This is a genomic window from Eggerthella sp. 1_3_56FAA (assembly GCF_000185625.1).
GTDB lineage: Bacteria > Actinomycetota > Coriobacteriia > Coriobacteriales > Eggerthellaceae > Eggerthella > Eggerthella lenta.
This window is the reverse complement of the sequence record NZ_GL622581.1, coordinates 226,380-272,639: the sequence shown is the minus strand read 5'-3', so window position 1 is coordinate 272,639 and position 46,260 is coordinate 226,380. Positions and strand designations below refer to the sequence as shown.

General features: G+C 65.4%; 38 protein-coding genes and 1 pseudogene. 17 read left to right on the top strand and 22 right to left on the bottom strand.

What is annotated here, in order from left to right:
* Nucleotides 1–308: 308 nt before the first annotated feature.
* The 11 genes from HMPREF1023_RS11410 to rsxC form a co-directional block, all read right to left on the bottom strand.
* Entirely contained in the window at nt 309–656 is a 348-nt protein-coding gene (locus HMPREF1023_RS11410; protein ID WP_009306475.1) for a hypothetical protein, read from the bottom strand.
* A gap of 9 nt (nt 657–665) precedes the next feature.
* A complete protein-coding gene (locus HMPREF1023_RS11405) occupies nt 666–1,445 on the bottom strand; it encodes an SDR family oxidoreductase (protein WP_009306474.1) in 780 nt (259 codons plus the stop codon).
* Nucleotides 1,446–1,605: 160 nt separating this feature from the next.
* On the bottom strand, nt 1,606–2,169 hold the full coding sequence (locus HMPREF1023_RS11400; RefSeq protein ID WP_009607810.1) for a Gx transporter family protein: 564 nt from the start codon (nt 2,167–2,169) through the stop codon (nt 1,606–1,608).
* A complete protein-coding gene (locus HMPREF1023_RS11395) occupies nt 2,144–2,545 on the bottom strand; it encodes a NusG domain II-containing protein (protein WP_009306472.1) in 402 nt (133 codons plus the stop codon). The genes HMPREF1023_RS11400 and HMPREF1023_RS11395 overlap by 26 nt, the downstream gene beginning before the upstream one ends.
* On the bottom strand, nt 2,542–3,714 hold the full coding sequence (locus HMPREF1023_RS11390; protein WP_232228716.1) for an FAD:protein FMN transferase: 1,173 nt from the start codon (nt 3,712–3,714) through the stop codon (nt 2,542–2,544). The genes HMPREF1023_RS11395 and HMPREF1023_RS11390 overlap by 4 nt, the downstream gene beginning before the upstream one ends.
* Nucleotides 3,686–4,489, bottom strand: a complete 804-nt coding sequence (locus HMPREF1023_RS11385; RefSeq protein WP_009306470.1) for an RnfABCDGE type electron transport complex subunit B — start codon at nt 4,487–4,489, stop codon at nt 3,686–3,688. The genes HMPREF1023_RS11390 and HMPREF1023_RS11385 overlap by 29 nt, the downstream gene beginning before the upstream one ends.
* A 12-nt stretch (nt 4,490–4,501) precedes the next feature.
* A complete protein-coding gene (locus tag HMPREF1023_RS11380) occupies nt 4,502–5,095 on the bottom strand; it encodes an electron transport complex protein RnfA (RefSeq protein ID WP_009306469.1) in 594 nt (197 codons plus the stop codon).
* A complete protein-coding gene (rsxE, locus tag HMPREF1023_RS11375) occupies nt 5,095–5,802 on the bottom strand; it encodes an electron transport complex subunit RsxE (protein ID WP_009306468.1) in 708 nt (235 codons plus the stop codon). Before rsxE ends, HMPREF1023_RS11380 begins: the two co-directional genes overlap by 1 nt.
* Complete coding sequence (locus HMPREF1023_RS11370) at nt 5,802–6,410, bottom strand: FMN-binding protein (protein WP_227111404.1); 609 nt, start codon at nt 6,408–6,410, stop codon at nt 5,802–5,804. The genes rsxE and HMPREF1023_RS11370 overlap by 1 nt, the downstream gene beginning before the upstream one ends.
* Nucleotides 6,407–7,390 (bottom strand): RnfABCDGE type electron transport complex subunit D, encoded by a 984-nt coding sequence (locus HMPREF1023_RS11365; RefSeq protein ID WP_009306466.1) that lies wholly within the window; start codon nt 7,388–7,390, stop codon nt 6,407–6,409. Before HMPREF1023_RS11365 ends, HMPREF1023_RS11370 begins: the two co-directional genes overlap by 4 nt.
* Nucleotides 7,391–8,668, bottom strand: coding sequence for an electron transport complex subunit RsxC (gene rsxC, locus HMPREF1023_RS11360; RefSeq protein ID WP_231566125.1), 1,278 nt, complete (start codon nt 8,666–8,668; stop codon nt 7,391–7,393).
* A 470-nt stretch (nt 8,669–9,138) separates the two neighbouring features.
* Here rsxC and HMPREF1023_RS11355 point away from each other — a divergent pair, with 470 nt between their 5' ends.
* Together HMPREF1023_RS11355 and HMPREF1023_RS11350 are read left to right on the top strand one after the other, a co-directional pair.
* Nucleotides 9,139–9,579, top strand: coding sequence for a DUF3788 domain-containing protein (locus HMPREF1023_RS11355; RefSeq protein WP_009306464.1), 441 nt, complete (start codon nt 9,139–9,141; stop codon nt 9,577–9,579).
* Nucleotides 9,576–10,004 (top strand): pyridoxamine 5'-phosphate oxidase family protein, encoded by a 429-nt coding sequence (locus HMPREF1023_RS11350; RefSeq protein ID WP_009306463.1) that lies wholly within the window; start codon nt 9,576–9,578, stop codon nt 10,002–10,004. The genes HMPREF1023_RS11355 and HMPREF1023_RS11350 overlap by 4 nt, the downstream gene beginning before the upstream one ends.
* A gap of 24 nt (nt 10,005–10,028) precedes the next feature.
* Here the strand turns inward: HMPREF1023_RS11350 and HMPREF1023_RS11345 are convergent, their stop codons facing one another.
* Both HMPREF1023_RS11345 and HMPREF1023_RS11340 read right to left on the bottom strand, forming a co-directional pair.
* Nucleotides 10,029–10,469: a DUF3021 family protein gene (locus HMPREF1023_RS11345; protein ID WP_009306462.1), complete on the bottom strand. Its 441-nt coding sequence runs from the start codon at nt 10,467–10,469 to the stop codon at nt 10,029–10,031.
* Between the two features lie 33 nt (nt 10,470–10,502).
* Nucleotides 10,503–10,940, bottom strand: coding sequence for a LytTR family DNA-binding domain-containing protein (locus HMPREF1023_RS11340; RefSeq protein WP_009306461.1), 438 nt, complete (start codon nt 10,938–10,940; stop codon nt 10,503–10,505).
* Nucleotides 10,941–11,228: 288 nt separating this feature from the next.
* Between HMPREF1023_RS11340 and HMPREF1023_RS11335 the strand changes: the two genes are divergently transcribed.
* Both HMPREF1023_RS11335 and HMPREF1023_RS11330 read left to right on the top strand, forming a co-directional pair.
* Entirely contained in the window at nt 11,229–11,663 is a 435-nt protein-coding gene (locus HMPREF1023_RS11335) for a YjdF family protein (RefSeq protein WP_009306460.1), read from the top strand.
* Between the two features lie 197 nt (nt 11,664–11,860).
* Nucleotides 11,861–12,697 carry a MerR family transcriptional regulator gene (locus tag HMPREF1023_RS11330; RefSeq protein ID WP_050784838.1) on the top strand — a complete coding sequence of 279 codons (837 nt, stop codon included), beginning with the start codon at nt 11,861–11,863 and terminating at the stop codon, nt 12,695–12,697.
* Nucleotides 12,698–12,769: 72 nt separating this feature from the next.
* Here HMPREF1023_RS11330 and acs read toward each other — a convergent pair whose 3' ends face one another.
* The 6 genes from acs to HMPREF1023_RS11305 form a co-directional block, all read right to left on the bottom strand.
* A complete protein-coding gene (gene acs / locus HMPREF1023_RS11325) occupies nt 12,770–14,761 on the bottom strand; it encodes an acetate--CoA ligase (RefSeq protein ID WP_009306458.1) in 1,992 nt (663 codons plus the stop codon).
* A 41-nt stretch (nt 14,762–14,802) separates the two neighbouring features.
* Nucleotides 14,803–15,396: a hypothetical protein gene (locus HMPREF1023_RS11320; RefSeq protein ID WP_009306457.1), complete on the bottom strand. Its 594-nt coding sequence runs from the start codon at nt 15,394–15,396 to the stop codon at nt 14,803–14,805.
* 154 nt (nt 15,397–15,550) lie between these two features.
* Complete coding sequence (locus tag HMPREF1023_RS11315; protein ID WP_009306456.1) at nt 15,551–16,471, bottom strand: radical SAM protein; 921 nt, start codon at nt 16,469–16,471, stop codon at nt 15,551–15,553.
* Complete coding sequence (locus HMPREF1023_RS11310) at nt 16,468–17,172, bottom strand: GyrI-like domain-containing protein (protein ID WP_009306455.1); 705 nt, start codon at nt 17,170–17,172, stop codon at nt 16,468–16,470. The genes HMPREF1023_RS11315 and HMPREF1023_RS11310 overlap by 4 nt, the downstream gene beginning before the upstream one ends.
* 10 nt (nt 17,173–17,182) lie before the next feature.
* Nucleotides 17,183–17,317 (bottom strand): hypothetical protein, encoded by a 135-nt coding sequence (locus HMPREF1023_RS16110; protein ID WP_021409797.1) that lies wholly within the window; start codon nt 17,315–17,317, stop codon nt 17,183–17,185.
* A gap of 88 nt (nt 17,318–17,405) precedes the next feature.
* Nucleotides 17,406–17,873: a GyrI-like domain-containing protein gene (locus HMPREF1023_RS11305; RefSeq protein WP_009306454.1), complete on the bottom strand. Its 468-nt coding sequence runs from the start codon at nt 17,871–17,873 to the stop codon at nt 17,406–17,408.
* Nucleotides 17,874–18,217: 344 nt separating this feature from the next.
* On the opposite strand from HMPREF1023_RS11305, the gene HMPREF1023_RS11300 reads away from it, so the two are divergent.
* Nucleotides 18,218–19,120 carry a DUF2156 domain-containing protein gene (locus tag HMPREF1023_RS11300; protein WP_009306453.1) on the top strand — a complete coding sequence of 301 codons (903 nt, stop codon included), beginning with the start codon at nt 18,218–18,220 and terminating at the stop codon, nt 19,118–19,120.
* 249 nt (nt 19,121–19,369) lie between these two features.
* Here the strand turns inward: HMPREF1023_RS11300 and HMPREF1023_RS11295 are convergent, their stop codons facing one another.
* On the bottom strand, nt 19,370–21,019 hold the full coding sequence (locus tag HMPREF1023_RS11295; protein WP_009306452.1) for a hypothetical protein: 1,650 nt from the start codon (nt 21,017–21,019) through the stop codon (nt 19,370–19,372).
* A gap of 499 nt (nt 21,020–21,518) precedes the next feature.
* Between HMPREF1023_RS11295 and HMPREF1023_RS11290 the strand changes: the two genes are divergently transcribed.
* The 4 genes from HMPREF1023_RS11290 to glmM all read left to right on the top strand — a co-directional run bounded on the left by HMPREF1023_RS11290 (nt 21,519) and on the right by glmM (nt 31,678).
* Nucleotides 21,519–25,055, top strand: a complete 3,537-nt coding sequence (locus tag HMPREF1023_RS11290; protein ID WP_009306451.1) for a DNA-directed RNA polymerase subunit beta — start codon at nt 21,519–21,521, stop codon at nt 25,053–25,055.
* On the top strand, nt 25,056–29,468 hold the full coding sequence (locus tag HMPREF1023_RS11285; RefSeq protein WP_009306450.1) for a DNA-directed RNA polymerase subunit beta': 4,413 nt from the start codon (nt 25,056–25,058) through the stop codon (nt 29,466–29,468).
* Nucleotides 29,469–29,781: 313 nt separating this feature from the next.
* Complete coding sequence (locus HMPREF1023_RS11280) at nt 29,782–30,273, top strand: phosphoribosyl-ATP pyrophosphatase (RefSeq protein ID WP_009306449.1); 492 nt, start codon at nt 29,782–29,784, stop codon at nt 30,271–30,273.
* A gap of 70 nt (nt 30,274–30,343) precedes the next feature.
* Nucleotides 30,344–31,678, top strand: coding sequence for a phosphoglucosamine mutase (gene glmM, locus HMPREF1023_RS11275; RefSeq protein ID WP_009306448.1), 1,335 nt, complete (start codon nt 30,344–30,346; stop codon nt 31,676–31,678).
* An 860-nt stretch (nt 31,679–32,538) separates the two neighbouring features.
* On the opposite strand, the gene ppk1 is transcribed toward glmM, so the two are convergent.
* Together ppk1 and HMPREF1023_RS11260 are read right to left on the bottom strand one after the other, a co-directional pair.
* Nucleotides 32,539–35,217 (bottom strand): polyphosphate kinase 1, encoded by a 2,679-nt coding sequence (gene ppk1 / locus HMPREF1023_RS11265; protein ID WP_009306446.1) that lies wholly within the window; start codon nt 35,215–35,217, stop codon nt 32,539–32,541.
* A 40-nt stretch (nt 35,218–35,257) separates the two neighbouring features.
* A complete protein-coding gene (locus HMPREF1023_RS11260) occupies nt 35,258–36,181 on the bottom strand; it encodes an exopolyphosphatase (RefSeq protein ID WP_009306445.1) in 924 nt (307 codons plus the stop codon).
* Nucleotides 36,182–36,438: 257 nt separating this feature from the next.
* On the opposite strand from HMPREF1023_RS11260, the gene HMPREF1023_RS11255 reads away from it, so the two are divergent.
* The 8 genes and pseudogenes from HMPREF1023_RS11255 to HMPREF1023_RS11220 form a co-directional block, all read left to right on the top strand.
* Entirely contained in the window at nt 36,439–38,175 is a 1,737-nt protein-coding gene (locus tag HMPREF1023_RS11255; protein ID WP_009306444.1) for a polyphosphate:AMP phosphotransferase, read from the top strand.
* A gap of 340 nt (nt 38,176–38,515) precedes the next feature.
* Entirely contained in the window at nt 38,516–39,589 is a 1,074-nt protein-coding gene (gene srtB / locus HMPREF1023_RS11250) for a class B sortase (protein WP_015760115.1), read from the top strand.
* Entirely contained in the window at nt 39,586–41,088 is a 1,503-nt protein-coding gene (purF, locus tag HMPREF1023_RS11245) for an amidophosphoribosyltransferase (protein ID WP_009306442.1), read from the top strand. The genes srtB and purF overlap by 4 nt, the downstream gene beginning before the upstream one ends.
* 54 nt (nt 41,089–41,142) lie before the next feature.
* Nucleotides 41,143–42,294, top strand: coding sequence for a phosphoribosylformylglycinamidine cyclo-ligase (gene purM, locus HMPREF1023_RS11240; protein WP_009306441.1), 1,152 nt, complete (start codon nt 41,143–41,145; stop codon nt 42,292–42,294).
* 4 nt (nt 42,295–42,298) lie between these two features.
* Complete coding sequence (purN, locus tag HMPREF1023_RS11235) at nt 42,299–42,919, top strand: phosphoribosylglycinamide formyltransferase (protein ID WP_009306440.1); 621 nt, start codon at nt 42,299–42,301, stop codon at nt 42,917–42,919.
* A gap of 98 nt (nt 42,920–43,017) precedes the next feature.
* Nucleotides 43,018–44,007, top strand: coding sequence for an XdhC family protein (locus HMPREF1023_RS11230; RefSeq protein WP_009306439.1), 990 nt, complete (start codon nt 43,018–43,020; stop codon nt 44,005–44,007).
* A 167-nt stretch (nt 44,008–44,174) separates the two neighbouring features.
* Complete coding sequence (purH, locus tag HMPREF1023_RS11225) at nt 44,175–45,749, top strand: bifunctional phosphoribosylaminoimidazolecarboxamide formyltransferase/IMP cyclohydrolase (protein WP_009306438.1); 1,575 nt, start codon at nt 44,175–44,177, stop codon at nt 45,747–45,749.
* A 320-nt stretch (nt 45,750–46,069) separates the two neighbouring features.
* Nucleotides 46,070–46,260, top strand: a pseudogene (locus HMPREF1023_RS11220) (IS3 family transposase); the annotation flags it as partial.

Genomic DNA, 46,260 nt, shown 5'->3' with positions numbered 1-46,260 from the left:
CGTGTACATCACGAACACGGGCAAGAAGTACCACCGCGACGGTTGCTCCTCTTTGAGCAAGAGCAAGATTCCGAAGACGCGGTCGGAGGCCGAGGCCATGGGGTTGGAACCCTGCAAGAATTGCAGGCCTTAGAAAACGAGCCGTGAAAGGAAGGGGCGCAGTTCAGTCGGGGCGCCCCTTCCTGTGTCAAATCACCCGTCCCCTTGACACACCCTTGGCGCCCTTTCCCCATGAGGCCCTGAGAAAAGCGAACGCCCGGCAGGCACGGGGCTTGCCGGGCGTTCGCGAGCAAACGGTCGCCGACCTCTTACGCCGGCCTGATCACCAGCTCCCTGATCAGGCTGTCGTCGAGGCTGCACGAGCCGTCGGTGCAGTTCTCGATCTGGGCGAGGGCGTGGATGATGGTGCCGTTGTAATCGGCGTAGAAGTTCACCGTGCGCTCGTTCACCACGCGCGGGTCCAGCATGCCGAAGCCTCCGAACATGAACTTGTTGTGGTAGTACATCTCGATGGCGTTGCGGCCGAACAGAAACGAGTTCTGGCGCTTCACCACGGAGGGGCAGTAGTCGAACAGCCGGCACTCCTCGGCGAAGCAGGCGGCCAGCGCCTCGTGATCTTTGCTCTGCATCGCGGAAACGAAATCGTTGATGACCATGGTCGCCTCCTAGTAGACTTTCTCGGAATTGAGCAGGGCGTCGGTGCCGCCGTCCACGAACAGGACCACGCCGTTGATACCGCTGGCTTCGGGGCTGGCGATGAACGCCATGGCGTTCGCGATCTCGACGGGATCCATGAGCGGTTCCTCGCCGAAATGGGTGGGCACGGGGATGGCCTCCATGGCCGCGCGCTGCTCGGGCAGCATGTTGGCCGTCATGGCCGTGCGCACGTTGCCGGGTGCGATGGCGTTCAGGCGCACGCCGCGCGAACCCCAGTCGGGGCTCATGCGGCGAACCCAACGCGCCAGGGCGTACTTGGTGGACGCGTAGTATACGTGACCGATGGCCGGGTCGACGTCCTTCACCAGCTCGAGGATGCGATCCTCGTCGGCGTGGTTGTTCAGCATGCCGGCCACGTCCATGCGCGCCGCACCCTGGGCGATGGAGTTGGACGACGTTACCACGCAGCTGCCGCCCTTCTTCTCCAAAAGGTCGAACACGCCGCGCGCCATCTCGGTGGCGCCGAAGTAGTTGAGCGAGATGATCAGCGAGATGGGCACCTTGCCGCCCGACACGCCCGCGTTGCAGATCATGGCGTCGATGCCTTCGGGGAAGCGCTCGTGCAGCTCGGCGATAGCCCCCGCGCGCCCTTCCTTCGTGGCCAGGTTGGCGTTGATGTCGCCGCCGTTGAGGTCGATGTTCACCACTTCATGGCCGCGTTCGCGCAGGATTTCGGCCGTCTTGGCGCCGATGCCGCTGGTGGCGCCGGTGATGACGTAGATGCCCATGAGCCGTCCTTTCATGCAGATCTTACCGATGCTCATTCATTAGTACAGCGGCAATCATAGCATCCGGTGCGCGGTGCTCGGCGATTTCGAGGTTAGCGGTAGACGAGCCGTCATGCATGGCGCGGTCCTTCGGTGGGCGGTGCACAAGGGGCCGAAGCGGTCAGGCGCGAACGCGCTTTCCGCGGTCGGCCGTCGCATGCGCGTGCGGAATCCGGTCGAGCACCGCTTGCGCGACGGTGCCGGTGGCGAACCCCGCCGCGATGCCCGCCACCAGCAGAACGGGGAGGTAGAACGCGATCTCGGGCGTGCCGGTGACCGCGACGGCCACGGCGATCTGCCCGATGTTGTGCGCGACCGCCGCCGCCATGGCGGCGAGGCGCACGCGATTCGGCGACGAGAAGCGGACGAACGCCAACGTCACCGCCAGCGCGCAGGCGCCGCCCACGATGCTGAACGGCAGCGTCGCCAGCTGGCCTGTCAAGAAGGCCGCCAGCACGATGCGCACGCCCAGAACCACGGCCGCATCGACGGGGCCCAGCCAGAACGCGGCCGCCACGGTCACGACGTTCGCGATGCCCAGCTTCATGCCCGGCACGGGCATCGGGACGGGGATGAGCGATTCGAGCGCAGCCAGCGCGCACGCGAGCGCCGCCATCAGGGCGCAGCGGCAGACGCGCAGGGTGGAAGGGGCGGCGATGCTAGCGCGCCACGGCATCGAGGCCATCGCCATCGCCTCCTTCCCGCGCGACGGTGACGGTCAGCCCGTGGGGCACGCAGGCTATGGGCGTGGCAGGACCGTCGATCCAACCCGTGTGCACGCACACCTCGTCGGGGCAGTCGGCTTCGGCCACGCGGATGCGGCCCGGCTCCACGGCCACCATGTTCACGCCGCGCTCGTCTTCGAGGCGCAGCGTGTAAGGGTTCTTCACGGCATCGAGGTCGATGGTCTCGATCGCGACGCCGTCGCGGGCGATGGTAGCGACGGCATGGCCGCTCGGGTTGGCGGCACCCGCGGCGTGCGCGACGGCGAACCCGCCCACGGCCACAGCCACGACGACGGCCGCGAACAGCAGCTCCGCTTTGCTCGCGCGGCGTTTCATGAGCGCACCACCTGGGCGTTGGTTCCGGCGGCCGGAGTGTACGCATCGGCGATGCCGTCGGTGACGAACGTGCGACCGTCGGAGGCGATCAGCACGAGGTCGAACGCCGCATCGCCGTCCGCCGCGGCCGCGCGCCACAGGTTGAGGGCGCCGTCGAGCCCCAGCACGAAGCAGGCGGTGGACAGCGCGTCGCATTGCGCGCCGTCCGCGCCGACGACGCTTGCGGAGGCCAGGTCGGACGCGGCAGGATAGCCGGTGGAGGGGTCGAGCAAGTGGTGGTAACGCGTTCCGTCTTTGCCTTCGAAGTATCGTTGGTAGGCGCCCGAGGTAGACACCGTGGCGTCGCGCACCTCGAGCAGGCCCGCCAGCTTCCCGGGGTCGTCCGGGTCGGCGACGCCCACCTTCCAGGGCGAGCCGTCGGGCTTGGAGCCGAGGGCCGTCACGTTGCCGCCGAGGTCGAACAGCGCCGAGGTTATGTCGCGCTCGCGCAGCAGGGCGCGCAGCTCGTCGGCTGCGAAGCCCTTCGCCACGCCGCCCACGTCGATCTGCGCGCCGTCTTCCAACGTGACGGTGCCAGCCGCTTCGTCCACCTGCACGGCGGCGTAGCCCACGCGCGGCAGCAGCGCGGCCACCTCGTCGGGGGAGGGCACCCGATGGTCGCCGGTCGTGAAGCCCCAGGCGCTCGTCAGCGGGTACACCGTGGGGTCGAAGGCGCCGCCCGTGCGATGCGCCGCGTCGAGCGACGCGGCGACGAGCGCGGCCGTCGCCGGCGAGACGGCCGTCGACGCGCCGCTTGCGGCGTTGATCCGGGCTATCTCGCTGGTCGCGTTCTCGGGGGCCAGCAGCTCGTCCAGTTCGAGGACGCGCTGCCGGCAGGCGTTTGCCGCGTCGTCAGCGACGGCTTGGCTGACGACGTGCACGGTGAGGGTCATGCCGGTGTCCATAGCCGTGAAGGAGCTGGTGGCCGTTGCGGTCGGGACGTCCGCCCCGTCGGGCTCGCCGCCCGCGCATCCGACGGGGCCGACGGCCAGCGCGGCGCCCAGCGCGCACGCGAGCAGCGCAGCAAACGCTCGTCCGGTCCAAGAACGACGGGACGAGCGGGTGGTTCGGTTCTGTCGCGCGAAACGCTTCACCATGGCATCACTGGAACACCAGTTTGCTGATGGCATGGGTCGGGCACACTTCGATGCACGTTCCGCAGCCGATGCACGTGTCCGTGTCGATGCGCGCGAGGTTGTTCTCCACGGTGATCGACTGGGTGGGGCAGGTTTTCGCGCACTTCTGGCAGCCGATGCAGCCCACGCTGCACACCTTGCGCGTTTTCGCGCCTGCCATGGTGTTCTTGCACGTCACTACGGAGGCGGTTGGCGACGAGGCCTGGTCGACCATCGAGATGATGCCGCGCGGGCATATCTTCGCGCACGTGCCGCAGCCGGTGCAGGCTGCCGTGTCGATGCGCGCCACGCCGTTCTCCACGACTATGGCGTCGAACGGGCACGCTTCGGCGCAGTCGCCGTAGCCGAGGCAGCCGAACGGGCACGACAAGCTGCTGTACGACAGCGTGCTAAACACGCGGCAGCTGGGAACGCCCTTGAACACGAGCTGCGGGTCGATATGGTCGAGCGAGCCTTGGCAGGCCACGAACGCTTCGCGCTGCACCACGCCCGTGGACTCCACGCCCAGGTACGCGGCCAGCGCCTGCGCGACGCGGTCGCCGCCGGTGGTGCAGGCGTTGGGCGGCGCGCCGTTCATCATGGCCTTCGCGTACTGCTCGCAACCGGGGTGGCCGCAGGCACCGCAGTTGACGCCCGGCAGGATGCTCATGAGGTAGGTGAGGCGCTCGTCCTCGCCGATGGCCAGCTTGCGCGAGACGATCAGCAGCAGCACCGACCCTACGAGGCCGACGGCGGCCATGAGCACAACGGTCCAAACGACAGTGTCCATTCGTCCCCCTTCCTACAGCACGCCGAACAGGTTGTCGGCCACGCCCGCGAAGCACATGAAGCTCAAGGACACCAGGGCCGCGGAGATCAACGTGATGGGCATGCCCTTGAACGCCTTGGGCGGCTCGGCCTCGTCCACGCGCCGGCGCACGCCGCTGAACAGCACCATCGCCAGCAGGAAGCCCAGACCGGCGCCCAGCGCGGCCACGAGCGCTTCCGGATAGTTGTAGCCTTCGTCCACGGCGAGGATGGTCACGCCCAGCACCGCGCAGTTCGTGGTGATCAGCGGCAGGTACACGCCCAGCGCCTCGTGCAGCGCGGGAAGAAAGTAGCGGATGACGATTTCCAGCATTTGCACGAGCACGGCGATGACCAGGATGAACGCGATAGTTTGAAGGTAGCCCAGCCCCAGCGCGTTCAGCAGCTGCTGCAAGGGCCACGTGACGGCGGTGGCAAGCACCATGACCACGGTCACCGCGCAGCCCATGCCCGCGGCCGAGTCAAGCTTTTTCGACACGCCGAGGAACGGGCAGATGCCCAGGAACTTCACCAGCACGTAGTTGTTGACCAGGATCATGCTGAATAGGATTGCGGCGTACTCGGCCATTATGCCTCACGCTCCTTCAGGTCGCACATCTGACACGACGCGCACACGTCTTCCTGCGATGCGATGGCCTCGTCTTCCGGCTCTCCCGCGCGCCGCTTGCGGCGCATCTCGAAGACCACCGAGATGGCGATCAGCACGCCCAGCACGGCGAAGCCGCCCGGGGGCATGATGAACACGGTCATGGGCTCGACGATGCCGAGGAGGATAGGGAAGCCCAGCAGGGTGCCCGCGCCCAAGAGCTCGCGGATGGCCGACATGAGGACGAGCGTGAGGGTGAAGCCCGCGCCCATGCCGAGGCCGTCGAGCGCCGCGTCCTTCACCGGGTGCTTCGAGGCGAACACCTCGGCGCGGCCCAGCACGATGCAGTTCACCACGATAAGCGGCAGGTAGATGCCCAGCGCCTGATTGAGGTCGGGCAGGTACGCCTCGACGACCATCATGACGATGGTCACGAACCCGGCGATGACCGTGATGAAGGCGGGCAGGCGCATGGTGGTGGGAATGATGTTGCGCAGAAGCGACACCACGATGCCGGAGCAGACGAGCACGAACGTGGTGGCCACGCCCATGCCGATGCCGTTCGTGACGGCCGTGGTCACGGCGAGAGTGGGGCACAGGCCCAGCATCTGGCGCAGCGTGGGGTTCTCGATGAGCAGGCCCTTGCTGAACACGGAAAGCGCCGAGGGCTTTTGGTCGATGGCTGCCATTATGCTGCTCCCTTCTCCGTCGAGGTTGCGGCGGCGGCAGGCGCCTCGCCGGCAGCGGATCGATAGGCTTCGATGGCCTCGTTCACGGCGGCCAAGGCTGCTTTGGACGAGATGGTGGCGCCCGTGACGGCATCGATGTCGTCGATGGTCAGGGGCTCGGCGGTGCGGCCGAGGAACTGGTCGGTGAAATCGGGCAGCTGCACCTTCGTGCCCAGCCCGGGCGTCTCGGTGTTGTCCATGCCGATGACGTTCGTGATGGTGCCCTCGTCGTCGAAGGCCACGGCCATGGGAACCTGGCTGGAGTATCCCTTCGACTGCGCGATGACGGCGTAGCCCAAATCGTCGGTCGCCTCCATGCACGCGGTCACGCCGGGCACGTCGCAGGGCAGCGCCTCGAAGTCGGTCGCCTCGGGGATGAGCGCGTTGTAGGTCGCCCAGGCGCGCGCCTCGCGGTTCGCCGTGATGGTGGGCAACGTGAGGTTGTCGACCGAGCCCAGCAGGAATCCTACGATGGCGCAGATCAGCACGAGGACGACGGCTGGCTTCACCAGGCTGTTCCAGAGGGTTGGAGCGGGCGCGGCGGGAGTGTCGGGTGCGTTCGCCATCATTCGCCTCCTTCTTTCTTCGCGCGGGCAAAGCGGCGCTTCTTCTCGCCGCCCAACGGCGTGGTTGCCGTGAGCGAGTCGATGTACGGCACCACGAGGTTCATGAGCAGGATGGAGTACGCCGCGCCCTCGTTCATGTTCCCCCAGAAGCGGATGAGGCACGTGATAAGCCCAAGGCCCACGGCGAAGATCACCTGGCCTTTGAACGTGGTGGGCGAGGTCGTGTAGTCGGTCGCCATGAATACGGCGCACAGCAGCAGTCCGCCTGAGAACACCTGGGTGGCCACGTCGTGGCCGGTGAGCAGGCTGCACACGATGACGGTGCCCACGTACACGCCCGGGATGGTGAACGTGACGGTGCGCGTGACCAGAAGCCAGGCGAAGCCCAGCAGGATGGCGATGCCGCACGTCTCGCCCAGCACGCCGGGGTGCACGCCGAACAGGAGGTCCATGAACGGCAGCTGCGCGGCGCCCGGGGCCAGCGGCGTGGCGGAGCTCACGGCATCGACGCCGGTTGCGCCGGGGAGGAAACCCTGGGGCGCGGCGTAGTTCGTCATGGCCGCGGTGAACGACACCGACAGCACGATGCGGGCCACGATGGCCGGGTTCGCGAAGTTGCGCCCGATGCCGCCGAACAGTTCCTTCACCACGACGATGGCCACGAACGAGCCGATCACCGCCATGTACAGCGGGATGGTGGAGGGTAGGTTGAAGGCCAGCAGCAAGCCCGTGACCACGGCGGACAGGTCGCCTGCCGTCTGGGGGGTCTTGCGCAGCAGGCACCATAGGTACTCGAACAGCACGCAGGCCGCCGTGGTCACGGCGGTAACCAGCAGCGCCCGCCAGCCGAATATCACGAACGAGGCGATCAGCGTGGGCACGAGCGCTATCACCACGTTCAGCATGACCTTCTGCGTGGTGATGCCGTCGAACACGTGCGGCGGCGTCGAGAGGACAAGCGGTCGTTTCGTCGTATGTTCCATCTAGCCCCTCCTTGCCATCTCGGCGCGCATGAAGTCGCGCGCAAGTTTGCTTGTCTGGGCGAGCGGCTGTTTGGCTGGACAGACGAACGAGCAGGTGCCGCAGCCCATGCACAGATCTGCCATGAGGTCGTCGAGCTTCTTCGCGTCCTGGACCGTGTACGCCTTCTTGATGGCGATGGGCGACAGCTGCATGGGACACGAGTTCGTGCAGCGACCGCAGCGGATGCATGCGGTGGTGGCGGGCTGTTCCATGGCGTCTTTGCTGAACACGAGCACGCCGTTGTTCTGGCGGATGACCGGGTAGTCCATATCGATCTGGGCGTTGCCCATCATGGGTCCTCCCAGCACCACCTTGTGCGGCTCCTTCGTCAGCCCGGCGAATTCCATGACGTCGCGCAGGCGCGTGCCGATGATGATGTTCGCGTTGCAAGGGCGAGCGATGGCGTCGCCTGAAACGGTGAAGCGTCTTTTGACGAGGGGCATCCCTGTTTTCAGGAAGCGTCCGATGGAGGCCATGGTGGTCACGTTGTTCAACATGACGCCCACGTCGGTCTGGCGCTTTCCGCGCGGGACGACGCGTCCCGTGGCATTGTGCACGAGCACGTTCTCGGCTCCCTGCGGGTAGCGGCTGGGCAGCGCCTTCACCTGGATGGACGAATCGTCCTTCGTGAGCTCGCGCATGAGCTCGATGGCCTTGGGCTTGTTGCTCTCGATGCAGATCATCGCGTTCGGAATGCCGAGGTGCCTGCATGTCTCGCGAATGCCGAACAGCACGTCGTCGGGGCTCTCCATCATCTCGCGGTAGTCGGTGGACAGGTACGGCTCGCATTCCGTGGCGTTCACCACGTAGAGGTCGATCTCCTCGAGGTTGGGCGGCGCCAGCTTGATATCGGTGGGGAAGCCCGCGCCGCCCAGGCCCACCAGACCGCTTTTCTTTATTGCCGCGAGGAACGACGCCTGGTCGGTCACCTCGGGGGGTGCCACCGTGTCCGCGACGGTCTGGGCGCCGTCGGATTCGATGATCACCGTCGTGTCGGTTTTGCCGGTCGAATAGAAGACGGGCTGTATGGCCTTCACGGTGCCCGACACGCCGCTGAAGATGTCGGCGGACAGACCCCGCGGCGCGTGCCCGACGAGGCTGCCCACGTCCACGTGGTCCCCTTTCTTCACGACGGGTTCGCACAGCGCTCCGATATGCTGCTGCATGGGCAGCACGATTTCGCTTGGGACGGGCATGTCGATGGTTTCCAGTTCCGCCGTGTCCTTGCGATGGGGCACGACGGCGCCTCGCGTGCGTCGGAATCGCGACAATAGGGCGGTGGCGTTCATGGGCGTTCACTCCCCTCGAAGGGCGTTGGCTGGCGCGGTTGGCCGGTGCGCGGATAGGACTGAGCCTCACCTGGCCGTTTGCGGGCAAGGCGAAGCGCTCAACTCGTTGCGTTATGAGATGCTGGTCATCCTACGTGAGCCGCACGTCCGATTCCAGGAATCGTCGGTGAAGGGAAACCACGTCGCTCGCCAAAGGCGCGTGCGCCGATTCTCGCGTGCGCAATTCGCCGGTGGACGGTGCCGCTCACGATGGCGCGGCATGCGTCCGGGGATCGATGCCTTCCATGCTGCGCCGGTCGCCCGCCCCTCTTTGGCCGCTCTCTCTAAAAATAGAGAACATAAGTTCTTAAATTCCCGATCAAAGCATGCTGCAGTGTGATATACTGCGTCTATTCGCCCCTGAAGCTAGGAGGATGCCCATGGCGGCTTGGCACGAGCTGTTTCCCCTCGATCGCGAGCCGACGATGGAAGACATCGCCGGCTATATCGACCATCCCCTGTGGGACGCGTTCACCGCGTTCATCGACGAAAGCTACGGCGCGAAACCGCGCATCGAGTACAGCCGGTGCGGCGGCGCTCCGGGTTGGAACGTGAAGTACAAGGCGCGCGGCCGCGCGCTGTGCACGGTATATCCGCGCGACGGTTTCTTCATCTGCATGGTGTCGGTGGGCTCGAAGGAGAAGGATGAGGCCGAGGCGCTGCTCGCGACGGCCGACCCGTACGTGCGCGCCCTGTACGAGCGCTCGGCCGACAGCAGCATGGGCCGCTGGCTCATGATCGAAATAACCAGCGAGGGCATATTGCGCGACGCCGAGGCGCTCATGCTCTTGCGCGCCGCGCCGAAAGGAGCGCGCTCATGATGCGAGACCCCGAACAGACCATCGGCAACCTCATCGACCGCCAGAACACTTCGTTCGTCGGCTCGGTGGACGAGGACGGCTACCCCGAGATCAAGGCCATGCTGCCGCCGCGCAAGCGCGAGGGCATCCGCACGTTCTACTTCACGTCGAACACCCCGTCCATGCGGGCCGCGCATTACCGCGCTCATCCGCAGGCGTGCATCTACTTCGTCGACCGGCGGTTCTTCCGCGGCGTCATGCTCAAGGGCACGATGGAAGTGCTCGAAGACGCGTGGGCCAAGGAGCTGATATGGCTCGACGGCGACGAAACGTACTATCCGCTGGGGGTGACCGATCCCGACTACTGCGTGCTGCGCTTCACGGCCGAGCGAGGCCGCTACTACCAGAACTTCAGCTCCGAGGATTTCGCCGTGCCGGTTGCGTGACCTGCCAGCTGGGTGCCGCGAGAGCTACCGGCGGTTCTGCTCGCGGTAGCGCGCGAGCGCCGCGTCGTAGCTGCCGGCCGTCTTTTTGAAGTAGATGCCGTACCCGACGGCGGCAAGGGCGAAGATGGCGAGGAAGGTGATGAAGAACGACGCGACCACCTCGATTTCATGGGGGAACCAATTGCCGAACCAACCGCAGGCGAACAACATGCCCGCGCTGGTGACGGCGAACCCGGTGAGTCGCAGCGGATAGGCCAGCTTTTTGAGGATGAGGCCGCTGAACCAGAAGCCCTGCAAGAAAGAGAAGCCGATGCAGGCGACGAGCAGGGTGAGCGTGATGGTGAGCCCTTGCGTGTCTGCGCCCGAGAGGCCGGCGTAGTAGTAGGCCGTCGGCAGGCTCAGCGTCATGAAGATGGTGAACATGACGCAGGTGCCAAGAACGAATTGCTTGAGAAACGGTTTCATGGGATGCTCCTTTGCAGAGGTGGGCGGGGTTCGTTAGAGGTCGAGCTTGCGCTTGATGGTGGGCGCGTATTGGCGCGAGACCATCACCGATTCGCCGTTGTCCAGCAGCAGCTGCAGCCGCGCGTTGAGGGCGGGGCGGATGGCGACCACGTGGTCGAAGTTCGCCAGCAGCTGCTTCGATGCGCGTACGAATTCGGTGCCGGCCAGCTTGTCCTCCAGCTCGTACAGCCGAAGCGGCGTCTGATACACGGCGTCCTCGGTGTACAGGAACGTGCGGCCGTCCACCGTCTCGGCGTAGCAGACGTCGTCGATGTCGAGCCGATAGGTAGCTCCGTCGCGCTCGCCGGCGAGCTTGCGGTCGAAGGCATTCAGCCCGGCGACGATGCGCTGCACACGCTCGTCGATGCGCGGGCACGCCAGCGTGACCTCGATATCGGCGAGCCGGGGGTTCTCGGTGATGGTGACGTTCATGGATGTGCCTAACGTTGGGGCGGTCAGATGGTTGGCCAACGCCGTCAGTATGCCGAAAGCGCTGCTCGCGCACAAGGCCGTCCGACGTGTGTTGCATGGACGCGCTCCCCAGTTGCACCGGCGGGCGCTCTCTTGGTATGATGCCCGTGCGAAGGTAAAAACACGGTCCGGCTGGTAGTCCGGACGCGAAGCCGCCGCCGCGCTCGCTCGCATCGTCGGCTTCGTCAGTAACCTGCCTCCTTGGTTGTCCGTCCTTCGCGCAGCAACCACATACAAGGAGGTTCAACCATGCAGGTCATCACCTCGATCACGCTGACCGTGCTTCATGACGGCCAATTCTGGGTCGGTATCTTCGAGCATGCGGACGAGGGCCGCTATGGCGCGTGCCGCGTCGTGTTCGGCGCCGTCGAGCCTGCCGACGTCGAGCTGTTGGAGTTCGTCGTGCGCCGGTGGGCGACGCTTTCGTTCGACATGGCGGCCGACCCGTCCGACGCGAAGGATGCCGTGCTCTCCCATGCGAACCCGAAGCGTCGTCAGCGCGAGGCGCGCAAGCTCGTGGAGCGAGCCGGCGTCGGCACGAAAGCCCAGCAGGCCATGAGCGTCAGTTACGAGGCGCGCAAAATCGAATCCAGAGCCTTGGCCCGCGAGGCTCGCCAAGCGCAAGCCGAGCGTCGATTCGCTCTCAGGCGGCAGAAACGAAAGCAGAAGCATCGCGGAAAGTAGAGGCCTGGAATCCTCATTCTCCCTTGATGCTCTGCGTGGCGTGCCGCTTCCCGCGCTGCGACGCGAGAGGTCATGCGAAGGGACGCGCGCTGGCGGTCGTTTTGCGTCCTTACCCGTATATATCAGGGGAAATATCTTTCATGCACGGTATACTCAAAGCAAACGCCCCAAGAGGGCGCGGCAAAAAGGAGGATGACATGCAGCCACCCTCGACACTGCTTCTCTCCACCGGGGAGTTTGCTCGGATGTGCAACGTCAGCAAGGAACTGCTCATCCATTACGACAAGGTCGGTTTGTTGAAGCCGAAGGTAATCGGCAAGAACGGTTACCGCTACTATTCGCTCAAGCAGCTGTACCTTATGGACGCCATTCGGTTCTTCCTCGATACGGGCATGTCCATGAAAGAGGTGAAGACCTATCTCGATAACCGTACCACCGACCTCTTCCTCGAGGCCACGCAGGCGGGCATCGAGAAGATGAAGAAGCAGCGCGATGTGTTGGACGCGCGCATCGGGATGATCGAGAAGATGCGCTACATCACCCAGCGCGCTTTGCTGTTCCCGAAGGATAAACCGAGACTGTCGTTCTGGGACGAAACGTGGCTCATCACGACCGACGTAAAGCCTGAGCGCACGCAGCAGGCGTTCGCCCAGGCCGTGAGCGAGCATGCCGAGTTTTGCAAATCGTCTGCCGGCGTGACGAAGTTTCCCCTGGGTCGTATCGTGCACTTTCCTTGTTCCGATCACCCTGAAGACTTCGTCTACACGAAGCTCATCACCTGGATCTCGCCCCCTTCCCACCCCGCGCTTCTGGAGGGTCGTCTGGCGTGCAAACCGCGGGGCAATTACGCGGTCATTCTTCATAGGGGCGGCACGAGCACGGTTGCGCGATCCTATGCCAAGCTGCTGGACTACGTCAAAGAAGAGGGTCTCGATCTCGTGGGGCCGGTGTACGAGTTCGATATGAACTCGTATCTCATGTCCGACTCTGCGGACGACTACCTGTTGCATATCTCGGTGCTTGTCGATATGTAAGCCGCCCGACGCGAAACCGCCCGCGATCCGTTCGACGGATCGCGGGCGGTCCTTCGTGCGCGAGCGGGCCTTCTAGGCGCTCATGCGCTTCGTCTCTTGGATGAGTTCGTGCACCACGGAAGGCTCGGACAGCGTGGAGATGTCGCACAGATCCTCCGTCTCCTGCGCGGCGATTTTACGCAGGATGCGTCTCATGATTTTACCGCTGCGCGTTTTCGGCAGCGCGTTGGCGAAATGGATGACATCGGGCGTGGCGATGGGCCCGATGCTCTCCCGTACGTGCACGAACAGACGGTCGCGCAGGTCGGCGTCGATGACCGTTCCCTCTTTGACGGTGATGTAGGCATAGATGCCCTCGCCCTTCACCGGATGCGGGTACCCTACGACGGCTGCTTCTGCGACCTGCGAGTACGAGACGAGCGCGCTTTCAACTTCGGCCGTGCCGATGCGGTGGCCCGACACGTTCATCACGTCGTCGATGCGACCCGTGATCCAGAAGTAGCCATCCTCGTCTCGATAGGCGCCATCGCCCGTGAGGTAGTAGCCGGGGGTGGGGAAGTACACGTCTTTGTGAGCCTTCGCGTTGCCGTACACGCCCAGCATCATGCCCGGCCATGGCCTCGTCAGCACGAGACTGCCGCGCTCGCCGGCATCGGCCTCGGCTCCGTCCGCTCCGATGACCCTCGGTTCTATGCCGAAGAACGGTAGCGCCGCCGATCCTGGCTTCATGTCCACTGCGCCGGGTATCGAGGTGATCATGATGCCGCCCGTCTCGGTTTGCCACCACGTGTCGACGATGGGGCACATGCCGTGACCGACGGTGGAGTAGTACCACATCCAAGCCTTCGAGGTGATGGGCTCGCCTACCGAGCCGAGCAGCCGCAAGGTCGAGATGTCGTGCTCGTTCACCCAGCGGTCGCCGTCTTTCATCATGGAGCGCACTGCGGTCGGGGCCGTGTACAGGATGTTGACGCCGAACTTCTCAACGATCTCCCAGAAACGGTCGGGCTTGGGGAAGTTGGGCACGCCTTCGAACATGAGCGACGTCGTCCCGTTCGACAGCGGCCCGTACACGAGGTAGGAATGACCGGTGATCCAGCCGGCGTCGGCCGTGCACCAGAAAATGTCATGTTCCTTGAGGTCGAACACGTACTTCGAGGTGAGGGTGGCGTAAAGCAGATAGCCGCCGGTGCCATGCAGGATGCCCTTCGGTTTCGCCGTGCTGCCGCTCGTGTAGAGGATGAACAGGGGATCGTTCGCTTCCATCCGCTCCGGCTCGCATTGGGGCGCCTCGGGAGCAAGCACGTCGTCCCACCAGAAATCGCGCCCCGCCTTCATGGCCGTGCGTTTCTCGATGCGGCGTACGACGACGCAGCTCTCGACCTGGGGGCACATGTCAAGGGCTTTATCGCAGATTTCCTTGAGTCTCAGGATCTTGCCCGAACGGTATCCGTAGTTTGACGTGATGACCACCGTGGCACCCGAGTCGACGATGCGATCCTTCAGCGATTCGGCGCTCAGGCCGCTGAACACCACGCAGTGGATAGCGCCGATGCGAGCGCACGCCAGCATGCTGATCGCGAGTTGGGGGACCATGGGCATGTACAGCACCACGCGATCGCCCTTTCGCACGCCGAGGCGGCGGAGCATGTTCGCCGCCTTGCACACCTCGCGATGCAGACGCTGGTAAGTGTAGACGTCCACCTCTTCGGTGGGCTCGCCCTGCCAGATGAGCGCGGCTTTGTTCCTGCGCGGCCCGTTCAGGTGGCGATCGATGCAGTTGCAAGATGCGTTAAGCTCCCCGCCGCGGAAGTAGCGCACGAACGGCTCATCCGAGTCGAAATCGTATTCCTCGACGGCATCCCACGGTTTGAACCAGTCAAGGTGCTCGGTGGCCATATCGGCCCAAAAAGCCTCAGGATCGGCGATGGAGCGGCTGTACATGGCGTCGTAGTCCTGTCGGCTTTTGATGAGGGCGTTGTAGCTGAATTCGGGCGAGGGCTCGATGGACGTTTCGTTTTGGAGCATTTGTCTGATGAAGGCGTTGCGGGTGTTGCGGTTCATTGAGGACTCCCTTCTGCGCGGACGCGAGAAATCGAAAAGGATCAGGCCACCATCGGGTAGTGGTCGGGGGCGCAGGCGCCGATGCTCGACAGCAGGTCGGGACGGCGATGCGCGAGGTGGGCACAAGCGTCTTCGAGCAATACGGTCTCGTGGATGCTCGTGCAGGAGTACAGAGCCTCGCACAGCGCGCCTACCGAGGTGACGTCGCAGTGGGAAGGCCAATCGTAATCGCTCATGTCCATGAGCGCGACTGCGAAGGCGATGAGGCTCTTCTCGCTCAAACAGGCGACGAGGCGCTGCGCGTCGCGAACGTCGAGGGGCGTGCGATCGCATAGCTCGTCGATGCGGTGCAGCGCGTTTCTCCTGACGAAGCTGGGACCGTTGCCGGCGGCGATGGCAAGCAGGAGGTCGATGTCGTCGATGGAAGATACGGCTACGATCTTGGCTACGCGGCTCACGTCGACGTTCGAGAGAAAGGCCATAAGCTCGGGGTCGCGCATCTCGCTCAGCGCCGCGCGCAGAGCCTCGCCGCGGAGTTTCCCGATGGAAACGGCCTTCCGGGCGCTGACTGCGTCGAGCAGTTCGTTCGAGGTCCAGAGTTTCCGTACGCTCATCTCTTTGTTCGCTACCTTCATTGTCGTCCTCCTCTTCGTTCGATGGGAATGGGGATCGGATTCGCGCGGTGACGTACGGCCATCATGGGGGCTGTAACGATTACAGGGTCAACGAGCGCGCGGCGACTATGCCCGCGATTGGCGGGTTCTCGGCTGCGAACGGCGATTTACATGCTTAGAACAGGCTCGTCTGCGCTCCCATAGGTTGGGAGGGCTTGTAGGCGGCGATGATGTCGGACATGCACCAAAGCAGACCGTGCTGCTTGCACAGCGAGCGGAAGAGGGCGCGGTTCTCGGTTGCGCGGGGGCTGTTGCAGAAGTATCGGTCGCCGAATGCCGCGCGATAGCGCTCGGGCAGCGTGGGATCCACGGCTGCGATGCGGTCGAGGAAGTGGTCGCGCTGGCGGTCGCGCATGGTGACGCCCGTCATATGGTAGACGAACCGCGCGCCAGCCGCTGCCGCGCCTTCCACCACGCCGCGCACCGTGGCATCGTCGTCCGTCGCAAACGGCAGCGTCGGCGTGAATAGCACGCCGCAGAACACCCCGGCGTCCGCCAGCTCGGCCAGCGCGGCGAAGCGCTCGCTAGGCGAGGGCGCGTGCGGTTCGATGATGCGCGCCAGCTGGTCGTCGGCCGTGGTGACGGTGATCTTCGCGATGGCCCCGCCCGCCGCTCCGATGGCGCTCAGCACGTCGATGTCGCGCGTGATAAGCGTGCTCTTCGTGTCCACCGACACGCCGAAGCCGAATTCCTCGATCAGCTCCAACGCACCGCGCGTCACGCGCAGAGTGCGCTCGAACGGGTTGTACGTGTCGGACATGGCGCCGACGCCCACGATGCCTCGCACGCGGCGGCTGCGCAGTTCGCGCTGCAGGATGGCCAATGCGTCGAACTTGACGCTCACCTGGTCGAAGTCGTCGATGCGGTAGCATTCGCTTCTGCTGTCGCAGTAGATGCAGCCGTGGCAGCAGCCGCGGTACAGGTTCATGTTGTAGTCGATGCCGAACCATTCGTTGCCGTCGTAGCGCACTTTCTGGAGGATCGAGCGCGCGCGGACGACGGGGCAGGGCGCGGCGGCAGAGGCCGCGTCGCTCATGCGGACGCGGGCTTCACGGGATGGCGGATCACCGTCTTGAGGTTCTCCGGCTTGGTGCGGCGCGGATCGCCCAGGTAGATCTCGTGGTGCAGGCGCACTGCGGGCACGCCTCCGTGCGCATCGAGCGCGTCCAGCATGGCCTCGCTGCTCGCTGGGTTCGCGATGTCGTCGACCATCCTGGACGCGGTGACGAACTCCTCCATCTGCGCGATGGTGGCGGGCTCGTCGTCGTACGGTCCCTTGTGCATGATCTGCGCGCACGGTCCTTCGGCGAACCGCACGAGGCGGGCTCGCCGCAGATCGAGCTCGGGCTTCTTCGCCGCGACCTGCTCGGCGGTCCAGGCGAACACTTCGGGCGTGACGAAGTCGGGCTGGCGGATGAGCGAGATCCAAGAGAGCGCGTCCTTTTCCAAAATGCGCTGCCCGTCGAACGCTTCGTCGCTTGTCCACCACAGGCCTTCAAGCGGAGGCACCGTGTAGTCGAAGTAGCCGTCGGGCTGCCAGGCGCCCATCTTCGACATCTTGATGGTGTACGAGAAGGCGTACAGCAGGCCCATCGCACCGGCGTACGAGCCGTTTTCCTCGTTCGGGTTGCCCGTGCCGGCCACCGCGATGAAGCTCATGGGCGGCACGTCGATGAGCTCGGGCTTGGTCTTCGGCAGGTAGAGGTCCTTGTACTCTTTCTTGAAATCGAACGCCATGCTTCCTCCTTCAGTTCCCGTCGGCTTGCTCGGCGATCTCGCGCTGCAGCTTCTTCGTGAGCTTGCCGAGCACGAGGCTGTACGAGTGATCGCACAGGTCGCGCAGCAGCTCGTCGGGCACATCGCCGATCCAGTCGTGTCCCATCGGGGCTCCTCGTCGGTTTAAGGTCTCGAGCCAGTATGACAGGTGCGGCGGTCCCGCGCACGCGAGACCGCCTCCGCGACGGGCGCGTTTACCTGAGCGCTACGAACACGTCGATGTCGGCGCAGGACATGTCCTCGCCGGGCAGGTACGCCTCGAAGTCCACGGTGAACGCGCGCTGCGCCCCCAGCTCCTCGTCGGCCCAGATCTCCTCCCAGGCTTTCTGGACGCTGGTCACGCAGTCGCCGCCGCGGATAGCGATCTTCGCGTAGCGGCCTGCGGCGATGGTCTGCGCCTCCATGCCCTCGGGCGCCTCGGCGGGCGTCTCGCAGCCCACGAGCAGCTCGTAGCTCATGTCGCTCATGTCGTAGCCGTAGTACAGCGCGAAGCAGCCGTAGGGCACGACGCGCACCTCGGAGATGGTGCGATCAAGGCCCTCGCCCATGAAGCGCTGCCACAGCTGGCCGATGACGGCCGTTTCCTCGGGCGAGTTGTTGGACGCGCGGACGGTGGGACCGACGATGGTGCGTGCGGGAAGCTCGACGATTTCGTAGTGCATGGTTTCGTGTCCTTTCGTTGGATATGCTGACTAGGACACGATACCGAACAGAACCGGACAGGGCATGTCCGGTTTTACGAGAAAGATGCCGTGCGCGCTCGTCGGGCAGGGGCCTTGCCAATGCGGTCGTTTTCTGCCAGGTCGTCGCACGCCTCTGACCGGGTAATAGGCGATATGCAACCTGGTCAGAGGTGCGGTAAAAAACGACGATACTGGTAACGTGGCCGTCCGGCCGCTTCTCGATGTGCGATCCGCGTTGCGGCTCGATGACGCTTCTTCAAGCGGCGCCCACTTGTGCTATCCTGTTCCGCTGCGAAGCAACCGATCGAGCGAAATGCGGGCCCATGGAATTCAGAACGCTGCACCTGGAAGACAAAGCCGCCATCAACGACATCCTCCTGCCCCTTGGCCGCAACGACTCCGCGCTCGGGTTCGCCAACCTCTACTCGCTTACCGAGAAGTACGGAACGCAGATCGCGCTCGAGGACGGCGTGCTCTACGTGCGCCAGCTCGATCGCATCCCCGGCGCCGTCGCGTACTATCCGCCGCTGGGCACGCTCGACATCGCCGACGACGTGCGCACGCTCATGCGCGAGGCGCAAGCCGAAGGTCGCAGGCTGCACCTCGTGGGCCTGTCGCCGAAGGAGAAGGAGCAGCTCGAGGCCGACCTGCCGGGTGCCTTCGAATTCTCTTCCGACCGCAACTTCGCCGACTACCTCTACCTTACGAAGACTATCGCGGCTTACGAGGGCCCGGGCCTGGCGAAGAAGCGCCGAGAGACGAACAAGTTCTTCCAGCTGTACGGCAGCGAGGCGTCCTTCGAGCCCATCGCCCTCGACCATATGGACGAGCTGCGCGCCTACCAGCAGGTTTGGTTCGAGACGAGCCGCCGTCGCGGCACCGACGAGCACCCCCTCGAGCTGGAGCATCGAAAGATCCTGCTCGACATGAACCACTTCGAGGAGCTCGACCTCGAAGGCATCCTCTTGCGCATCGGCGGCACCGTCGAAGGCTACGCATACGGCAGCGTGCTGCCCGGCGGCGCGTTCGACGTTATGGTGCTCAAGGGCAACCTCGACTTCCGTTTCGTGTGGCGCGCCCTTCTGCGCGAGCTCGCGCGCTACTGCGTCGACAAGGCGACCTACCTCAACCTGGAAGAGGATCTCGGCCTGCCCGGCCTGCGCGAGAACAAGCTGAGCTACCAGCCCTGCGCCCTCATGGAAAAGTACCAAGGCCGCTTGCTCTAGCGCTGCCGCAGCAGAAGAATTGCGCAAGGTCGGTGAATCGTCGCGCGACCGTTGAGTCGCCGTGAGGGCGCCGTCGCCCGATGCTGATTCCTCGCCGGCTTTTCGGACGGGCTCGTTGTCGGAACTTCTTCGTCGAGGCAGTTCGCTAGAGGGGGAGGAGGGATATTCCGCCTGACGTCGCATGGCGTCTCTACAGTCGAGCGCCCCGGTTTCGGCCGGGGCGCTCGACTGTAGCAGGAACGAGGGGAGCTATTTGAGGATGCGTCGTGTGGCGAGCGCGGCGCCTGCGATCGCGGCGATGCCGGCTGCTCCAAGCGCCACGCCGAGCGGCGCGTTCGTGGTGCCGTCGCCCGTCTGGCTGAGCTTCGAGGTTTTTGCGGCTGTTTCGTTGCCGTTCTTCTCGTCTCCGTCGGCCTTGGGCAGGTTGACGGGCTCCTGCGCAGGGGCGGTTGGCTCTTCAAGGGAGGGCTTGCTGCTGTTCGCCACTTCTTTCGTCGGCTCTTGCAGACCTGATCCCGGCGTCGTTTCCGGGCTTTCGGGCGGCGTCGTGCTCTCCGGAGGCTTTGTTTCCTCGGGCGGCGTCGTTTCGGATCCAGCGGGAGGCGTCGTGTTCTCGGGGTTCGACGGCGATGCAGGCGGAGTTGGAGCCGCGCTGTCTCCGTCCGGCTTCGGGGTTTCGTCGGGATCGGCCTGTCCGGCGCCGTCGTTCGCGGGCGGGGCGGGTTCGTTCGGAGCGCTCGGCGGGTTCCCTTCGGGCGCTGCCGGCGGGTTCACCTCGGGTGGCAGGACGCTCTCGGGCGGTTTCGTCTCGCCCGAAGGCGCATCTCCGCTGCCTTCCTCGGGAGGGGTGTTCCCGACCGGCGGAACCGCAGGGGAATCCGCCGCAGGGGGCTCTTCCTCGACAGGAGGCACGGTGGGCTTCTCGGGAAGCAGGCTCAGGCACAGCTCCTTTTCCTGTTTGTACCTGTTCGTCCAGCCTTCGTGGTACTGCGGCTGGCCGTGGTAGAACTCGGCCACGTGCGCTATCACGTAATCGCACAGCGTGGTGACGAACTGTTCGTCGGTCATGTCGTTCGTCAGCCCGGCGCCGGGGTAGTTGTAGCTGTTGTAATATGTTCCGTTCACGTAGCCGTCGGACCAACCGCCCACGAATTTGTGCCATCCCGACGTGCCGAACAGGTTCGCCAGGCCCCAGCAAAGGCCTTTGACGCTGTCGGCGCGATTCGAGATGTCGATGCCGCGGCTTGCGAGGTACGTTTCAGCGGGGACGTAGTAGTTGTCGTATGCGAAGGTGTCCTGCAGTGCCGAGAACTCCGCGGGGTCGGCGGCGTATGCCGCATGCCAGGATTCGTTCAATTGCTGGCCGATGTCGGTCAGCCGATCCGCGTTCCCGTCGTACAGGTCTCCCGAAATGTTCGCGCTAGGAACCCAGGAGAACATCCGGTACTTGACCGGGTCGAAATTGTAGCAATAGGAAATAAAGCTTTTGAGCGAGTATCGGTTGTCGAATTGATAGTAGCCCATTGCATGGTAGCCATCGCCCCATGAGAGCCCCTGGTCGTAGTTCTGGTTGCTCTCGAATCGGGCGAAGTACTTCATCTCGTTCGAGAGGCTGCGCAGCTGCGTGGTGGCTGCCAGCGGGACGGCCAGCGTCCGTGCGATTGGCGCGACGGGGTTGTCGGAGTAGAAGTCGGCTTTATCGTAGCCATCGGGCTTGGCGGCCGCGCCCGAAGGGGCGGAGTCGGCGCCGCCGGCCGTTCCTCTAGCGGAATCGGCGGCGTTGGCGGACGCATCGTCTTCTGGGGCTTCGTCCGCAAAGGCCGCGCCCGGCAGCAGGCCGCACGCGAGGGAGAGCGAAACACCCAAGGCGAGCGCCTTCGGCGTAGTGGATTGTCCCATGAGGACCTCCTAGTTCTGCAAGTATGCTGCGTTTCAAGTGCGTTCGTAGTGTGTTTGCGCGCCCGCGGGCGCGTTGAAACTTAAGTCTCGCACGCGATTGCGGGCGGAGCCAAGTCCCGATAGCCCGTTTCCACAGCTCCCTGACAAACAAAACAAACTTCAGCAGGGAGGTGAGCCTGATGATGAAGATCATCGTTTCGCCAAGTCAGCGACTTTTTTGCGGGGCTTTCCAGCTCGGAATTCGTCGAAGGGGTCTTGAACCGGCAAAGCTATCCAGCTCGCATAGCGTCGGCGGAGCCTCGAATCGACCGAAGATGCCGTCCCGATGTCGGGATCGGCCTGAAACCATACTTGCATTCTCCCAGATAAAAGGGCAAATCAACAAAGAATTTCCACAGTTCGTAAAAATTTTTCTTGACTCGCCTTGACTTTCGACATATCTTAGGCAATTGCGACTTTTTCGCAGAAATGCGGGTGCACATGAAGGAGGAAAAGCCTCGTGGCTCAAGGAAAAACGACTGATCAGACCAGCCTTTACAGGGATCGGCGCAGCTTTGCGAAGATTCCGGACGTCATGGACGTCCCCAACCTCATCGCCATCCAGACGGACAGCTTTGAGTTTTTCAAGGGCGAGGGCCTGGCGCAAGCGTTCCAGGATATCAGCCCCATCGAGAACAACACCAAGGACATGTGCGTGGAGTTCGGCCGCCACGAGTTCGGCGAGCCGAAGTACACCGTGGACGAGTGCAAGGAGAAGGACGTCTCCTACCAGGCACCGCTGTTCGTGGAAATCCGCTTCATCAACCGCGAGACCGGCGAGATCAAGGAGCAGGACGTCTTCATGGGCGACTTCCCGCTCATGACGCCCCGCGGCACGTTCATCATCAACGGCACGGAGCGCGTCGTCGTCTCCCAGCTGGTGCGCTCCCCGGGCGTGTACTTCGCCTCCGAGCGCGACAAGGCGTCCGACAAGACGCTGTTCAACGCGAAGGTCATCCCCAGCCGCGGCGCGTGGCTTGAGTTCGAAACCGACAAGCGCGACATCCTGTCCGTGCGTATCGACCGCAAGCGCAAGCAGCCCGCGACGCTGCTCGTGCGCGCCCTCGGCCTGGCCGAGACGCGCGAGGAGATCATCGAGCTCCTCGGCAACGACGAGATGGTGCTGCGCACGCTCGACCGCGACCCGGCCACCACGAAGGAAGAGTCGCTGATCGAGCTGTACAAGCGCTTCCGCCCCGGCGAGCCGCCCACCATCGATTCCGCCCGCACGCTGCTGGAGGGCCTGTTCTTCAACCCGCAGCGCTACGACCTGGCGAAGGTCGGCCGCTACAAGATCAACAAGAAGCTGGGCTTCGACCCCGACTACGAGGCCTCCACGCTCACCGACGACGACATCGTGCGCACGATGCAGTACATCGTGGCGCTGCATGCCGGCGACGAGGGCGTTCAGACCGACGACATCGACCACTTCGGCAACCGCCGCATCCGCACGGTGGGCGAGCTGATCCAGAACCAGTTCCGCATCGGCCTGTCCCGCATGGAGCGCGTCGTGCGCGAGCGCATGAGCATGCAGGAGCCCGACGAGATCACGCCGCAGAGCCTCGTGAACATCCGCCCCATCGTGGCGGCCATCAAGGAGTTCTTCGGCTCCTCGCAGCTGTCCCAGTTCATGGACCAGACGAACCCCGCCGCCGGCATCACGCACAAGCGCCGTCTGTCGGCCCTCGGCCCGGGCGGCCTGTCCCGCGAGCGCGCCGGCTTCGAGGTGCGCGACGTCCACACGTCCCACTACGGCCGCATGTGCCCCATCGAGACGCCTGAAGGCCCGAACATCGGCCTCATCGGCTCGCTGGCCACCTACGCCCGCATCAACCCCTACGGCTTCATCGAGACGCCGTACCGCCGCGTCGTCGACGGCAAGGTCACCGACGAGGTGGACTACCTCACGGCCGACGAGGAGGAGAACTACACCATCGCGCAGGCCAACGACCTGTTCGACCCCGAGACGCGCAAGTTCGGCACGTTCGACGACCAGGGCGTGTTCCACGAGGCCGTCCGCGTGCTCTGCCGTACGAAGGACGCCGCCGGCGTGTTCGGCGAGCCCGACGAGGTGGCGCCCGAGCTGGTGAACTACATGGACGTGTCCCCGCGCCAGATGGTTTCGGTGGCCACCTCCCTCATCCCGTTCCTCGAGCACGACGACGCGAACCGTGCCCTCATGGGCTCGAACATGCAGCGCCAGGCCGTGCCGCTGCTGCGCCCCGACGCGCCGCTGGTGGGCACCGGCATCGAGCACCGCATCGCGGTCGACTCCGGCGAGATCCTGGTCGCCCAGAACCCGGGCGTCGTCGACTACGTGGACGGCCAGACCATCATCGTGCTGAACAACGACGGCGAGTACGACGAGTACCTCGTGCCGAAGTTCCAGCGCTCCAACCAGTCGGGCTGCATCAACCACCGCCCCATCGTCCGCAAGGGCGACGAGGTGCAGGCGGGCGACGTGCTGGCCGACGGCCCCAGCTGCGACGGCGGCGAGCTCGCGCTCGGCCAGAACCTCATGGTGGCCTACATGCCGTGGGAAGGCTACAACTACGAGGACGCCATCATCGTGTCCGAGCGCGTGGTTGCCGAAGACCTGCTCACGTCCATCCACATCTCCGAGTACGAGGTCGACGCGCGCGACACGAAGCTGGGTCCCGAGGAGATCACCCGCGAGATCCCGAACATCTCCGACGACATGATCAGCGACCTCGATGCCGACGGCATCATCCGCGTGGGCGCCGAGGTGTTCCCGGGCGACGTGCTGGTGGGCAAGGTCACGCCGAAGGGCGAGACGGAGCTCACGGCCGAGGAGCGCCTGCTGCGCGCCATCTTCGGCGAGAAGGCCCGCGAGGTGCGCGACACGTCCCTCAAGGTGCCCCACGGCTCCGGCGGCCGCGTCATCGGCATGAGCCGCTTCAGCCGCGACGCCGGCGACGAGCTGGCTCCGGGCGTCAACGAGCTCGTGCGCATCTACGTGGCCCAGAAGCGCAAGGTGCAGCAGGGCGACAAGCTGTCCGGCCGCCACGGCAACAAGGGCGTCATCTCCCGCGTGCTGCCGGTGGAGGACATGCCCTACCTCGCCGACGGCACCCCCATCGACGTCATCCTCAACCCCCTGGGCGTTCCTTCCCGAATGAACGTGGGCCAGCTGCTGGAGAACCACCTCGGCTGGGCTGCGAAGTGGGGCTGGGACGACGCTGAGGAAACCGACGCCGTGGTGGAGGGCCCGATGCACGTGGCCACGCCGGTGTTCGACGGCGCCACGGAGAAGGAGATCTCCGATGCCATCGAGAAGGCGAACCGCAACCTCATCAACAAGAACCATGCCACGTACGGCGACCTGGCGCGCGACGAGTTCGTGCCGCAGCTGTCCCGCACGGGCAAGACGTGGCTGTACGACGGCCGCACGGGCGAGAAGTTCCGCGAGCCCATCACCGTGGGCCAGAGCTACATCCTGAAGCTCGGCCACATGGTGGACGACAAGATCCACGCGCGTTCGACCGGCCCCTACAGCCTGATCACCCAGCAGCCGCTGGGCGGCAAGGCGCAGTTCGGCGGCCAGCGTTTCGGCGAGATGGAAGTGTGGGCGCTGTACGCGTACGGCGCATCGAACGTGCTGCAGGAGATCCTCACGGTGAAGTCCGACGACACCGCCGGCCGCGTGAAGTCCTACGAAGCCATCGTCAAGGGCGAGAACATCCCCGCCCCCGAGGTGCCCGAGAGCTTCAAGGTTCTCGTGAAGGAAATGAAGTCGCTGTGCCTGAACGTCGAGCTGGAGGGCCACGATCATCGCACGATCGACGTGACCCAGGACATCGACGGCCAGGAAGACGGCGATCGCGCGCTGTACGAGGCCATCGCGGCCGACGCGCGCAAGACCGAAGAAGACGACGCGGCCAATGCGCTCGACAGCATTGCCGCCGAGCTGGGAGAGCTGATGGGCGATAGCAACAACGATACGAACGACCTGATCGGTGAGGGAGAGGAGCGATAAATGACGACGGAATTCGACGTGAGCAATTTCGACGCCCTGCGCATCTCGCTCGCCAACGCCGAGGACGTGCGCAGCTGGTCGCGCGGCGAGGTGAAGAAGCCCGAGACGATCAACTACCGTACCCTCAAGCCCGAGAAGGACGGCCTGTTCTGTGAGAAGATCTTCGGCCCGACGAAGGACTGGGAGTGCGCCTGCGGCAAGTACAAGCGCGTGCGTTTCAAGGGCATCGTCTGCGAGCGCTGCGGCGTCGAGGTGACGCGCAGCAAGGTTCGCCGCGAGCGCATGGGCCACATCGAGCTGGCCGCCCCGGTCAGCCACATATGGTACTTCAAGGGCTCGCCCTCGCGTCTGGGCTACCTCTTGGACATCGCACCGAAAGAGCTGGAGAAGGTGCTGTACTTCGCATCCTCCATCATCACCTCGGTGGATAAAGAGGCCCGCGAGGAGGACGCCGACGAGCTGCGCGACGAGCTGGCCGCCGACCTCGAGGAGCTGGACGCCGAGCGCGACCGCCTCGTGGAGGCCACGCGCAAGCTGTCCGTGGACTACGTGCCCGAGGACGACGACTTCGTCGACGACGTGGACGAGGACGAGCGCATGACGGCCGAGGAGGTCGACGAGGAGATCGCCGACATCTACGAGGAGTTCAACGAGCGCAAGGCGCTGCGCCAGGACGCTTTCGACGCCTTCATGAAGATCGAGCCGAAGCAGCTGGTGCCGGACGAGGCCCTCTACCGCGAGATGCGCCTCAACTACCGCGACTACTTCACGGGCGGCATGGGCGCCGAATCCGTGCGCGACCTGCTGGACGCCATGGACCTGGCCGCGACGGCCGACGAGCTGCGCGACGTCATCGCCAACGGCAAGGGCCAGAAGCGCGCCAAGGCCATCAAGCGCCTCAAGGTGGTCGACGCGTTCCTCAAGTCCGAGAACAAGCCGACGGACATGATTCTCGATGTCATCCCGGTGATCCCGCCCGACCTGCGCCCCATGGTGCAGCTGGACGGCGGCCGCTTCGCGACGTCGGACCTGAACGACCTGTACCGTCGCGTCATCAACCGCAACAACCGCCTCAAGCGCCTGCTGGACCTCGGCGCGCCTGAGATCATCGTCAACAACGAGAAGCGCATGCTGCAGGAGGCCGTCGACAGCCTGTTCGACAACGGCCGCCGCGGCCGTCCTGTCACGGGCCCGGGCAACCGCCCGCTGAAGTCGCTGTCCGACATGCTCAAGGGCAAGCAGGGCCGCTTCCGCCAGAACCTGCTGGGCAAGCGCGTCGACTACTCCGGCCGTTCGGTCATCGTCGTCGGCCCGCAGCTCAAGCTGCACCAGTGCGGCCTGCCGTCGCAGATGGCGCTGGAGCTGTTCAAGCCCTTCGTCATGAAGCGCCTGGTGGAGCTGGAGTACGCCGCCAACATCAAGGCCGCCAAGCGCGCCGTCGACCGCGGCGCCAGCTACGTGTGGGACGTGCTGGAAGAGGTCATCACCGAGCATCCCGTGCTGCTGAACCGCGCACCTACCCTGCACCGTCTGGGCATCCAGGCCTTCGAGCCGGTGCTGGTCGAGGGCAAGGCCATCAAGCTGCACCCGCTGGTCTGCACCGCCTTCAACGCCGACTTCGACGGCGACCAGATGGCCGTGCACGTGCCGCTGGGCGCCGAGGCGCAGGCCGAGGCCCGCGTGCTCATGCTGTCCGCCAACAACATCAAGTCGCCGGCCCATGGCCGTCCGCTGACCGTGCCCACCCAGGACATGATCATCGGCCTGTACTACCTCACGGCCGCCCGCGACGGCTTCGAGGGCGAGGGCCGCTCGTTCATCGACTTCGACGACGCCATGAACGCCTACGACGCGCGCGCCGAGCTTGACCTGCAGGCCAAGATCTGGGTGCGTCTGACCAAGGACACGCAGGTGGCCACGGCTTTCGGCGTGTTCGAGGAGCACAAGGCGGGCGAGCGCATCGAGACCACCATCGGCCGCATCACGTTCAACAACGTGCTGCCCGAGGACTATCCGTACCTCAACTACGAGATGAACAAGAAGGAGATCAGCCGCCTCGTCGAGGACGTGTGCAACCGCTACGAGCTGTCCAGCGTGCCGGCGATCCTCGACGGCCTCAAGGACGCGGGCTTCCACTACGCCACGCGTGCCGGCGTCACCGTTTCGGTGTACGACGCCACCGTGCCGCCGAACAAGGCCGAGATCCTGGCTGCCGCCGACGAGAAGGTCGCGGCCATCGACGAGGACTACGAGATGGGCCTCATGAGCCCCGACGAGCGCCACAAGCAGGTCGTAGACATCTGGAACGCCGCGAACGAAGAAGTCGGCGAGGCCATGGCCGAGAACTTCGACAAGTTCAACCCCATCTACATGATGGCGTTCTCCGGCGCTCGAGGCAACATCAAGCAGATCCGCCAGCTGGCCGGTATGCGAGGCCTCATGTCCGACCCGAAGGGCGAGATCATCGACCGCCCGATCAAGGCGAACTTCCGCGAGGGCCTGTCCGTTCTGGAGTACTTCATCTCCACGCACGGCGCCCGTAAGGGTCTGGCCGACACCGCGCTGCGTACCGCCGACTCGGGCTACCTGACCCGCCGTCTGGTGGACGTGGCCCAGGACGTCATCATCCGCGAGATCGACTGCGGCACCGCCGACGGCGTGCCGTACCCGCTGCACAACGAGAAGGGCGACGTCGACGAGAACCTCATCGGCCGCTGCCTGCTCAACGACGTGGCGGGCGTCGACGGCGAGGTGCTGCTGGCCGCGGGCGAGTACATCACCCATATGGACCAGCTCAAGGCCATGGACGCGGCGGGCGTCGAGACGCTCGTCATCCGCACGGTCATGACCTGCCATGCCGAGCACGGCGTGTGCCAGAAGTGCTACGGTTGGGATCTCGCCACGTCGCGTCCGGTGAACATCGGCACGGCGGTGGGCATCATCGCCGCCCAGTCCATCGGCGAGCCCGGCACCCAGCTGACCATGCGCACGTTCCACACCGGCGGCGTCGCCGGCGAGGACATCACCCACGGTCTGCCTCGTGTCCAGGAGCTGTTCGAGGCGCGCAAGCCCAAGGGCCTCGCCGTCCTCGCGGAGATCTCCGGCACGCTGCAGATCTCGGGCGACAAGCAGTCCAAGACCATCACGATCCACGACCAGCAGGGCAACTTCCGCGAGTACGTCGTGTCGGCGCGCGCCCAGATGCTGCCCGGCGTGACGGACGGCTGCGAAGTGAAGGTGGGCCAGCAGCTCACCAAGGGCTCGGTGAACCCGCACGACCTGCTGCGCCTCACCGATCCCAACACGACGCTGCGCTACATCGTCAGCCAGGTCCAGGGCGTGTACGTGTCCCAGGGCGTGGACATCAACGACAAGCACATCGAGGTCATCGCGCGCCAGATGCTGCGCAAGGTGGCCGTCATGGACGCCGGCGAGTCCGACTTCCTGCCGGGTCGCCAGGTGAACCGCTTCGAGTTCGAGGATGCCGCCAACGCGCTCATCGCCGAAGGCAAGGAGCCGCCCGTGGGCCAGCCGCTGCTGCTGGGCATCACGAAGGCGTCGCTGGCCACGGATTCGTTCCTGTCGGCCGCCTCGTTCCAGGAGACGACGAAGGTGCTCACCGACGCCGCCATCGAGGGCAAGATCGACCACTTGGCCGGCCTCAAGGAGAACGTCATCATCGGCAAGCCGATCCCGGCGGGCACGGGTCTGTCGCGTTACCGCGAAGTGGGCCTCACCTACAAGGGTCGTCCGGTTTCGCCGGTGGTGGGCGAGACGCTGCCCGACTTCGCGCCGGAGGCTCTGCGCGATATCGAGGAGCTGCTGCCCCAGCCGCAGGATTGGTCGCTCGACGGCGACGGCTACCTCAACATGGGCACGAACTACGGCAGCTACTACAGCGGGCTTTCGCTGGGCCATCGCGGCCCGCAGCTGTCCGACGAGGACGCGCGCCTGTACATCTACGACGACCTGGGCGTGTCGCAGCGCTGGGCCAACAAGTTCTCCGAGGCGGGCATCGAGACGGTGGCCGACCTCGTGGGCCACACCGAGGAGGACCTGCTGCGCATCGAGGGCATCGGCGTGAAGGCCATCGAGGAGCTGAAGGAGGGCCTCGAGGCCCACGATCTGACGCACGTGATCGAGGACGACCTCGCGGCTACGAGCGACGACATGTCGCAGCTGCTGGACATGGTGTTCTCGCCCGATGACACCATCCTCATCGGCGGCGACGAGCCCCCGACCTTCAACACCGAGGGCGAGGACATGCTGGGCGAGGCTCTGCCGCCGCGCTCCTACCAGCGCAACCTGGAAGAGCTCGACGCTCTGCTGGGCTCGGTAGGGTCGCTCGGCTTCGGCCTGACCACCAAGGAGTCCGAGGAAGCTTCCAACGCCGACGACGACGTCGAGGAATAAGTTCGACCTGAGGGGCGCGCTCGGCGCGCCCCTTTCTTGTTGCGGCTTTCTTGGCGGGAGGTACGGGGCGGCACCCAGTCGCTCAGACAGTCCTCGCTTCGCTGCGGAACTCGCTTGGTGGGTGCCGCCCCGCACCTCCCTTCATGCGGTTTTCGCAGTAGGTTGTCATCCTGAGCGAGCGCGCAGCGCGGAGTCGAAGGATCCCGCGCGGTGCCGGCGGGTGCGGATCGCAACCTGCGATAGGGCGGTCAGACCGGGACTCGCTGGAGAAGGGTTCTACCTGCGGGGTTTGCTTAGTTGTAGGAGGAGCATCATGTCTCAGAAAACCTATATCCCTTCCGGCGAAATGCCGCCTTCGTCGCAGATCGGGGCGACGTTCGAGGCGCTTGCCGCAACTATCGCAGCCCGGCGCGAGGCGGGGGAGGAGAGCTACACCTATCGTCTGCTCACCGGCTCTCTCGACGGGGTGCTGAAGAAGGTCATGGAGGAGGCGGGCGAGACGGCGCTTGCGGCGAAGGACGTGGAGTCGTGGGCGTGCTCGTCGCTGGCGGCATCGATCGCGGCAAGCGGCGCTGTCGACGAGACCGACGAGCTGGCCGTCGATCTGCCGCCCGAGTACGACGCGGCCATCGATCATCTGCGCTACGAGGCGGCCGATGTGGTGTACCACCTGCTCGTGGTGCTCGAGCGCTACGGCATCGGTCTCGACGAGTTCGCCGCCGAGCTGAACAACCGCATGACCGACGCGGAACGCCCCGAGGGCGGCGTCCGCTTGCATGAAGACCATGTGAAACGGGGGAAGTAGATCTTCCGGCGGTTATCCGCCGCCTCGAAAGCCCCGCTTACTTTGTTGAACCTGCTGGAAAGGAAAGAGCATGGCACGTTTATTTGGAACGGATGGGGTTCGCGGCGTCGCGAACAAGGAGCTGACGTGCGAGACGGCCTTCAAGCTGGGTCAGGCCGCCGTGGCCTTCCAGGGCAAGACCATCCTCATCGGCAAGGACACGCGCCTGTCCGGCGACATGCTGGAGTCGGCCGTGGCGTCCGGCATCATGTCGATGGGCGGCACGGCGCTCCTGGCCGGCATCATCCCGACGCCCGCCATCGCGCTTCTGGTGCGCGAGCTGCACTGCGACGGCGGCATCGTCATCTCGGCGTCGCACAACCCACCCGAGTACAACGGCATCAAGCTGTTTGACGGCCAGGGCTTCAAGCTGCCGGATGCGGTTGAGGACGAGATCGAGGCTTATCTGGCGGCGGGCGGCCCGTCGGCGGACGAGCTGCCGAACGGCGACGAGGTGGGCGTGGCGCTGCCGGTGGACGATGCCTGCGAGCTGTACATCGCGCACGCCGTGTCCACGGTGGCCGGCGAGGGCATCGACTTCGCGGGCCTCAAGGTGGCGCTCGACGCAGGCCATGGCGCATCCTGCATGACCAGCGCCGAGGCGCTGCGCCGTCTGGGCGCCGAGGTGGTTTCGATCAACGAGGACTTCGACGGCACCGACATCAACGTGCAGTGCGGCTCCACCCATCTCGAGCCGTTGCGCGCGCTCGTGGCCGAGACGGGCGCCGACGTGGGCATCGCGCACGACGGCGACGCCGACCGCGTCATGCTTGTGGACGCGAACGGCAACGAGATCGACGGCGACGTGGTGGAGGCCGTGTGCGCTATCGACCTGCACAAGCGCGGGCTGCTTGCCGGCGGCACCGCCGTGTCCACCGTCATGTGCAACCTCGGGCTCTCGCATGCTCTGCGCGATGCGGGCATCGAGCTCGTCCAGACGAAGGTGGGCGACCGTTACGTGCTGGAGGCCATGCGCGAGGGCGGCTTCGTCCTGGGCGGCGAGCAGAGCGGCCATATGATCTTCCTCGAGCACAACTCCACAGGCGACGGCTTGGTGACCGCCCTGCAGTTCCTGGCCGCTTGCCGGCGTGCCGGTTCCTCCATCGAGGATGTCGCCAGCGTCATGACGCGTTTCCCGCAGACGCTGATCAACGTGCGCGTGAACGACAAGCACGCCGTGGACGGCAATGCGGCTGTGCAGGCCGCCGTCGAAGCTGCCGAAGCGGAGCTGGGCGATTCGGGTCGCGTGCTGCTGCGTCCTTCCGGCACCGAGCCGGTGGTGCGCGTCATGGTGGAGGCCGCCAGCGCCGAGGAGGCCGACCGCCACGCGCAGGCCATCGCCGCCGTGGTCGAGCGCGAGGCGTGATTCCGCTTTCATCCTGAGCGAGCGCAAGCATTCGACAGTCCAGCGGACTGTAGAATTCCCGAGCACGCGAAGCGAGCGCAGGGAGGCCCCGCGAAGCGGGGACGCGAAGGATCCCGTGCGGCGTCAGCAGGAAGTCTTTCTGCCGGTGCCGTATTCGGGATCCTTCTATTGCGTAGTGCGCGCTTCGGGGCGAAAAGCAAGCAGGGTTGCCCCCCCCCTGCGTGCGGGCAAGTTCCCGACTTATGCGTACCTCTGCCATCGAAAACGCCCAAAAAGCACCATGTACGCGACTTATGTGCACCTCGGAAGCGGCCTGCGCGATCGAAGTATTTCATAGCTAACTTTTGACCAGGCCTTTTATTGGGCGACGCTTTGCCGCGTCGTCTGAAAAGGCCGTTTCGGCGTGGCAGAGGTGCGCATAAGTCATGGACAGAGGAGATTTCTCCGGTTTTCGTTGCAGGCGCCCCGTTTGACGGGGTGCCGCCACGTTCGCGTTCGGCCGATCATCGCAGGCAGGATCAAGCAATGGCGCTTCGTCTTCGAAAGCGCCGGCTACCGCTTCGACGCCGAGTCGGGTCGCGTGCTGTGCTTCTGCTGCGATCCGGAACGCTTCTGGAAATACGTCGGGCCGATGAGGAAAGGCGAGTAGCGGGAGGGTGGCAAGGCGGCAACGCTCAGCTGCGGCCTCTTGCGCACTCGCGCGCTTCATGGGATCGTGGTCGTTGCGACAGGGACGCGGCCGCGATATGCGCGCCGGTCGACCGCGGCATCCTCGGACTGCGCTCCTGCCGCATCATCCGAAAGCAACGCCCTCGGCTCCGAAGAGCCGAGGGCGTTTTCATGCGAGAGGGAGCGTGCTCTTATCGCACGAACAGGCTGAGGAAGCGCACGAGCAGGCTCGGCTTCTTCGCACCGCGCGTTGCGGGCGGGGCTGCCACCATGCCCTGCTCGGCGCACGGGCGCTCGCCGACAGGAGGTTCGATGGCGTCGGCTTCGAGTGCCGGGGCGGTGGCAGGGCCGACCGGAATAGCGGGCGCGGTTGCGGGCGCGATCCGGGACGATGCGGCCACGGATGCCTGAACGGCGGCTTCCGCAGCCGCTTCCGCCTCGCGCGCGGCCGCAGCCGCGGCGCGTTCCTCCGCGCGGATGCTCGCCTCGTCCTCGGTCATCTCGTGTGCCGCCATCAGCTGGGCCGAACGTCGCCGAGCAGCATCGCGCGCCGCTTCGTCCTCGGCTGCTTCCAGGCGGCGCTGCTGCGCGCGCTTGATGAAGAACTCCTGCGATTCGAACAGCACGGTCTCGCCGTCGGCGTCTTCTTTCGCGAACGCGCCGAGCGGCGTGTAGCTGCCATCGGGCATGAGCTCACGCAGTTTGGCGGTGTCGCTCAGGCTCACGTCGAGGTATCCGAGGATCTGCTCGCGCAGTTCGCTGTCGAGGACGGGCCAGGCTATCTCGATGCGCTTGTCCATGTTGCGCGTCATGAGGTCGGCGCTGGACAGGTACACCTTCATATTGTCGCGCGGGCCGAAGCCGTAGATGCGGCTGTGCTCCAGCAGGCGCCCCACGATGGACACGACGCGCACGTGCTCGGTGTAGCCTTCCAGCCCCGGCACGATGCACGAGATGCCGCGCACGAACAGCGTCACGTTCACGCCGGCCTGCGACGCCTCCACGATCTTCTCGATCACGTCCTTGTCGGTGATGGAGTTCGTTTTGAAGAACAGCCCGCACGGCTCGCCGGCTTTCTTGCGTTCGATCTGCGCGTCGATCCCAGCGAGGATCATCGGCTTGATCTGCAACGGCGCCACCCACATGATGTCGTAGTTGTCGGAGGTGTTCTCGAGCCCCATGTTGCGGAAGAACTCGGTTGCGTCTCGCCCGAACGTCTCGTCGGTGGTGATGAACGACAGATCGGTGTACAGCTTCGCCGTCTTCTCGTTGTAGTTGCCGGTGCCCAGCTGGGTGATGTGCTGCAGCCCCTGGTCGGTTTGACGCGTGATGCAGCATATCTTCGAGTGCACCTTGAAGTCGCGGAAGCCGTAGATGACGTTGCATCCCGCCTGTTCGAAGCGCTGCGACCATTCGATGTTGTTGCTCTCGTCGAAGCGGGCGCGCAGCTCGAACAGCGCGGTCACCTCCTTGCCGTTCTCGGCTGCCGCGATGAGCGCCTCGGCTAGATGCGATTGGCTGGCCAGGCGGTACAGCGTGATCTTGATGGAGATGACGGTGGGGTCGTTCGCAGCCTCGCGCAGAAGCTGCACGAAGGCGTCCATGCTCTCGTACGGGTACGATAGCAGCACTTCCTTCTCGGCCACCTGGTCGATGATGCGACGGTTGCGGTCGAGGCAGCCGGGCCACTGCGGCGTGAACGGTACGTTCGTCAGCTCCGCGCGCGCGGCCTCGGGCAGATGGCCGGCCAGGCCCCACGTATAGCTCATGTCGAGCGGCACCTTCGTGACGTAAGCTTGGTGCGGCTTGAGGTTCAGGCGCTTGAGCAGCAGCTTCTCCAGGGTGGGCGACAGCGGCCGTTCGCTTTCGAGGCGTACCGGCGCCAGGCGCGAGCGCTTCTTCAAGATGCGCTTCATGTGCTCGCGATAGTCCTCGTCGCTCTCGTCGGTGCCTTCGGTGGCGTCGAGGTCGGCGTTGCGGGTGACGCAGATGACGTTCGTGTGCTTGATGGCGTACATGGAGAATATCTCGCTCGCCACCATCTCGATGGCGTGCTCCAGCAGGATGAACTGCAGTCCTTCGCCCGGCAGCGCGATCACGCGCTGGCATTGGCGCGGCATGGGGACGAGGCCCAGCGTCACGCCCTCGGCTCCGAGGTTCTTCCCCTTCTCCTCCTTGGGCGCCTTTTCGCCGTCCTTGGTCTTCGCCGCCTTCTTCTTCGCGCCCGGCTCCTCGTTGAGGCGCAGTACCACGTACAGCGCGCCGTTCTCCAAGTGAGGGAAGGGATGGCGCGAGTTGATGATCTGCGGCGACAGGAACGGCATCACGTTCTTGTGCACGTAATCGGACAGGAAGGCGCGCTGCTCGTCGTCGAGGTCTTCGGGGCGCAGGCTGCACACGCCGCGCGCGCACAGCTGTTTCCGCACGCTTTCGTAGGTGCGTTCCTGGATGGGGTACAGCTCGTGGCAGCGCGCGTAGATGGCATCGAGCTGCTCGGCGGGCGTCATGCCGGACTTCGAGTCGATGATGTGCTTCTTCACTAACGACAGGTCGGTCAGGCTGCCGACGCGCACCATGAAGAACTCCTGGAGGTTGCTCCAGAAGATGGAGATGAAGTTCAGGCGCTCGAGCAGCGGCACCGTCTCGTCGGCTCCCTGGTCGAGTACGCGCTCGTTGAACGTGAGCCATGACAGCTCTCGGTTCTGCAAGTAGGATTCTTTGCTCGGCTCGCCCTCGACGGAGGGGTTTGCGCCCTCGACCTCGTCGATTGACGCGCGCATCTCGTCCGCGCTCGTTTCCGCGAGAGCGTCCGGCGCTTGGCCGGCAGGAGTCTCGGCGGTGCTGGTCGTGGATTTCTTGGCTGTGTCCATGAACGTCCCCTTCCCGTAAACGTTCGCTTCCTGCGCGCCGCTACCGCAGCATGCGGTCGATCAGGTACCCTTCGCGCACGCCGTACTTGCATACGTCCAGACGCTCGGCTCCGCATGCGTCGAACAGCTCGCCGAGGATGATGCAGCCCGGTACCAGCGTGTGCACGCGCTCGGCCGAAGCCTTGAGCGCGGCGTGCGCGAACGTGTCGGGATCGGTGCGGCACCATGCAAGTATCGCATGAATTTGCTGTTTCGTCATGGTTTTCGGACGTACGGCCGCGCCGGTGGCTTGAGCATGCATCTTGGCGGCCGCGCGCACGCTTCCGCCGATGCCGTACAGCGCTTCCGAGCGGTACGCGTCGGGGTCGGGCAGACCGGCGAAGCGCTTGCGGAACGCTTCGGCTATGGCGTCCATCTCGCCGGGGGTCGGCAGGATAGCGCGTACGTGCTGGGCGAACGATGACAACGACCCTTGCCCGATGCTCGCGTTGTCGAAATCGAGGCTGCTTTCGATGCGTGTGAGCTCGGTCGAGCCGCCGCCGATGTCGACGAGCGTGCCCCGCTCTACTGCGCGGTCGCAGGTGGCGCCGACGAAGCCCAGGTGCGCCTCGTCGGTAGCCGACAGCAGCGAGATGGGCAGCTCGGCTGCCTCCTCGATGGCCGCGACGGCTTCCTCGCAGTTCAAGGCGTTGCGGATGACCGCGGTGGCGAACACCTCCATCTTCTCGCAATCGAAGTACCGTGCGCGCTTCGCATGTCCGCGCAGCACGCTGACGGCTCGGTCGATGCCGTCCTGGGTGAACACCCCGTCCACGACGTAGGCCGACAAGCCCGCCATCACCTTGTCGTTTATGAGACTCTTGAAATCTTTGTTCGTACACGTGCGCTTATGCGCGTCTTTCACGTCGTAGACGACGAGGCGTATCGAGTTCGACCCGAGGTCGATCACCGCGTAGTTGGGCATGGCATAGTCCGTCCGAAATCAAGCGGCTCGCCCGGGGCGATCCGCGATGTGCTCCATCGCTTCATTGTAGTGAACCGCGCCGGTCGCGGCCAGGCCGAGCGCGAACTGAAAGCTGGATTTTACTTTTCATCGCCTGCGCTCGGGACGACGGTCTGGTTCGCTCGTTCGGGTGGCGATGGGCCGGCCCTTGCAGGATGGCGGTCCGGTTCTTCGCGATCCTTGTGGTACCATGAGCTTCTCGAAGGAAAGGAAGCGCCATGCTGGAAACCGTCGATTTCTCACGCGAACCGCTCTCGAAGGACGCCTACAAGGCGCGTCGGGACGAGCTGATGGAGCGATTGGTGGTGCTGCAGCAGCAGGCGCGCGTGCAGGGCGTCGGCCTGGTGGTGCTGTTCGAAGGATGGAACGGCGCCGGCAAGGGCAGCCGCATCTCCGATCTCATGTACCACCTCGACGCGCGCGCCACCAGCGTGTACGTCACTGAAAACCTCGACGTGAAAGCCGCCCGCGCGTTCGCGGGCGCGAAGAGCGGCGTAACGGGCTTCTATCCCGTGATGCAGGAGTTCTGGAAGGGCCTGGGCCAGCGCGGCACCATCTCGTTCTTCGACCGCGGCTGGTACACCGCCGCCGTTCAGCACATGCTGTACACCGAGTTCGGCAAGCTCTCCCTGAAAGCCTCCAAGCGCAAGGGCCAGAAAGCCGTCGCGGCCGCCATGGCCGAGGCGCGCGACGAACGCCACATCGACGTGCTGCGCCGCTACCTCACCTCTGCGTCCGATTTCGAGCGGCAGCTAGCCGACGACGGTTACCTTGTGGTCAAGTTCTTCGTGCACGTCACGAAGGAGGCGCAGAAGAAGCGCCTCACGCGCCTGCATGACGATCCGGCCACGCGCTGGCGCGTGGGCGAGGACAAGCTGGCCACCATCGGCAACTACGAGGAGGCGTACCGCCTGTACGACAACCTGCTGAAGGGCAGCGACTTCTCGTTCGCCCCATGGCATCTCGTGAACGGCGAGGACAAGCGCCGCGCCAACCTGCAGATCGCCGAGACGCTGGTGAACGCGCTTACGAGCGCGTTCGAGGCGGCGCCCGACGCCGAAGCCGCCGTAGCGGCGGCCAAGGCGCAGGCCAACTCCGCCGGCGCTCTCGATGAAGCGCCCCTGTTCGGCCGTTCTCCCGAAGAGGAGGCGCGCGTGCGCGAGGAGGCGGAAGCCGCCGCAGCCGCTGCTTCCGCCCGCGCTCCGCGCGTTTCGAGGTTCCGTCAGGTGGACGACCCGCCGTGCCTCGAGAGCGTCGACCACGCGCTCGCGCTCGACCCCGAGACGTACAAGGTCGAGCTCAAGGCCCAGCAGGAGCGCCTCAACAGGCTGGAGATGGAGATGTACCAGAAGCGCATCCCGCTCATGATCATGTACGAAGGCTGGGACGCCGCGGGCAAGGGCGGCAACATCAAGCGCGTGGCCCAAGCGCTCGACGCCCGCGCCTATACCATTTTTCCCAGTCCCGCCCCCACGAAGCCCGAGCTGCTGCATCCGCACCTGTGGCGCTATTGGACGCGTCTGCCGAAGGCGGGCCACGTGGGCATCTACGACCGCAGCTGGTACGGTCGCGTGCTCGTGGAGCGCGTCGAAGGTTTCGCTTCGGTGTCGGAATGGACGCGGGCGTACGACGAGATCAACGAATTCGAGCGCGATCTGGTGCGGTGGGGCGCCATCCTGCTGAAGTTCTGGGTTGACGTGAGTCCCGAAGAGCAGTTGCGACGCTTTCGCGACCGCGAGCAAGATCCTGCGAAACAGTGGAAGATCACCGATGAGGATTGGCGCAACCGCGACAAGTATCCCCAGTACAAAGCCGCGGTCGAGGATATCTTCCGCTTGACCAGCACGCCGTTCGCCCCCTGGATAATCCTCGAGAGCGACGACAAGCGCTACGCGCGCGTCAAGGCGCTCAAAATTATCAACGACGCCCTGGAAGCGCGCTTGCGCGAAAACTGAGATCGCGTTACTATGGGCAGCAGTACTCGAAACGACCGTGCGCATTCGCGCGCTTGAACGAAAAAAAGGGGTAAACAGTCATGACTCTGTTCGGAATCACCGTGCCCATGGAGGCTATCTGGGTCATCGTCGCGATCATCGTCCTCGTCATCGTCGGCTTCATCGCGAAAGGCTTCATCGACGAGATGAAGAAGTAGCCGCTTCGGCGAACAGCGGTCCCTATCGTGAAAATTGCGTTTTTGCGAACATCGCGCCCCCATCATGGGGGCGTTTGTTTATTATGGTAACGGTCTGGCGACGGCGGGGTTCCGCCGTTTGAAGATCATCCCGAAAGGTGAACATGTCCGAGTACCGACAGCATCCCGGCCCTGCTCCAAGCGGGCGACCTGCGCAGCAGCGCGTGCCGAGGGGCGCCGCGCCCGACGTGCGGGCAGGGGCGCAACCGGGCGCCTACCGGCCGGCCACCGCGCAGCATGCCGCCTACCGCTCCGCTCAGCCTGCCCAGCGCAGATCGGCTGGAGGCGGAGGCTACCCGTATCGACAGCAACCGACCTATCAGCAGCCCGGTTCCGGACGGCCTCGGAAGAAGAGCGGGCCGTGGCGCGTGGTGTTCTGGATCGCGCTCGTGGTGTTCGTCGTGGCGCTGGCCGCGCTCGGTGCCATCGGCTTCAGTTACTGGCAGGGTCAGCAAACCTATAACGATGTCGCGCGGGAGGGTTTCACGCCGCCCGACGATCTGTCGGCCACGTCGCTCGCCGACTTCACGGTGGACTGGGATGCGCTCAAGGCCATCAATCCCGACACGGTGGGGTGGATCTACATTCCCGGCACCGTGGTGAACTACCCCATCGTGCAAGCGGCCGACGACGAGAAGTACCTTACGCACGACTTCAAGGGATCGGAAGGCTGGATCGCCACGTTCGGCGCCATCTTCCTGGCGGCCGAGAACAGCTCCGACTTCTCCGACCCGAACAACATCATCTACGGCCATCATCTGAACGACGGCTCGATGTTCGCCTGCGTCGCCGATTTCAGCGATGCCGCCCAGTTCAACGACCATCGCACGGTGTACATCCTCACGCCTGAGGGCAACTACGAGCTGAGCACGTTCGCGCTCGTGCATGTGGCGGCCGACGATCCGTTGGCACAGATGCGGTTCGCCGATGAGGACGAACGCGTGGCCTACGTGCAGGACAAGATCGACCGATCGGTGGTGCCCGCTTCCGACATACCTGCTGCTTCCGATATCAAACACACCTTCGCCCTTGCCACGTGCGACAATCTGCCGTCGGACGGGCGTTACGTGCTGTATTCGTACGTGAAGGCCAGCACGGTGGGCGAGGGCGACGGCGACGTCATCGACCCCGATGCCGTCGCGGCCATCGATTCCGCAGAACAGGAGATCGCTTCATGAGCACGTCCATCCTGCCGGGCGAGCGCCCCGACCGCCTCGAAGAGGAGTGCGCCGTGTTCGGCGTGTTCGCTCCCGGCGAAGACGTGGCGCGCATGACGTGCTTCGGCTTGCAAGCGCTGCAGCATCGCGGTCAGGAGAGCGCCGGCATCGCCGTGGGCGACGGTGCGACGGTCATGGTGTCGAAAGACCTCGGCCTTGTGACCCAGGTGTTCGACGAAGCAAGCCTGGCCGCGCTCGAGGGCTTCGTGGCCGTGGGCCACGCGCGCTACTCCACGAGCGGCGGCGCCGCGTCGTGGGAGGCTGCGCAGCCGCACATCTCGGCCATCGACGACGTGCTGATCGCGCTCGCGCACAACGGCACGCTCGTCAACACGAACGCCTTGCGCGCCCATCTCGTCGACGAGGGCGTGCAGTTCCGTTCCGGCACCGACAGCGAGGTGGCGGCGAAGGCAATCGGCCGGGTGACCCAGGAAACGCACCACTTGCGCAACGGCATCCGCCGCGCTATGGAGGAGCTGTCGGGCGCCTACGCCATGGTGCTGGCCAGCCCCGATTCGCTGTACGCGTTCCGCGACCCCAACGGTATCCGCCCGCTGTGCATCGGCGAGCTGCCCGACGGCCGCGGCTGGGCAGTGTCCAGCGAGACGTGCGGGCTCGACATCGTGGGCGCGCAGTACGTGCGCGACGTCGAACCGGGCGAGATCGTGCGCTTCAACCGCGACGGCATGCACGCCGAGCAGGGCGTCGCCGCCCGCAAGTCGGCGGCGTGCATCTTCGAGTACGTGTACTTCGCGCGCCCCGACAGCGTGATCGACGGCCAGAGCGTGTACCAGGCGCGGCGCAACATGGGGCGCATCCTGGCGCAGGAGGCGCCCGTGGAGGCCGACCTCGTGCTGGGCGTGCCCGACTCGGGCGTGCCGTCGGCCATGGGCTACGCGTTTGAGAGCGGCATCCCGTACGCCGACGGCATCGTGAAGAACCGCTACGTGGGACGCACGTTCATCGAGCCCACCCAGGCCATGCGCCAGCTGGGCATCCGTTTGAAGCTGAACCCGCTGCGCTCGGTGATCGAGGGCAAGCGCCTCGTGGTCATCGACGACAGCATCGTGCGCGGCAACACCAGCAAGAAGCTCGTGCAGATGCTGCGCGATGCGGGCGCGGCCGAGGTGCACCTGCGCATCGTGAGCCCCGAGGTGCTGTGGCCGTGCTTTTACGGCATCGACACCGACACGCGCGACCAGCTGATCGCCGCGAACATGGATCTGGGCGAGATGAACGCGTGGATCGGCTCGGACTCGCTGGCCTTCATCTCGCTCGAGGGCCTGCGCGCCTCCGTGCCCGATGCGCGCCGCCAGGGGTTCTGCGACGCATGCTTCACCGGCGACTACCCGGTGGCCATCCCCGATTCGGTGGCCAAGAAGAGCTTACTCACGAAGAAGGATTTCGAAGAGACTTACGGCGAAGGCGCGGCCGACGAGGCGCGCCCTCGCACGCGATAGCAGCATGACAGGGGGAACCGCCCCGACATGGACGATACGGCACAAGGAGCAGAGATGACCGAGAGAGTAACCGTGAACGCAGCGCAGACCGACGACGGCCCGCACATGCCCAGCTGGATGGACGAGGACGCGGTGACCTACGCGCAGGCGGGCGTGGACACGGCCGAGGGCGCGCGCGCCGTCGAAGCCATCAAGGGCGTCGTGCACGACACGTACCGTCCCGAGGTGGTGGGCGACATCGGCGGCTTCGGCGGCCTGTTCTCCATCGCGGCGGCCAAGGACATGGACGATCCGCTGCTGGTCAGCGGCACCGACGGCGTGGGCACGAAGCTCAAGGTGGCCCAGATGGCCGGCAAGCACGACACGGTGGGCATCGATCTGGTGGCCATGTGCGCCAACGACATTCTGGCCACCGGCGCCGAGCCGCTGTTCTTCCTCGACTACGTGGCCATCGGCAAGCTGAAGGCCGAGAACGTGGCCGAGATCGTGGCGGGCATCGGCGAGGGCTGCAAGCAGGCCGGTTGCGCGCTCATCGGCGGCGAGATGGCCGAGCACCCCGGCGTCATGGATCCGGACGACTACGACCTGTCCGGTTTCTGCGTGGGCGTGGTCGACCGCTCGAAGATGCTCGATCCCGCGTCCGTGCGCGAGGGCGACGTGCTGATCGGCTTGGCGTCCAGCGGCCTGCACTCCAACGGCTACTCGCTGGCGCGCAAGGTGTGCGTGGAGGGCAAGACCCACTACGAGCTGCGCATCGAGCGCGAGGAGCTGGGCGGGCGCAGCCTGCAGGATGCGCTTTTGGAGCCCACGCGCATCTACGTGAAGCCGGTGCGCGCCGTGCTGGAGGCTTGCGAGGGCGCCGTGCACGCGCTCGCGCACATCACGGGCGGCGGCATCTCCGAGAACCTCGACCGTGCGCTGCCGAAGAGCTGCGCCGCCGAGGTCGACCTGGGCACGTGGCCGGTGCCGGCCATCGCGTCGTTCGTGTGCGACGCGGCGCACCTCGACGAAGCCGAGGCGCTCAAGACGTTCAACATGGGCCTCGGCATGGTGCTCATCGTGGACGCGGCGCGCGCCGACGAGGTGGAGGCCGCGCTGACGCAGGCCGGCGAGACCACGTACCGCGTCGGCCGCATCGTGGCGGGCGAGGGCGAGGTCCGCTACGCGAACGACGGCAAGCTGTACGGCTTCGGTGCGGAGGCGTAAGGGCATGACCGAACCGCTGAAAATCGGCGTGCTGCTGAGCGGCAGCGGCACGAATTTGCAAGCCATCATCGATGCGGCGGCCGAGGGGCTGCCCGTGGAGATCGTGCACGTGGTGTCGTCGCGCCCCGATGCGTTCGGCATCGAGCGCGCGCATCGGGCGGGCATCCCGGTCACGGTGCTCAACCGCGACGTGTACGCCGACCCCGTCGAAGCCGACAGGCGCATCGCCGAGACGCTGCGCTACGCGCACGCCGAGTACGTGGTGATGGCAGGGTACATGCGCAAGGTGACGCCCGTGCTGCTGGACGCGTTCCCCGACCGCGTGCTGAACTTGCATCCGGCGCTGCTGCCCTCGTTCAAGGGCGCGCACGCCATCCAAGACGCGTTCGACGCGGGCGTGAAAGTGACGGGCATCACCGTCCACTTCGCGAACGAGGACTACGACAAAGGCCCCATCGTGGCGCAACGCGCCGTGGAGGTGCGCGAGGACGATACCCACGACGACCTCGAAGCCCGCATCCACGAGGTCGAGCACGTCCTGTATCCCGAAGTGCTGCGCCTCGTGGCCGAAGGCCGCGTGACCGTGGGCGAGGACCGTAAGGTCCATATCGCCCCCGCCCGATGAACCCGCGGGGAAACCCGCAGGTCAACCGTCCGTTCCGCGCGTAAGCTTGTCGTCCGCCCAGGCAAATGCCCGCCAGCTCGAACCTCGAAGGAGCCCTCATGAACAAGGAAGCCCTCCAGTCCGTCATCGCCGCCCTCCGCGAGGGCCGCACGCCGTCCTTGAGCGTGGAGGATTTCCCGTGCTTCTCGCACGAGGCGACCGAAGGCAACCAGCACGTGGATCCGACGTATCTCGACGTGGTGGCGAAAAGCCTCACGGCCGACGACGCGCCCACGTTCGAGCGCGCCCTGCGCGCGATGGAGGAGGGCGACCTCGCCTGGCTCGGTTTCAAGATCGTCTACGATGCGGACGCGGCTCAGCGCAACACCGACAACGAGGTGACGAAGAAGTACGGCGACGAGGGCTCGGCCGACGGCGAGCCGCTCGTGTTCTTCTGCAACGACGCGAAGGAGATCGTGGCGTCGCGGCCGTACTCGCCCCGCGACACGTTCCAGATGAAGGACGTCACGCGCGGCCCCTCGATGCACAACGAGCAGTTCGAGGGCCTCACCTGGGCGAGCGTCCCTCTGTTCGACCAGGTGCATGTTTGGCTGCTGGGCGCGTCCGACGCGGCCAGCGAAGTGGCGGCGCTCGCCGACCACGTGGGTTTCGCCGTGACGGTGGTCGACTACGATCCGGCCTACGTGAGCGAAGCGCGCTTCCCTACGGCGAAGCGCATCGTGCTCGAGGGCGGCAACTTCGATGCGCTCGAGCAGTTGGACGCCGCGCCCGAGGACTACGTGTGCGTGCTCACCCGTGGTCACATGTTCGACCCCGAGGGCTGCGTCTGGGCGACGAGGCATCACGTGCATTACGTCGGCATGATGGGCTGCGCCGGCAAGAACGACCGCGTGCGCGAGCTGGTGCTGGCCTCCGGCGCCACCGAGGAGGACTGGGAGCGCGTCAAGCGCCCCATCGGCCTGAAGTTCGGGGCGAAGACGCCCGCCGAGCTGGCCATCGCCATCGTCGCCGAGCTCGTGGACGTGCGCTACCGCCAACGCTACAGCGCCGAAGCGCGCGAACGCCACGAGAAGAGCCTGGGCCGCTGAGGGCGTGCGCCTTGCGGCGGGGCTCGCTGACCTTTTCGTCGTGCGCGTTTGCGGGATATGCGCGCGCTTCCTCGTTGACCTCGCGGTTCGGGTGGTACCATGCGTCGCAGGAGATTGGACGCAAGGGGCCGTTCAGTCGCAGACAAGAGGAAAGGATGTAAGGCCATATGAGCAATCCTAAGGTCAAGCGCGTGCTCGTGTCCGTTACGGACAAGAGCGGCGTTGCGGACTTCGCCCGCGCGCTCGTCGACGAGTTCGGGGCGGAAATCATCTCGACGGGCGGCACCGCCCGCGCGCTCAAGGACGCCGGCGTGCCGGTTACGCCCATCGACGACGTGACGCAGTTCCCCGAGATGATGGACGGTCGCGTGAAGACGCTGCACCCGCGCGTGCACGGCGGTCTGCTGGCCAAGCGCGACAACGAGGCCCACATGGCCCAAGCGGCCGAGCACGGCATCGAGATGATCGACATGGTGGTGGTGAACCTCTACGCCTTCGAGAAGACGGTGGAAAGCGGCGCCGATTTCGGCACCTGCATCGAGAACATCGACATCGGCGGCCCGTCCATGCTGCGCTCCGCGGCCAAGAACTTCGAGAGCGTGGCCGTGGTCACGCGCCCGGCGAGCTACGACGCTATCCTGGCCGAGATGCGCGCCAACGACGGCGCCACCCTGCGCGACACGCGCGCCAAGCTGGCGCTCGACGTGTTCGAGACCACGGCGGCTTACGACGGCGCCATCGCCGCGTGGATGGGCGCCCAGCTCAAGGACGAGGGCGACGTGAAGTTCCCCGCCGACCGCACGCTGCATCTCTCGAAGGTGCAAGACCTGCGCTACGGCGAGAACCCGCACCAGTCCGCCGCGTTCTACCGTCGCGACGACTACGCCGACGCCCCGCACAGCCTGGCCCATGCCAAGCAGCATCAGGGCAAGGAGCTGTCGTACAACAACTACCTCGACCTCGACGCGGCTTGGACGGCCGTTCGCGAGTTCGACGAGCCGGCCTGCGTCATCGTCAAGCACCTCACGCCCTGCGGCGTGTGCCAGAACGACGACCTCGTCGAGGCCTACCAGCGCGCGCACGCGTGCGACCCGGTGAGCGCCTACGGCGGCGTCATGGCGTTCAACCGCCCCGTCACCTCCGACGTGGTGGTGGCCATCTTCGACAACAAGCAGTTCGTCGAGGCCATCATCGCTCCCGAGTTCGCGGGCGACGCGCTTGACATGTACAGCGCGAAGAAGAACGCGCGCCTGCTGTCCACGGGCGGCGTGAACCCGGCCGGCGGGGAAGTGGAGTACCGCTCGGTCGAGGGCGGCCTGCTGGCCCAGGATTCCGACGCCGTGGCCGAGGATCCCGCGACGTTCACGGTTCCCACGAAGCGCCAGCCCAGCGAGGAAGAGCTCGCCGAGCTGCTGTTCGCGTGGAAGGTGTGCAAGTCCATCAAGTCCAACGCCATCGCCATCACGAAGGGCCACGCGACCATCGGCGTGGGCGGCGGCCAGCCGAACCGCGTGAACTCCGCGCGCATTGCCGTGGAGCAGGCGGGCGAGGAGGCCAAGGGCGCCGTGGCCGCCTCCGACGCGTTCTTCCCGTTCCGCGACGGCCTCGACGCGCTGGCCGAGGCCGGCGTGACGGCCATCATCGAGCCGGGCGGCTCCATCCGTGACGAAGAGGTGATCGCCGCCGCCGACGAGCACGGCATCGCGCTCGTCTTCACCGGCCACCGCCACTTCAGGCACTAGATCCGGCGGCATACCATGTTGCAAGCGGCAGCTTCGGAAACGAAGCTGCCGTTTTTTTGCGGGCGCCCCGTAGCGGGATCCGACTTCCTCGGTTCGCTCGGCGCGTCAAGTTGTAGCCTTCTCGTCCGACGTGGACGCAAAACGGCAGCTGTGGCAAAGTTAGCCTTGGTTTCAAGTGGATTTCGCACTTTGGATTTCACGCGATCTGGGGTTTCGTGGATGCTCACGACGCTTATAACGTTCGTCGCGACCCGATGATTGCCATGGGGGACCCCGGACGTTTTTCTGGACTGAATTTCGATGAGGAAAGAGGTCCGTGAATGGCTTACGGCAAAGAATACAAGGAGGAGGTCCTGAGCAGGTTCCACGCGAGCGGCATGTCGATGCGCGCGGCGTGCTCGAGCCTCGAGGGGTTCCCGTGCGCGGCGACGCTCTCGGCCTTCGCGCGCGAGGAGGGGGCCGGCCTCCTGCGCCCGCCCGCGCTCGCGGTGCCGGGCAGGTGCGAGGGCCG

Bases quoted from the DNA above. Each gene is read 5' to 3' on its own strand.
- HMPREF1023_RS11410 (WP_009306475.1), bottom strand. From the start codon at position 656: ATGGTCATCAACGATTTCGTTTCCGCGATGCAGAGCAAAGATCACGAG.
- HMPREF1023_RS11405 (WP_009306474.1), bottom strand. From the start codon at position 1,445: ATGGGCATCTACGTCATCACCGGCGCCACCAGCGGCATCGGCGCCAAG.
- HMPREF1023_RS11400 (WP_009607810.1), bottom strand. From the start codon at position 2,169: ATGGCCTCGATGCCGTGGCGCGCTAGCATCGCCGCCCCTTCCACCCTG.
- HMPREF1023_RS11395 (WP_009306472.1), bottom strand. From the start codon at position 2,545: ATGAAACGCCGCGCGAGCAAAGCGGAGCTGCTGTTCGCGGCCGTCGTC.
- HMPREF1023_RS11390 (WP_232228716.1), bottom strand. From the start codon at position 3,714: ATGCCATCAGCAAACTGGTGTTCCAGTGATGCCATGGTGAAGCGTTTC.
- HMPREF1023_RS11385 (WP_009306470.1), bottom strand. From the start codon at position 4,489: ATGGACACTGTCGTTTGGACCGTTGTGCTCATGGCCGCCGTCGGCCTC.
- HMPREF1023_RS11380 (WP_009306469.1), bottom strand. From the start codon at position 5,095: ATGGCCGAGTACGCCGCAATCCTATTCAGCATGATCCTGGTCAACAAC.
- rsxE (WP_009306468.1), bottom strand. From the start codon at position 5,802: ATGGCAGCCATCGACCAAAAGCCCTCGGCGCTTTCCGTGTTCAGCAAG.
- HMPREF1023_RS11370 (WP_227111404.1), bottom strand. From the start codon at position 6,410: ATGATGGCGAACGCACCCGACACTCCCGCCGCGCCCGCTCCAACCCTC.
- HMPREF1023_RS11365 (WP_009306466.1), bottom strand. From the start codon at position 7,390: ATGGAACATACGACGAAACGACCGCTTGTCCTCTCGACGCCGCCGCAC.
- HMPREF1023_RS11355 (WP_009306464.1), top strand. From the start codon at position 9,139: ATGGCGGCTTGGCACGAGCTGTTTCCCCTCGATCGCGAGCCGACGATG.
- HMPREF1023_RS11350 (WP_009306463.1), top strand. From the start codon at position 9,576: ATGATGCGAGACCCCGAACAGACCATCGGCAACCTCATCGACCGCCAG.
- HMPREF1023_RS11345 (WP_009306462.1), bottom strand. From the start codon at position 10,469: ATGAAACCGTTTCTCAAGCAATTCGTTCTTGGCACCTGCGTCATGTTC.
- HMPREF1023_RS11340 (WP_009306461.1), bottom strand. From the start codon at position 10,940: ATGAACGTCACCATCACCGAGAACCCCCGGCTCGCCGATATCGAGGTC.
- HMPREF1023_RS11335 (WP_009306460.1), top strand. From the start codon at position 11,229: ATGCAGGTCATCACCTCGATCACGCTGACCGTGCTTCATGACGGCCAA.
- HMPREF1023_RS11330 (WP_050784838.1), top strand. From the start codon at position 11,861: ATGCAGCCACCCTCGACACTGCTTCTCTCCACCGGGGAGTTTGCTCGG.
- acs (WP_009306458.1), bottom strand. From the start codon at position 14,761: ATGAACCGCAACACCCGCAACGCCTTCATCAGACAAATGCTCCAAAAC.
- HMPREF1023_RS11320 (WP_009306457.1), bottom strand. From the start codon at position 15,396: ATGAAGGTAGCGAACAAAGAGATGAGCGTACGGAAACTCTGGACCTCG.
- HMPREF1023_RS11315 (WP_009306456.1), bottom strand. From the start codon at position 16,471: ATGAGCGACGCGGCCTCTGCCGCCGCGCCCTGCCCCGTCGTCCGCGCG.
- HMPREF1023_RS11310 (WP_009306455.1), bottom strand. From the start codon at position 17,172: ATGGCGTTCGATTTCAAGAAAGAGTACAAGGACCTCTACCTGCCGAAG.
- HMPREF1023_RS16110 (WP_021409797.1), bottom strand. From the start codon at position 17,317: ATGGGACACGACTGGATCGGCGATGTGCCCGACGAGCTGCTGCGCGAC.
- HMPREF1023_RS11305 (WP_009306454.1), bottom strand. From the start codon at position 17,873: ATGCACTACGAAATCGTCGAGCTTCCCGCACGCACCATCGTCGGTCCC.
- HMPREF1023_RS11300 (WP_009306453.1), top strand. From the start codon at position 18,218: ATGGAATTCAGAACGCTGCACCTGGAAGACAAAGCCGCCATCAACGAC.
- HMPREF1023_RS11295 (WP_009306452.1), bottom strand. From the start codon at position 21,019: ATGGGACAATCCACTACGCCGAAGGCGCTCGCCTTGGGTGTTTCGCTC.
- HMPREF1023_RS11285 (WP_009306450.1), top strand. From the start codon at position 25,056: ATGACGACGGAATTCGACGTGAGCAATTTCGACGCCCTGCGCATCTCG.
- HMPREF1023_RS11280 (WP_009306449.1), top strand. From the start codon at position 29,782: ATGTCTCAGAAAACCTATATCCCTTCCGGCGAAATGCCGCCTTCGTCG.
- glmM (WP_009306448.1), top strand. From the start codon at position 30,344: ATGGCACGTTTATTTGGAACGGATGGGGTTCGCGGCGTCGCGAACAAG.
- ppk1 (WP_009306446.1), bottom strand. From the start codon at position 35,217: ATGGACACAGCCAAGAAATCCACGACCAGCACCGCCGAGACTCCTGCC.
- HMPREF1023_RS11260 (WP_009306445.1), bottom strand. From the start codon at position 36,181: ATGCCCAACTACGCGGTGATCGACCTCGGGTCGAACTCGATACGCCTC.
- HMPREF1023_RS11255 (WP_009306444.1), top strand. From the start codon at position 36,439: ATGCTGGAAACCGTCGATTTCTCACGCGAACCGCTCTCGAAGGACGCC.
- srtB (WP_015760115.1), top strand. From the start codon at position 38,516: ATGTCCGAGTACCGACAGCATCCCGGCCCTGCTCCAAGCGGGCGACCT.
- purF (WP_009306442.1), top strand. From the start codon at position 39,586: ATGAGCACGTCCATCCTGCCGGGCGAGCGCCCCGACCGCCTCGAAGAG.
- purM (WP_009306441.1), top strand. From the start codon at position 41,143: ATGACCGAGAGAGTAACCGTGAACGCAGCGCAGACCGACGACGGCCCG.
- purN (WP_009306440.1), top strand. From the start codon at position 42,299: ATGACCGAACCGCTGAAAATCGGCGTGCTGCTGAGCGGCAGCGGCACG.
- HMPREF1023_RS11230 (WP_009306439.1), top strand. From the start codon at position 43,018: ATGAACAAGGAAGCCCTCCAGTCCGTCATCGCCGCCCTCCGCGAGGGC.
- purH (WP_009306438.1), top strand. From the start codon at position 44,175: ATGAGCAATCCTAAGGTCAAGCGCGTGCTCGTGTCCGTTACGGACAAG.